Annotated in this window: 38 protein-coding genes, 1 tRNA gene and 3 pseudogenes; 17 read left to right on the forward strand and 25 right to left on the reverse strand. The window is 65.6% G+C overall.

The features are described from left to right. Nucleotides 1–408: 408 nt before the first annotated feature. Entirely contained in the window at nt 409–840 is a 432-nt protein-coding gene (locus tag ACLJQF_RS47170; RefSeq protein WP_410617090.1) for a histone-like nucleoid-structuring protein Lsr2, read from the reverse strand. 223 nt (nt 841–1,063) lie between these two features. Here ACLJQF_RS47170 and ACLJQF_RS47175 point away from each other — a divergent pair, with 223 nt between their 5' ends. Both ACLJQF_RS47175 and ACLJQF_RS47180 read left to right on the forward strand, forming a co-directional pair. Beyond that, the gene (locus tag ACLJQF_RS47175) at nt 1,064–1,396 is read left to right on the forward strand and encodes a helix-turn-helix domain-containing protein (protein WP_410617139.1); all 333 of its coding nucleotides are present in this window, start codon (nt 1,064–1,066) and stop codon (nt 1,394–1,396) included. A gap of 154 nt (nt 1,397–1,550) precedes the next feature. Then, nucleotides 1,551–2,762 (forward strand): tyrosine-type recombinase/integrase, encoded by a 1,212-nt coding sequence (locus ACLJQF_RS47180; RefSeq protein WP_410617140.1) that lies wholly within the window; start codon nt 1,551–1,553, stop codon nt 2,760–2,762. Between the two features lie 50 nt (nt 2,763–2,812). On the opposite strand, the gene ACLJQF_RS47185 is transcribed toward ACLJQF_RS47180, so the two are convergent. Then, a tRNA-OTHER gene (locus tag ACLJQF_RS47185) sits at nt 2,813–2,894 on the reverse strand. Nucleotides 2,895–3,903: 1,009 nt separating this feature from the next. Between ACLJQF_RS47185 and ACLJQF_RS47190 the strand changes: the two genes are divergently transcribed. From ACLJQF_RS47190 to ACLJQF_RS47200, 3 genes are read left to right on the forward strand one after another with little or no spacing between them, the layout of a single operon-like run. Beyond that, nucleotides 3,904–4,677: a hypothetical protein gene (locus ACLJQF_RS47190; RefSeq protein WP_410617092.1), complete on the forward strand. Its 774-nt coding sequence runs from the start codon at nt 3,904–3,906 to the stop codon at nt 4,675–4,677. Then, nucleotides 4,674–5,468, forward strand: a complete 795-nt coding sequence (locus ACLJQF_RS47195; protein WP_410617094.1) for an alpha/beta fold hydrolase — start codon at nt 4,674–4,676, stop codon at nt 5,466–5,468. Before ACLJQF_RS47190 ends, ACLJQF_RS47195 begins: the two co-directional genes overlap by 4 nt. A 2-nt stretch (nt 5,469–5,470) precedes the next feature. Then, nucleotides 5,471–5,881 (forward strand): hypothetical protein, encoded by a 411-nt coding sequence (locus ACLJQF_RS47200; RefSeq protein WP_410617095.1) that lies wholly within the window; start codon nt 5,471–5,473, stop codon nt 5,879–5,881. A 482-nt stretch (nt 5,882–6,363) separates the two neighbouring features. Here ACLJQF_RS47200 and ACLJQF_RS47205 read toward each other — a convergent pair whose 3' ends face one another. From ACLJQF_RS47205 to ACLJQF_RS47235, 7 genes are all read right to left on the reverse strand, one after another. After that, the gene (locus tag ACLJQF_RS47205) at nt 6,364–7,197 is read right to left on the reverse strand and encodes an ImmA/IrrE family metallo-endopeptidase (protein ID WP_410617096.1); all 834 of its coding nucleotides are present in this window, start codon (nt 7,195–7,197) and stop codon (nt 6,364–6,366) included. Between the two features lie 161 nt (nt 7,198–7,358). Then, nucleotides 7,359–8,009, reverse strand: coding sequence for a hypothetical protein (locus ACLJQF_RS47210; protein ID WP_410617097.1), 651 nt, complete (start codon nt 8,007–8,009; stop codon nt 7,359–7,361). Further along, nucleotides 7,993–8,583 carry a sigma-70 family RNA polymerase sigma factor gene (locus ACLJQF_RS47215; protein ID WP_410617099.1) on the reverse strand — a complete coding sequence of 197 codons (591 nt, stop codon included), beginning with the start codon at nt 8,581–8,583 and terminating at the stop codon, nt 7,993–7,995. The genes ACLJQF_RS47210 and ACLJQF_RS47215 overlap by 17 nt, the downstream gene beginning before the upstream one ends. A gap of 34 nt (nt 8,584–8,617) precedes the next feature. Next, nucleotides 8,618–10,174 carry a hypothetical protein gene (locus ACLJQF_RS47220; protein WP_410617101.1) on the reverse strand — a complete coding sequence of 519 codons (1,557 nt, stop codon included), beginning with the start codon at nt 10,172–10,174 and terminating at the stop codon, nt 8,618–8,620. After that, nucleotides 10,167–10,643, reverse strand: coding sequence for a hypothetical protein (locus tag ACLJQF_RS47225; RefSeq protein WP_410617103.1), 477 nt, complete (start codon nt 10,641–10,643; stop codon nt 10,167–10,169). The genes ACLJQF_RS47220 and ACLJQF_RS47225 overlap by 8 nt, the downstream gene beginning before the upstream one ends. Next, nucleotides 10,640–11,056 (reverse strand): hypothetical protein, encoded by a 417-nt coding sequence (locus ACLJQF_RS47230; protein ID WP_410617105.1) that lies wholly within the window; start codon nt 11,054–11,056, stop codon nt 10,640–10,642. The genes ACLJQF_RS47225 and ACLJQF_RS47230 overlap by 4 nt, the downstream gene beginning before the upstream one ends. Then, on the reverse strand, nt 11,056–11,382 hold the full coding sequence (locus tag ACLJQF_RS47235) for a hypothetical protein (protein ID WP_410617106.1): 327 nt from the start codon (nt 11,380–11,382) through the stop codon (nt 11,056–11,058). The genes ACLJQF_RS47230 and ACLJQF_RS47235 overlap by 1 nt, the downstream gene beginning before the upstream one ends. Nucleotides 11,383–11,595: 213 nt before the next feature. On the opposite strand from ACLJQF_RS47235, the gene ACLJQF_RS47240 reads away from it, so the two are divergent. Beyond that, on the forward strand, nt 11,596–11,943 hold the full coding sequence (locus ACLJQF_RS47240; protein ID WP_410617107.1) for an ArsR/SmtB family transcription factor: 348 nt from the start codon (nt 11,596–11,598) through the stop codon (nt 11,941–11,943). 146 nt (nt 11,944–12,089) lie between these two features. After that, nucleotides 12,090–12,302 (forward strand): methyltransferase domain-containing protein, encoded by a 213-nt coding sequence (locus ACLJQF_RS47245; RefSeq protein WP_410617108.1) that lies wholly within the window; start codon nt 12,090–12,092, stop codon nt 12,300–12,302. Nucleotides 12,303–12,402: 100 nt separating this feature from the next. Here ACLJQF_RS47245 and ACLJQF_RS47250 read toward each other — a convergent pair whose 3' ends face one another. Beyond that, nucleotides 12,403–13,695 carry a hypothetical protein gene (locus ACLJQF_RS47250; RefSeq protein WP_410617109.1) on the reverse strand — a complete coding sequence of 431 codons (1,293 nt, stop codon included), beginning with the start codon at nt 13,693–13,695 and terminating at the stop codon, nt 12,403–12,405. Between the two features lie 167 nt (nt 13,696–13,862). Next, a complete protein-coding gene (locus ACLJQF_RS47255) occupies nt 13,863–14,225 on the reverse strand; it encodes a hypothetical protein (RefSeq protein WP_410617110.1) in 363 nt (120 codons plus the stop codon). Between the two features lie 403 nt (nt 14,226–14,628). Here ACLJQF_RS47255 and ACLJQF_RS47260 point away from each other — a divergent pair, with 403 nt between their 5' ends. Beyond that, nucleotides 14,629–14,826, forward strand: coding sequence for a hypothetical protein (locus tag ACLJQF_RS47260; RefSeq protein ID WP_410617112.1), 198 nt, complete (start codon nt 14,629–14,631; stop codon nt 14,824–14,826). Nucleotides 14,827–14,898: 72 nt separating this feature from the next. Beyond that, nucleotides 14,899–15,426 (forward strand): integrase core domain-containing protein, encoded by a 528-nt coding sequence (locus tag ACLJQF_RS47265; RefSeq protein WP_410617114.1) that lies wholly within the window; start codon nt 14,899–14,901, stop codon nt 15,424–15,426. Nucleotides 15,427–15,468: 42 nt separating this feature from the next. Here ACLJQF_RS47265 and ACLJQF_RS47270 read toward each other — a convergent pair whose 3' ends face one another. From ACLJQF_RS47270 to ACLJQF_RS47285, 4 genes are read right to left on the reverse strand one after another with little or no spacing between them, the layout of a single operon-like run. After that, a complete protein-coding gene (locus tag ACLJQF_RS47270; protein ID WP_410617115.1) occupies nt 15,469–17,760 on the reverse strand; it encodes a sigma-70 family RNA polymerase sigma factor in 2,292 nt (763 codons plus the stop codon). Between the two features lie 4 nt (nt 17,761–17,764). Then, a complete protein-coding gene (locus ACLJQF_RS47275) occupies nt 17,765–18,808 on the reverse strand; it encodes an AAA family ATPase (protein WP_410617116.1) in 1,044 nt (347 codons plus the stop codon). Beyond that, nucleotides 18,739–20,727 (reverse strand): caspase family protein, encoded by a 1,989-nt coding sequence (locus ACLJQF_RS47280; RefSeq protein WP_410617118.1) that lies wholly within the window; start codon nt 20,725–20,727, stop codon nt 18,739–18,741. The genes ACLJQF_RS47275 and ACLJQF_RS47280 overlap by 70 nt, the downstream gene beginning before the upstream one ends. Further along, entirely contained in the window at nt 20,724–21,581 is an 858-nt protein-coding gene (locus tag ACLJQF_RS47285; protein WP_410617120.1) for a hypothetical protein, read from the reverse strand. The genes ACLJQF_RS47280 and ACLJQF_RS47285 overlap by 4 nt, the downstream gene beginning before the upstream one ends. Nucleotides 21,582–21,985: 404 nt before the next feature. Here ACLJQF_RS47285 and ACLJQF_RS47290 point away from each other — a divergent pair, with 404 nt between their 5' ends. From ACLJQF_RS47290 to ACLJQF_RS47300, 3 genes are all read left to right on the forward strand, one after another. Continuing rightward, nucleotides 21,986–22,378 carry an RIP homotypic interaction motif-containing protein gene (locus ACLJQF_RS47290; protein ID WP_410617121.1) on the forward strand — a complete coding sequence of 131 codons (393 nt, stop codon included), beginning with the start codon at nt 21,986–21,988 and terminating at the stop codon, nt 22,376–22,378. Next, nucleotides 22,375–23,289 carry a tetratricopeptide repeat protein gene (locus ACLJQF_RS47295; protein WP_410617122.1) on the forward strand — a complete coding sequence of 305 codons (915 nt, stop codon included), beginning with the start codon at nt 22,375–22,377 and terminating at the stop codon, nt 23,287–23,289. The genes ACLJQF_RS47290 and ACLJQF_RS47295 overlap by 4 nt, the downstream gene beginning before the upstream one ends. Before the next feature lie 62 nt (nt 23,290–23,351). Beyond that, nucleotides 23,352–23,813 (forward strand): TRADD-N-associated membrane domain-containing protein, encoded by a 462-nt coding sequence (locus ACLJQF_RS47300; RefSeq protein ID WP_410617124.1) that lies wholly within the window; start codon nt 23,352–23,354, stop codon nt 23,811–23,813. Between the two features lie 32 nt (nt 23,814–23,845). Here the strand turns inward: ACLJQF_RS47300 and ACLJQF_RS47305 are convergent, their stop codons facing one another. After that, nucleotides 23,846–24,001 (reverse strand): hypothetical protein, encoded by a 156-nt coding sequence (locus ACLJQF_RS47305; protein ID WP_410617125.1) that lies wholly within the window; start codon nt 23,999–24,001, stop codon nt 23,846–23,848. A gap of 615 nt (nt 24,002–24,616) precedes the next feature. On the opposite strand from ACLJQF_RS47305, the gene ACLJQF_RS47310 reads away from it, so the two are divergent. After that, on the forward strand, nt 24,617–26,146 hold the full coding sequence (locus ACLJQF_RS47310) for an FUSC family protein (RefSeq protein ID WP_410617126.1): 1,530 nt from the start codon (nt 24,617–24,619) through the stop codon (nt 26,144–26,146). A gap of 153 nt (nt 26,147–26,299) precedes the next feature. Here the strand turns inward: ACLJQF_RS47310 and ACLJQF_RS47315 are convergent, their stop codons facing one another. The 7 genes and pseudogenes from ACLJQF_RS47315 to ACLJQF_RS47345 all read right to left on the reverse strand — a co-directional run. Continuing rightward, nucleotides 26,300–27,169 (reverse strand): alpha/beta fold hydrolase, encoded by an 870-nt coding sequence (locus tag ACLJQF_RS47315; RefSeq protein ID WP_410617127.1) that lies wholly within the window; start codon nt 27,167–27,169, stop codon nt 26,300–26,302. Next, entirely contained in the window at nt 27,166–27,672 is a 507-nt protein-coding gene (locus tag ACLJQF_RS47320; protein WP_410617128.1) for a hypothetical protein, read from the reverse strand. Before ACLJQF_RS47320 ends, ACLJQF_RS47315 begins: the two co-directional genes overlap by 4 nt. 141 nt (nt 27,673–27,813) lie before the next feature. Beyond that, a complete protein-coding gene (locus tag ACLJQF_RS47325; RefSeq protein ID WP_410617129.1) occupies nt 27,814–32,184 on the reverse strand; it encodes an ATP-binding protein in 4,371 nt (1,456 codons plus the stop codon). Nucleotides 32,185–32,244: 60 nt separating this feature from the next. Next, nucleotides 32,245–33,123 carry an IS3 family transposase gene (locus tag ACLJQF_RS47330; protein WP_410617131.1) on the reverse strand — a complete coding sequence of 293 codons (879 nt, stop codon included), beginning with the start codon at nt 33,121–33,123 and terminating at the stop codon, nt 32,245–32,247. Then, nucleotides 33,120–33,443, reverse strand: a complete 324-nt coding sequence (locus tag ACLJQF_RS47335; protein WP_410617132.1) for a transposase — start codon at nt 33,441–33,443, stop codon at nt 33,120–33,122. The genes ACLJQF_RS47330 and ACLJQF_RS47335 overlap by 4 nt, the downstream gene beginning before the upstream one ends. Nucleotides 33,444–33,661: 218 nt before the next feature. Then, a complete protein-coding gene (locus ACLJQF_RS47340; protein ID WP_410617134.1) occupies nt 33,662–34,108 on the reverse strand; it encodes a CU044_2847 family protein in 447 nt (148 codons plus the stop codon). A 112-nt stretch (nt 34,109–34,220) separates the two neighbouring features. Beyond that, nucleotides 34,221–34,373, reverse strand: a pseudogene (locus ACLJQF_RS47345) (transposase); the annotation flags it as partial. A gap of 66 nt (nt 34,374–34,439) precedes the next feature. Between ACLJQF_RS47345 and ACLJQF_RS47350 the strand changes: the two are divergent. Next, nucleotides 34,440–35,546, forward strand: a complete 1,107-nt coding sequence (locus tag ACLJQF_RS47350) for an integrase core domain-containing protein (RefSeq protein ID WP_410617135.1) — start codon at nt 34,440–34,442, stop codon at nt 35,544–35,546. 405 nt (nt 35,547–35,951) lie between these two features. Then, on the forward strand, nt 35,952–36,563 hold the full coding sequence (locus ACLJQF_RS47355; RefSeq protein ID WP_410617136.1) for an Abi family protein: 612 nt from the start codon (nt 35,952–35,954) through the stop codon (nt 36,561–36,563). Between the two features lie 159 nt (nt 36,564–36,722). Here ACLJQF_RS47355 and ACLJQF_RS47360 read toward each other — a convergent pair whose 3' ends face one another. Both ACLJQF_RS47360 and ACLJQF_RS47365 read right to left on the reverse strand, forming a co-directional pair. Beyond that, nucleotides 36,723–37,727 carry an IS4 family transposase gene (locus ACLJQF_RS47360; RefSeq protein ID WP_410617137.1) on the reverse strand — a complete coding sequence of 335 codons (1,005 nt, stop codon included), beginning with the start codon at nt 37,725–37,727 and terminating at the stop codon, nt 36,723–36,725. 124 nt (nt 37,728–37,851) lie between these two features. Next, a pseudogene (locus tag ACLJQF_RS47365) lies at nt 37,852–38,031 on the reverse strand (transposase domain-containing protein); the annotation flags it as partial. Between the two features lie 353 nt (nt 38,032–38,384). Between ACLJQF_RS47365 and ACLJQF_RS47370 the strand changes: the two are divergent. Continuing rightward, nucleotides 38,385–38,921, forward strand: a pseudogene (locus tag ACLJQF_RS47370) (3-hydroxyacyl-CoA dehydrogenase family protein); the annotation flags it as partial. 180 nt (nt 38,922–39,101) lie between these two features. Continuing rightward, nucleotides 39,102–40,292, forward strand: coding sequence for an ATP-dependent nuclease (locus ACLJQF_RS47375; RefSeq protein WP_410617138.1), 1,191 nt, complete (start codon nt 39,102–39,104; stop codon nt 40,290–40,292). The last annotated feature ends 104 nt before the right edge of the window (nt 40,293–40,396 follow it).

A 40,396-nucleotide genomic window follows, 5' to 3' on the forward strand; every position in this document is an offset into this window, starting at 1 on the left:
GCCGCGGCGGGCCACGGCCACGACGTCGTCACGGAACTCTCGGGGGTAGGGCTTGGGCACGGTGACATCCTTCCAGGCGAGGCGGCAGCCTCACACGTGAGGTGTCAACCAGACCCTGGGCAGACCCCCAGCTGCCGGCGTGATTGGCCCGGCCGGCTGCTGTGAGCCGCTGGAGCTCGCCGGTGAGCGCTGGCTCCGGCAACCGCATCAGGGCTGCGGCGCAACGCGTCAACTGCCCGGTGCCTGTCTCCAAGCGCGGGAACAGCCGGAGTTAGAGGGTGTCGCCGGTGCCAGCTCGGGCGCCGGATCGCTTGAGATGGAGGCCGCCGATGATTCTTGTCTTTCGAAGGGTTCCCGGGGTGCGGTCTGACGGTGCGTCGGCCGGGGTGGTGTCCTCGTGCTGGCGAGTCATTTGCTTCGCGTCGACTTTGGTCGCGCTTTTGATTGTGCTCGGTTCTTTCGTGAGGGGCCGGAGTTTTCGGCCTTTCGCGATGCGTGGTAGGCGTCGACTATCGAGGCGGGGATTCGTCCTCGGTCTGCCACTTCGCGGCCGTTCTGCCGCGCCCAGGTTCGGATATCGTGTGTGGCCGTGTATTCGGTGGCTGCTTCGGTCTCGGTCGTGGTGTCACCGGTTGCTTGGCCGGCAGCAACCTTGATGCGGCGGCCGCCGGTGCGGCGCGCGGCCGACACGTACGGCGCCAGCGCTTCGCGTAGTTCGTTGGCGTTCGGCGTGGATAGGTCGATCTCGTAGGACACGCCGTCGAGTCCGAACGGGACGGTCTGCTCGGCCGGGCTGCCGTCCGTGTCGTCGAATATCTCGATGCTGACCATCTTGGCCATTTGTGTTTCCTTCCGTTCCGGTGCGGGTGCATGGTGGATTGGTCGAATAGTAGCGTCGTGGAATCGCGTGGTGTCGGCGGGTAGGTGTCTGGACGAGTCTCTTTGAGTTTATTTCGAGAAGCTGTTGACCGTCTGCGGTCTTGTAGGCATGGATGGGTGTGCGGTGTGGCGAACACTTCCCTGTTTTGAGTCGAGTTCTCCAGCAGAAACATTGGAGGTTGTGATGGAAACCGAACGTGACCAGGGGCAGGTCAACGCTGTTGCTGCTGCGATCCGGGAGCTCGCGGCGGCGGTCTGTGCGGCTGTGCCGGAGCCGCCGGTGGATCCGGACGCGTTGCTGACCGCGGAGCAGGTGGGGGAGCTGTTGCACCTGTCGTCGAGGACGTTGAAGGACCAGGCGGCCGCCGGGGTGTTACCGCATCACCGGTTCGGCAAGCACTACCGGTTCACCCGTGGCGATGTCGCCGAGATCGTGCGGCTCAGTGCCGCGCCGGTGAAGTCGCCGCGGCGCCGGGTGTCCGTTGAGGACCTTGCCGAGGATTTCCGTGCCGCGTGAGGCGGGCGGAATAACAGAGAAGAGGAGTTGAAGGATGGCCCACGGCCAGGAAGAGCCCGGCACGGGCGAGTGGCGTGCCCGGTACAAGCGCCCCGACGGAACGTGGGGGAGCAGGTCAGGGTTCCCCACCAAGAAAGCTGCCGAGGAATGGGGCCTGGAGCAGGAAGCCCTGATCCGACGGAACCTGTGGCTCGACCCGCGCGATGGCGAGACCCGGTTCGACGACTTCGCCGAGGAGTGGCTGGCGGCGGTGGCTCCGCGGCTGGAACTGAACACGGTCGCGAAATACCGGTCGTTCCTCGACACCCAGCTGTTGCCGCAGTGGAAGGCGTGGCCGCTGATCGCGATCTTCAACGGGTACGTCGAGATCGAGCGGTGGCTCTCGGAGCTGCACGAAGACTACGCCGAGTCGTCGGTGGCGTCGTACTTCGCGTTGTTCTCCACCATCCTCAACGCCGCCGTGCGCGCCAGGATGATCCCGGCCAACCCGTGCAGCGGGGTCCGAGTGTCCAGCGGAGAGTTCGACACCGAGAGGCTGGTGGCGACGCCGGCCCAGGCGTTGCGGGCGGCGATGCGGCTCTACGAGCTCGGGCTGGGGAAGTCGGGGTTTGTGTTGTGCTTGATGGATTTCTATACCGGCGCCCGATGGGGTGAACTTGTCGGGCAGCAGCGGCACGAGTACGACTCCGAGCGCCGCGGCATCGAGATCCGCACACCACTGAAGGAGGTAGCCGGGAAGGTCTACAAAGGAGGCCGCAAGAGTGATGATCATCACGCGGACGGTCGCCAGCGCCCGCCGACACGGCGCGGGAACTCACGGCCCAAGAAGGGCCGGACGAAAACTCCTGCGGGTATGAGGTTTGTGGCGTTGCCTCCGGGCATCGCGGTGCTCTACGAGGAGCTGATGGACAGCCATCGGGAGCCGTTCGTGCTGTGCACGCCGGAGGGGTATCCGTGGCGGCGGTCGAACTTCCGCATCCGCTTCTGGCGGCCGGCCTGGGACGGGGTCGAACTTGATGACCCTGGTGCGGGGGAGCGGCGCCCGCCGATCCTGCCGACGTTCACGTTCCACGAAGGCCGGCACACGCACAGCACGTGGCTGACCGAAGACGGGATCCCGGAAGTTGCCCGCAGGGCCCGGTTGGGGCAGAAGATGAAGGGCATCGCCCGCGTCTACGACCACGTGACCCCGGCGATGGTGAACCAGATCCTGGACGTCCTGGAGGAACGCTGGCTGCGGTCGCTGGCGTCGCTGTATCCGGGTGAACGGGCGAAGCTGGTGTCGTGGTTCCCGCACCTGCGGTCCCGGCGGGCGATCGGGCCGGGTCCGGGGGCCGTCGCCGGATCGTCGCCGACTGACAGCTGAAAGCCCCGCCCCTCCGGGGAGGGACAGGGCTTCTGACCTGCGAAAACATGTGGTGCGCGATACTGGGATTGAACCAGTGACCTCTTCCGTGTCAGGGAAGTGCGGCGGCTGGATCGACCAGGTGAACCGCGCTGTCGTGCAGGTCGAGCGCTCTGGTTCCTTCCCGAGGTGGCGGCTTCAGCACCGTTGGTTCAAGTCGCCGTCGCCGAAACATCGCCAGACAAGTTTGGCGCCGTCAGCGCAAACGCATGCCCGTAATCCGTCGATCGGTCTCGATTGGACTTCTAATGGACTTCTAAATCGGGAGATAAGCCTAGGTCGCGCGGCCTGGGTTTGTTGGTTCTGGGGCAGCGGGGAGCAGGCTGACTGATAACAGATCAGTAACGGTGTGTCGCCTCAGTGTACTGGTGCCCTGAGCTCGCTGGCGGCAATCACGCCAACCGGCGTGGCTGATGGACTGCTGCCGAGCCGATGTCCTGTAGGTGATGGAGCGTCGGCCGCGAGGGGGCGCGCGGTGAACGGGGTGGGCGGGCTCGCACTGTACCGGGAGCTCGGCCAGGTCCGGCTGCGAAGCGGTCTCGCGCAGGAGCTGGGTGATGCGTCGGCGGTATCGCCTGCATTGCGTTGCGATCCGCGGCCCGGAATGATCGACCGGCGACGATCTCTCGTCGCACGCTGCGCGACTGGAGCGGGTCGTGGCTATGTTGCACGACGCGGCGGAGTGCATCATACGGGAGCTCTTCGGCGGCGGGGTGCTGCGGGCGCGGGCGGCGTGACGCGGCGCGGAAGTAGTGCAAGTCCAGGGTGGACACCGGCTGATTCGACATTGTCCATCGGCGTGTGAGGTGGGCTGTGGATGTGTGCATCGCCTGCGAGCACCGGTCGGATGTAACGACCGTGAGAGGTGCGCATGCGGTGTGCCTGCGCAAGTAGATACGATACCTGGTTGATCACATTCCGATGACTGCCTCCTTGGTAACGTAACACGCAGAGTGGTCGAGGCGACCTCCGACTGTACTGAAGTCGTCGAGAAGCTGGCTATGACCCGCGCAGATGCCGTACCTGGAACGCTTGCGAAGTCGTCACTTCGCAAGCGGGGGCCCTTCCCCGCCGGTGGCCTGGGTGCCTTGAAGGGAGGAAGATGAATAGGTTGTTCGGCAGATTGCCTATCTTTCGTGGTGTAAGCCGGGCTGGTGTTGTTGCTCTGCTGGTATTGGGGATCTCTGTTGTCTCGGCGACGGTTCTTCTCTTGGTCGGCGGCGGGGGACGTTGGATCCCGCAGGTTGCGCCGAAGAACGTAAGGCCTGATTTTGGGCACCTCGTCGTCGTTGCGGCCGCTTCCGGGCTGATTTCCTGTGCTGTACTGGAGTTTGTTAAGAATCTTTCAGGATTATCGGCGAGATTTAATCGTTCTCGTTTGAATCTTTGGTTCAACCTGGAGTCTGGCGACCTTGGAGTCGATGTGCCGATGATCCTCTCGTACCAGGGCAGTATTCGGCAGGTTGCGTCTCAGGTATCCCAGTTGTTGCGCGAGCAGGTTCGGCTTCTTCTTCGGGAGTATTCGCCGCGCGAGGCCGTTGAGCGCCTGCGAGGAAACGGAGGACTGTTCTGGTATGTCATTCTCCGTGAGATCGAGCGTACTTCACAACGTGAAGAGGATCCTTCGGTTATCTTCGAACACATCGAGCGGCAGGTCGATGCGTTCCAGATCGAGGCTACCGTTCGGTGGTACACGCTCCTGCGCGCGATGTCGGCTGTGACGGCGGGTGTGCTATCGACGCTGGGCGCTTGGGCTACCAGTGCCTCGTTTGCGGGCATCGTGGTGGGGATGGTGCTGGGCCTGGTCGTTGGCGGCCCTGTTTCCTGGACGGTGCGGGACTTGGTCCGACTGGTGGAACGGGGGGCCCGTCATTGAGTGACTTTGTTCTTACGCTCCGCGGCGAGTCGCGTGGTGGTCTTCGGCGCAGTTTCGTCGTCGAAGAAGGTCGACCGCTAGGGGGGTATGTCTGGGTTATCTTCATCCACGGTTTCAACGTCGACCGGAAGCGGGGGTTCCTTCAAGCTAACACATTGTGGAGCAATCTGTTCAGGGGAGAACTGATGGGCCGGGTGCAAAAAGGTGTGTACCTGTGGCCGAGTGCTCGTTTTCCCTGGCGAAACCTCTCGAGGTTTGCTTATCCGGCAGTGGTGGGCCGGGCTGGCCGCGCCGGCCGACATCTCGGCGACTACCTGGCGAGTAGAAACAGCGGCGATGTTGTCCTAGTTGGTCATTCGCTGGGTTCGGTGGTGGCTCTTTCGGCTGCGGACCGCCTTCGCGGGTCCGGCATACTGCGCGGCTTAGTTCTGCTGGGAGCTGCAGTGGACGTCAACGAGATGATCGATGGCGGCCTTTTCAGCTTCATGCCACTTGCTCGCCGCGAAGCGGTCGAGTACAGCCCGGACGACAAAGTGCTTCGAAGCGTTTTCAAGATCGGTCAGAAGATTGCTGAACCTTTCTCCCCTCTGGCGGGAGCCGTCGGCTTGAGCGGTCAGCCCTGGTCTCGTGGGTGGCGGCACCGTGACTGCAAGTTCGACCACCACACTCATTGGGAGGTCCCCTCGACCGCTCAAGCTGTGGCGTGGACGATGGATCACTCCGTCGCTGGGCGGATTCCGCCGACGAACCGGGTGGCCGAGCGTACACCCTCTGTGCGAGACGTGGAGTGAGTATGACATTGAGTGCGGAATACGAAAAGCTCGAAGCCTCGATCAACAAGTCGATCTCCGAGCACAATCCCAGGTTGGATTCGTTCCTCTTCAACGGCGGAACACTTTTGGCTCTCGCCGTGACCATCGCCGCCACGGTGCCGTGGCCGGACAACGTTTCGTGGCTGCCTCGGGTCCTGGCCGGCCTGGGGGCCTTCCTGATCGGGGCTGAGCGTGCGCTGAACTTCGGCGAGCGCTGGCGGTATCACCGTCGGCTGCGTGACGCGTACCAATCCATCCTTGACCGCTTCACCCTCGCGGTCGAGGCCTCCGGTGTACAGCGGGACGAACTGCTCGCGAAGATCACCGCAGATCTCGATCAGATACGTCGGTCTCAGGGGGATATTCCGAATGGCACCCCGCTTCAAGGCTGAGCCCGCGACTACACACGACCCGGTTCGAGCGTCGGTTCAGTCCGCATCCGAAGGCCCGGCTGCCAGCGCTTGTACCGGTACTGGATCTCGGTCGGCTGCTGCGACGGCGACGCGGCAGAGGTTGGCCCGCGCCGGCCACACCAAGCTCGTCGAGCCTCTGCGCAGCAAGGCTTCCCGCGCCGCGTGGGCGTACCGCGGCACCGGCGTACCGGTTCGACGGCGTAGCCGACCTCTGCCGTGCCCGACGGGGTGGGGCGGCCTGCGGTAACCGGCACGGCCCACCGCCGGGTGTTGAAATGCCTCGTGAGCGTCGTCAGGGTCTGGTTCACGAACTTGCGTCGGCTCGGGAGTGCAGGTTGATGCCGTCGGCGGAGACGCTCCGACGCGAGCTTGGCATCGGAGCTGAGGCTTCGCGGAAGCTGTGCGCGACCGTGCGGTCGGAAATGCAGGGAGCCATGGCCACGGATTGACGATCATCCGTGCTATCGGCAGTTGCTGCAGACGTCGTTCTCAAGATCGTTCTTAGGGGACTGTGTGAAGCATTCCTGACAGGTTCCAGTCAATGACTGTCGTCGCTGGCAGTCGCATTGCCCGCATCTTGGGCAGAACGGCTTTCCGCAGTCGGGGCAGGGAAACCCTGTTGTGGCGCCGGCGTAGCCGCATTGGCAGGTAAAAGTGGTGCTCGGGCGGTCGGTTCGCTGGTGTTCCGGGCCGGTCAGGTGGAGCTTGTCGACGTTCCAGAGGTCGAGTTCGGCGAGAACAGCGTACGTGCGCTTCGGAGATGCTGCGGCGTTCAGGTAGAAGGTGTTACGAGTACCCCACGGGGTGGACCAGAACGACTTGCGGACCAGTTGCTGACCGGGTCGCAGACGGGCCAAAGGGTGGTCGCTGGGGATACCTTGGCCGGAAGTGGGGTAGACCGCCGGGCGGTCGACCAACCTGGCGTGAACGACCTTTTGGGTGGCGCGGTCAGTGATGACGACTGCGCCTGTGCAGGTGAGCCGGCGGGCCAAGGCGATGGCGCATACGATTTGGCTTGCCTCAGTCTTCTTGAACAGATCGAGTAGGTGCTGCCCGGTGATTGGCCCTTTGCCGACGATCGTGTTCAGGACTTCGTCTGGCACGAGGAGCATGGCGGCAATTTCGTCGCAGAGTTTCTCGACCTCGACGGCCGGTTCGTCCTGGTCGGCGACCCAGTTCAGAGCTTCCTCGTCCTGGAGCACCAGTATGTGCCCGTACTCGTGAAGGAGGGTGAAGTTCTCGCGACGTGAGTTTGTGGGCGAGTAGAGCACGGTGTTGTGCTCGGTGAACGACATTCCGTCGCACATCCCGTGCGCGCCACGGCGAGAAGTCAACTGCTCAACTGGGCGAACGGTAAGGCCGGTTCCGGTCATCGCTTCGAAAGGCGCTCGGCGAAGTGCTTCTCGAAGTGGTGGAGGGAGTGCCCGCACCAGCCTGGTGGCCTGGCTTCTCCTGGTCATGATCTGTCCAAAAATCCGGGGATCGACCGAAACTGCCGGAGGACGGCAAGCAGCGCTTCGACTGAGCCACCGGTGCGGTTCCTATGGGCGGCGCCGGCCAACGTGGACGTGGCGCGCTGGCGGAGCTCCGCAAGCTGGACGCCGGCCTCGGCAGCCCAGTCCGAGAGGAAAGCTTGGATTCGCTGGTCGTCGAAGAGGTCGTCGATGCCACCGGTCGGCTGTACCGCGGTGAGAAGTGCATCGTCTCCGACGGATAGCTCTTCGGCGATCGCGGTGATGAGCGCGGGGGCCAGAGCGGGACTGCCGATCTCCCACTTGAACGCTTCCGCCATGGTCACGTCCCACCCGCGAGCGTTGATGCGGGCGACGAGTTGACGGAGGTCCAGCTGCGACCGTTTGCGTGCGGCCGCGAGTTTGCGGCCGTCGACGAGTACGCCCGGATCGGGCACGAGGCCGAGCATCAGGGCGACGGGGTCGTCGTGCCTGACGGGTTCGCGAGTCGGAGGGCCGGTTCGGTCTTTCTCTTCCGCGGCGAGTTCGGCGGCGACGTTCACGGCGTCGAGCCAGGGATCAATCTCGTCGTGCATGTCCGGAGCTTGGCCGTCGTCGGTGCGTTGCCTGGAACCGTCATCAGGGTTGCCGGTCACGCGGACGATTCACCTCCTCCTTGAGCCGCTTCAGTGCTTCCTTGTGCAGCTGGCTCACTCGTTGGCCGGTCATGTGCAGCTCTTCGCCGATGTCTTTGTTGGTCCGGCGGTGGGCCTGCTTGGCGATGACGATCGCACGGGACCGCTCGTCGAGTGCGTCCAGTGCAGCCTTGGCGCGGTCTGCGCGCTCCGCCTGTTCGAGGTCCTCATCTCGCTCGAGGACAGCGTCGCCAGTCGGGTCGTGCGGTGCGTCGCGGTGAATTCGCGGATCACCGTCGTCGACCTCCTCGTGCTGCCGCGCCATCGCCAGGGTCTTGCAGGCGTTGCCGACCGCGACGTGCAAGTAGGCCTCCCAATTGGACGGCCGGGGCATCCGGCCCTCCTTGCGGTAGTTCACCAGTCGCTCGAAGACGATGCTGAGGGCCGTGCCGGCTTCACTCCGCAGCCTGGGGGGAAGCTTTCCCTCTGCGTACCTTTTCAGGGTCCCGTGGTAGCGCGCGTAGAGCGCGCCGGGGTCGGCCGCCGGGCCGTCGGTCGACCCCGGCGCCTCACCCGCTTCCTGACCGGCGCTCACAGCAGCAGTATGCGCCGAACGGCGGTAAGGGGGGTCATGACGCACCGTGCGTGACCTCGACCGGTACCTGAACGCCGTACAACTGCTGGTACCACCGGCGCCGTGTTCCCGAGCGGCACAAGCACCGGCCCGTGCGGTCGGCCGGCACTCGGCGGACCAGCCCGGGCGGCAGTCCACTGAGGTCGACGTCTACCCGGCCCGCCAGCACCGCTAGACCGTGAATCTGTTTCACGATCTCCGCCGCCGCCAGCACGCCGGCGAACCAGGACACCTGCGGCGCGGCCACGGCGACCACCTCCTCACCCCCGGCAGCGGCGCCCATGCGGACCTCGGCTTCGGCATACGCCTGACGGACCAAGTCGTTGATCGACCGGCCGACGAGCGCGCCGCGCCGATGCACGGGCAGCTTGCCCGCCGCGATCGCCTGGTCGATGTCCGCGGCGGTCAGCTGAGCCCCGTCCTGGAGCAGCGCGAGCACCCGCTGGACGGACAACCCTGTGGTCTCGGCGTAGACACCTGCTTGTGTGGCCGGAGGTTGGGCGCTGACGAAGTCGCAGAACGGACACGCGAACCCGTCGCCGAACCCTTCCCTCTGGGCGTGCAAGGAAAGGCCGGACACACCGAGGGACAACGCCGACCGGGCCAGCACATCGGTTACCTCCAATCGACCCGTGAGGGTGTCGACTGACGACAACACCAGCCCGTCGAAGCCCGGATTCTCCCGGCTGACGACCCAGTCGGCGACGCTAGTGGAGACCGGACGCGTCCCCAGGCCGAGCTTCGTGAGCTTCGAGGCCATGTAGTCGGCCTTCGGCCCGGTCTCGGTCCCAAGGAGCGCCGGATAGCGGAAAGGGTTTCGCGTCGGGTCGAAGATGTCGGAGTCGATGACCGTGATGTCCTCGAGCGCATCCGCGCTCAGCATCCCGGTGAGCTGTGGCGCGAACGCCGTCGCGAGCAGGGCGAGGCTGCTCGTGCCCACCGAGCCGACTCCCGCGACGGCCAGCTTCAGGCGATCGCGAACCGGCGGAAGCACGGGTATCTCCGGCGCCGCGGTCAACCCGTAGTCGATCAAGTTCGTCACGTACGGCGCGTCCACCGCAACGCCCGAGAAGCCGAGGGGTCCGAGCACGCGGATCAGGAGCTGGCTCACCGCCAGGCACGCCGCCGCGTGCACGCCGAGCGCGTGGGTCGTGACGGCCGCCACGGGCTGCGGGGTCAGGCCGAGACGGACCGTGTAGTCGTCGCCGCCCACGCCGAGGTCGCCGGCCTCCACCTGGATACCGAAGGTGACCACGAGGTTCCGCTGCGGTGCGTGCGCGGGATGAGGGCTTACGTAGTCCAGCGCGGCCAGCAGGGCGGCGCTGTCTCTGGTGCCCCACCAGTTGGGTGGCAAGGCGACCGGGTGCGCGAAGGCGATGTCACCGAACAGGCGTGCCGCCATGCCGGTGAACGCCGCCAGCGCGGTGGCCGTCCCGCCGATCACGTCCGTCCCGGCGCGGATCTCCACCCGCACATCGTCCAGGGCACCCAGGAGTTCTCCCGCGGCCGATTCGTCGGCGGTGCCGAGAAGCCTCAGGCGCGGATCAGTCATCAGACTTCACCTCCGGGGCCACGCGGAGGTGAAGGTCCCGTTCGCTGCCCGGGGGCAGGGACCGCCACTGATCGCCTTCGCGGCGCAGGACTGCACACGCGTCGAGGCCGAGGCGCAACCCGAGCCCGAAGAACGGAGCGACGATGGAAAGCGCGCCTTCATGGGTCAAGACGGGGTTCGCGTCGTCTGCAGGCGAGTGGAATGCCTCTGCCGGGTGGGAGTGGATCCGGGCGACGTAGAGCTCTCCGGGTTCGAGGGCCAAGGCCAGCTCGATCTGCCCGGCCCGGGTGACCTCCACGGAGACGCCGCCGCCGGCGCCCCGCCACGGCCGCTGCTGCGGAATGACGAGCGCCGCGCCGTTCGGGCCGCTTTTGATCATCGCGGTGCCCTCGTGACCGCGGGCTCCGCGATCTTCGAAGAACATCCGCGCGTCGGCCAGCAGTTGCGCCGGCAGCACCAGGGGGCTCATAGCCCCACCTTGGTCAGGAGGCGGTCCAGGAGGCTGTCCGCTCGGAGCGCGTATCGCACCGCGTCCCACCTTTCTCCGTAGTGGCTCTCGTGGGCGTAGTAAGCCCGGGTGCCGCTGACGCAGACCCAGGGCACGCCGAGGCTGCTGTGGATGCCGTGGGCGAAGCCGGGGATCCACTGGTCGAGCGGAAGCACGTCGCCCGCGTCGTCGACGAGGGCGACGTCGAACGGCTTCGCGTCGTACCGGGAGCCGTCCAGCCGCAACGTCCACGTGCCGCCGGCGGGCGGCCGCAGCGTCATCAGCAGGCTGGAACCCTCGCGGCGGAGGTCTCCGGCGCGAGGGCCCAGCCGTGCCCGCGCCTGCTCGACCTCGATGTCGAGCAGGTCGGCCAGCACCCGGGGGTGCAGGGCCATCAGCCGTCGACCTGCGGCTTGCGGTTGATCAGCACGAGCACGTCGTCCTCGCGCACGCCCGCGTGCTGGAGGGTCGACGTGGGGTCGAGCTCGCCTTCGCCGCCGCGGGGCAGGGTCAGGGCGTACTCGCCGTCGACGAGCTCGCCCTTGTTGACGAAGTACTTCACTGCCTTGCGGGTGAGGTCGGCGACCTTGTCGTCCGGCTTGACCGTCTCTCGCACCTGGTGGCCCGCCAGCGTCCGGACGATCACGTGGAACGGGTGGTTGCCGCCGCCGTGGCCGGTCTGCTCCTCGTTCTGTCCCTGCGGGACATTGGTGTTCGGCATCGTTCTCCTCCTCGGTTTCGGTGCCGTGTACCGAGTAGACGATCGACCTCGCCAGAATGAAAATGCCCAGCTCAGGGATGCTTTCAGTCGCAGCTGGAATGTGCCCTGCTGGCAGGACTCGCCCGCGCCACTGCTGGTCGACAACCGGGATCGTTCAGCCCCGATAGGTTCCGCTCCTCAGCTTCATCGTCTATCGTTTATCGTCGATTGGCGATGGAAGAGGTGCTTGTGCTGGACCGCAACACTGCCAAGACTTACGCCGAGTGGTTCCGCACTCTCGCGGACCCAACGCGTGTGCAGATCCTTAACCTGCTCGCCGAGACCGGCAGCCCGATGACGGTGGGGGAGATCGTCGAGAAGGTCAGCGTGGGCCAGTCCACCGTCTCTGCGCACCTCAAGGTCCTTGCCGACACCGGGTTCGTGCTGGTGGAGCCGCGGGGGACTGCTCGGCTCTATCGCGTGAACGAAGAGTGCGTGTCCTGCTTCCCGAGTGCTGCGGACGTCGTCATGGGGCGCGGGGTCCGGTCGTTCGCCGAGACCGTCGACGAGGAGGCCCGATGAACCCCGATCGGGATGCCGTCTAGGACCGCTATGCCACCGCCGCCCGGCGGGCTCTGGTCGGTGAGGGGACTGGCCTGCTGGCCGGCGAAGGGGTTGCCGAGCGGCTCGGCGCCGTGCATTACGCCGGCGCGGAGCTTCCGGTCGAGATGACCGCCACCAGCCTCGGCTGCGGGAACCCGCTCGTCGTCGCCGAGCTCAAGCCTGGCGAGACCGTCCTCGACCTCGGCTCCGGCGGTGGGCTGGACGTCCTGCTCTCCGCCCGTCGCGTCGGGCCAGGTGGGCGGGCCATCGGCCTGGACATGATTGACGACATGCTCACCCTCGCCCGCCGGCGCGCCGAGCAGGTCCCCGGGTCCTGAATCTGATAACTGACGTTAGCTCGCCGCAGCGGCGGGACATCCGGCGCTCAGCGGGCGACCGGTGGCCCGCCGCTTGCGTTGGTCGGTTTGCATCGGATGCTCAACCTCCGACCAACTTTCTCAGCAGTTCAAGTAGCTCGGACTGTCTACCGACTAGCAGTAGCGTTGTAATAACGGTAGCCAGCAAGATGAGCTTGAATATTGGACCTGTTGTTTTTATGGCTTCATTAAATGCGCTAATCGAGTTCCAAAAATTCCGCGCTCCGAGCTGGCCTGTGGAGTCAGCTTCACCGAAACGTCGAACGATCTCCCTCCCGATGAAGACTGGATCCTCGTGGAAAGCAAGTGCGGTCGCGTAGGCCATGCACAACTCAAGCGTATCGTCGCGGTTTTCGCCGCGTAGGTAATCTGATGTCAGCATTGAACTCAAAGTTGCGGCTGCGCGTTCAATCTCTGCCAATTGAATTTCTGTGAACCGATATCTGAATCGGGCAGGAAGGCGAACAAGGGCTCTTGCCACGGAAAACATCATGCTGTGTTCCGTGCTCCGCCATTCTCGTGGCGAGAACAAACGATAACCAAGGTCGCGTGAACCATGTTGACCTCGATCCTTGAATATTCTACCACTAAATCTCCGTGAACTCAGTCCGGTTTTGTGAAAACCGCGCTCAGAGGTAAATTCGATCGCCTGGCTTGCAATAAGGTATTCGGGCCTTCGCAAGGAGTATGTTCTTACAAGTAGGCGGCTAATGAGGAAGAGCAGGGCAAAAGTGACACCCATCGAAAGAATTCCTAACAAGTCTCGATAGGTTTTCGGATTTGCCGTGGAGCCATAGCTGACGAATGCGCCGAATATCACGATTACGGCCTGTACTGCACTCAGTAAGGTTACTCCCAGATGCATTTCGCGAAATGATGCTTTCATGTAGACGAACAAGAACGCTGGCACTGGTGGGGCCATGAATGCGTCCTCCCAATTGCTCGAATTCATTCCGATTAATGCAAGTTTTAGCCGGAGGTACACGAACCAGGGCAGTAAGGCATAGGGTAATGCGAACAGTGCTACTCCGCCGGCCAGGTAGATTCGATGTAGCTCGTCGCTGCTGTCGACTACTGGTCGAATGACTTGGATTATAGGTATGACGATACTGGCGAGAAATCCCATGATGCCTACGGCAAAGTTCCTAAATCGGCCATCATAAACGCGCTTGAAGGTTGCGCGGGGGAGCATCTTGCTATATTTGCGAGCCGCGGCGAATGCGATAACCCTGAAGGTTGTCCGCATCCAAAGAATATTGAATACCAAGAAGTAGCCCGTCGCTGCGAGATATATTGCCGCCGAGCCTAGGATAGGGCGCACTGGTCTGCCCTTGCTGTTGACGATTCGTTCCACTTGTGGACACGCTCACGCTCATCTATTGCAAAGGACTTGCTGTCCGGCAATGAAGCGTTCGGGGTTGATTTCCGGTCTCTGTCGAGTCTGGTCACGTCGGAACCCGTCGTTCGCGGAGCCGCCCGCGTTACGACCGACGTAGCTTCAGCGCCGAGCGGTCGGAATGGTCAGTTCGAAGGACAAGCTTGGTAGCCGACGATCAGGTGCCCTTGTCCCTGTCCCCGTGGCTGCGCGAGCGTTAACCGCCCGATCTGTGGCCCGGGGTTCGCATGCGGTGTGTCGTCGGTCAGTGCCCTGAAATCCAGATGGCACGCGTCCACCGACATCGTGCCGTCTGGGTTGGACTGGGACGCCTGCTCGGAGAGGTACAGATTGTTCACGTAGTCGCCCGCCGCAGTGACCTCTGCGGCCATCGATCGGATCGCGGCCCGGCAGTCCGGCACGTACCGGGCGTCTGCGAGTTGCCGCGCAGCGGCGGGCGCGAAGATGAAACACGCATCGGCGACCGCGTCCGGCGTCGGGCGATCCATTCAGCAAGAAAGTTGACCATACTGGCCGAGGTCCGGGGCAAGATCCAGGCCACGGCCTGTGGATGCCGGAAACGCTGTCACGGGTGCTGACCAGCTGGTTCGTGGAGTGTGGGCGGGTGGTTTATGGAGTGACGGTGCCGTGGGTCATGATCATATGCTGTGATCATGAGATTGCTGTATCTGCTGGTGGCGCGAGTATTCGGGTGGCTGGTGCTGTGTTCGCGATCTAATGGCGCCAAAGAGGTGGAGATCCTGGTGCTGCGTCATCAGCTGCCGTGCTTCGGCGCCAGGTGGCGCGGCCGCATTTGTCTTGGGCTGATCGCGCGGTCTTGGCAGCGTTGGTGCGGTTGGTGCCGAACTGGCGTCGGTTGCGGTTGATCGTGTCGCCACGCACGATCCTGCGGTGGCACGCGGCACTGGTGCGACGCCGGTGGACCTACCGGCGCGGCCACGCGCTGACCTGGCGATCCGCAGGTTGGTGGTGGAAATGGCCAGGGACAACCCGTGGTGGGGTTATCGGCGAATCCACGGCGAACTTGTCGCGCTGGGCCACGTGATCGCGGCGTCGACGGTGTGGAAGATTCTCAAGGACGCCGGATAGGACCCGGCGCCGCGCCGGTCGGGGCCGACGTGGAAGCAGTTCCTCACGACCCAGGCCAAGGGGATCTTGGCGGTGGACTTCTTCCGCGTGGACACGGTGTTGCTGCGCCGGCTGTACGTGTTGTTTGTCGTCGAGCACGACCGTCGCCGGGTGCGCATCGTTGGGGTGACCGCTCGTCCGACTGCGGAGTGGGTGGTGCAGCGGGCCTGGAGCTTGCTGGTGGGGCTTGGTGATCGAGTGGACGGCGTGCGGTTTCTGATCCGTGACCGCGACGCGAAGCTCACTGCCGCGTTCGATGCGGTGTTCGAGTCGGTCGGCATCGACATCCTACGTGGCCCTGTTCGAGCACCGCGCGCGAATGCGATCGCTGAGCGCTGGGTGGGCAGTGTGCGTTTGGATCGGATGCTCGTCGTCAACCGGTGTCATCTGGAGCAGGTGCTGGCGGAGTACTTCGATCACTTCAATCAGCATCGCCCCCATCGCTCTTTGGGCCAACGACCGCCCGATCAGGTGGTTCCCGTCCGAATGGCTGGCGTCTGGCGGGTTCGGCAGCGTGATCGGCTGGGTGGACTGATCCACGAATATCAGCAGGTCGCTTGATGTGACACAGTTTTCGGCACCCACAGCGCTCTGCCGCCGCCGCTACCAGGAGGCGTAGTCGCGGGCCTCGCGGGCGACCGGCTCACATGTGGGGCAAGTGCGGGCATGGCTGTTGATCTTGCCGCTGGTGACCGGGTCGAGGACGAGGTCGCGTTCTGCTCTGCTCTGCGACCGGGGCACGTGGGTCAGCTCTCGGGCAGTCGGACAGGTGCTGGTGCGAGCCACCACCAACGCCTCGATCGCATTCAGCGCCATCACACGGCCGCGGCGCAGCTGCTTGCTGACCACGGAAACGGGTGCGTCCAGCTCGCTGGCGAGCTCTGCTCCGGTGACCGGTCGTTGCCGCTCCAGGGTGAGGCGTTGGTGGGCGGACATTATGCGCCGGTAGGCGGGCGGGATTCCTTCGAGGGCGGCCGTCAAGGTGGCCCACAGCGGTTGTTTGCTCTCCAGTAGTAGGTAATCGCTGGAGGGAACCGGAGGAAGGTGTTCCCAAGGGCCCGCTTCGTGGTCGTCGTCGACTTCCATCAAATCGCCGAGAGGAACGTCACGAGAACGGCGCCGGTAGAGATCTTTCAAGACATTCTGTGCCACGCCGATCAGCCAGGCCGTCGACGGCAGCTCGCCATCCGGCCTGCGGTCCCGCATCGTCATCGCGCGGACGAAAACTTCCTGAAACGCATCTTCGGCCTCATCGGCAGAGGAAAGCCTGCGTGAAAGGAACTGGTACAGGCTGTCGGCATTGGCGCGGACGAAAGCCTCGAACCCGGAATCATGAACCCTTCGTGACGGTTCCCGAGCCCGGACGCCTCCCGGCTCGAGCACCCCCATCCGCTTCAGGATGTCGTTCGCGATCACCGCGAACGAATCGATGGACACCGCGGTCGCCCGAGCGCGGCCTTCCCCGGCGAGGGCGTAAGCTGTGAATTCGGGTCCCGAGCCGACTCTTGGTGGGATCGCCCGGGACACCGTGTCCAGTACCCGCAGGGCTTCCGACCGGCGAAGGGTTCCGGTCAGCACGTTGCGGACGCCTGGTGCGAACTCGAAAGCGACCGCGTCGGGGTTCTGCGCGCCCGTGCGTTCCAGCAGCCCGCTGAGGTACACCTCGGCCAGGTGGGACGGGTCTGGCTCGGCGGAGGTGGCCCGTTGGACCAGGCGCATCACTGGCAAGCTGAGTGGTGCGGCGGCCAGGTGACGCAGGAGCCGGAATGCCTGCGGAGACGCTGTAGCGCGGAACCGGGCCAGGAGTTCCCGCGGATCGACGGTCCCTTCGGGGCTGCGCACCGGCTCCGCACCGATTCCGAGGACTGTCGCGTCGACTCCGTCGCTGTTGCCCGCTACGACGAGGCGCGCCCACGCCCCCAACGACGCGGCCGTCATTTCCAGCACTGGAACGGGGATCGTTCCTTTCGGAAGTTCGTCTTCGAGGGTCCGTGGCACGAATTTGAACTGTTTGTTGGAGCTTCCCGGCTGCAGGGAGTGGATCCGTCCGTGTCGCGGATTCAGCGCTGTTCGTGGCCACAACCGTTCCGGCAGAGGCTGCAGCAAAGCGGTCGGGCCGTGCTGGGCGCACTGTTCGACCACGGCGATAATGTCGCCGGTTTCCCAGACTCGTGCGACCATGTCGCTGATGAAGAGGGTCAGCCGGTGCCCGGTCGGGTCGATGAGTTCAGCCGGGGCACGCAGTCCGCGGGAGGCGGTCGGTACCGGGCTGAGCCCGACCCCGCCGGGTCGATGGTGCAGGTACCAGATCCGCACGTCCTCGAAGGCACCTTGTTGCTTCAGCAATGTGCAGAGTTCCTCGACCTGTGCCTTCCAAAGGATCATCGACGGGTGCACGTCCACGATCACCATCAAGTCCAGCCAGCGGTCCTGGACCGGCCGGCGGACCAGCTGCCACCGGCGGGCTTCTGGCTGACGGCTCCGGAACTCCGCAGAGCGCTCGGCGGTGGCCTGTTCGTCCAGTTCGATATCCCGGCGTGACGGGGACCGGCGGTTCAACGGCCGAAGTTCCCGCGAGATCCGGCCGGTGTCGGGCAGCGCTTTGACCGCCGGGACCCGGGCCGGGAGGGCGTTGACCGTTCGGGAGCGCGTGCTCTGTTCGCCCGTCGCGTGCAGCGAAGAGCTGGGCGGCTGCCTCGGTGCTTCCTCGCGGCCGGCGCGTTCGGGCGGGGCGTGCTGTGGTCCTTTACGCATGCGAGGGGCGTGGTGCGTCTCGGTGCCTGCGGCCGGCGCGGGCTCGATGTGCTGAGCCAGCCACAATGTTTCGGCCACTTCGAGGGCTATCGGTTCGAGGCCGATGGCTCTGAGGGTCACGAGCAGCCGGTCGAGCGTCATGGCCTCAGCCTGCCGACAGGTGCTGCAGGATCAGGTCGGTCAGCTCGCTGCGACCGACGTCGTTGCCCTGGGCGGCATAGAGGTTGACGTAGATCGCGTTCAGCAGCTGATCGGTGGCCAAGTCGCCGTGCTGGGCGCGGCTGAGGAATCGTTCGACGATGTCGGCGCTGGTCGCCGCGGTGTCGGAACCGAGATGGGCCTCCACGATCCGAGCCAGCCGGTCCGCGCCCGGCGGGGCGAGGGCAAGCCTGACACAGCGGCGCAGAAAGGCCGGCGGGAACTCGCGCTCACCGTTGCTGGTGATCACGATGACGGGGAAAGCGCGGCACCGGACCAGGCCGTCGTGCACGTCCACCCAATCTCGTTCGATGGTCTGCACACGAGCCGTGCGAGCGGCCAGCCTGGACAGTTCAGGAATCTCGAACTCGCCCTCCTCGAGAAGGATGAGCAGGTCGTTCGGGAGGTCGATGTCTCCCTTGTCGAGCTCGTCGATCAACAACACCCGGGGCTTCTCGTACGGCAGCACAGCCGTTCCGAGGGGGCCTAGCCGCAGGTAGTTCCCGATGTCGGCGGGCTCAGTCCTGGACAGAGAGGCGTCCTCGACCCGTCGGATGGCGTCGTACTGGTACAGGCCGTGCAGTAGCGTGCTCCGGCTCGTGATCGACCAGCGCAGAACCGGCCCGAGCCCGAGTTCGTGTGCTATCGCGTAGGCCAGCGTGGACTTTCCGGTACCTGGTTTGCCGGTCACCAGCAGTGGCCGCCGCAGCAGGAGCGCCGAGTTGATCAACTGGACCTCCTCCGGATCACCGCGGTAGGTGGTCGCCCTGGTGACACCCAGCCGGCGGTGCTCCTCGTCGTCGGCGATCTCGGGCGGCCGCAGGGCTGGGCCGCCGGCAAAGGCTCGCCAAGGCGGCGGTGGAGGCAACCGCGTGATCCCGTCGTGGGGTTCACCGGTACCCCGGTAGATCGGCCAACTTGTCACCGCGTGCTCCTTGCCGGGTCGGCGAATCGGATTGGTGGCTCTGGCCAGCGCGCCGGGTCGTCCCACAGCAGCACCACGCCGTCCGCTTCGGCGCCGCCGGTCAGTCGCAGGGTGTGCACCGCGACGGGCAGGTCGGCGATCGGCACAGAACCGATCCGGTCCACGACGGTCTGCTGAAACTTGGGGCAGTCGCAACTCTGTGCGCCGGATCGGCATCCGGTGCGGCGCCAGATCATCACTCCGACGCCCGCGCGGAGGCCGATGCCCAGGACATCCCGGCCGGGCGCGGCGGTCGGCGGCTGAGTGAACGCCACGGCGGCACTTTGGGACCCACCGAAGAACCGGGCCCCGAACTCGTCGAGGTCGGGTCGTTGATGGCCGTCGACCCAGGTGATGGGCAGCGAGCCGTGCTGGTCCGAGTGCGCACTGAGCTGCTGCCAGCCGGAACGCCACCGGTGGTGCAGCCGCGGATGCCGCAGCCTGTGCAGATCTCGCAACACCACCGGGTGCAGCCAACCGAGCCGGTCGGCCCAATGCGCCTCCTCGCCAACCGGCCAGTCTTCGACGGCTTCGCCGTACAACTCGGTGGGCAGAATGAACTCCACCAGGATCTCGTCCACGGCGCCGCCGTACTGGTGCGAGGCGAGTTCGTCCAGCGCGCCGGCCAGCACCGTGCGCAGTTCATCGCGGGCCCGCCCGGTGGAGACCGCCTCCGCGCTCTGGTGCAGGACGTCCACCTGGTCCGGCCCGTAGTAGCACCAGACCGTCAGCAGATAGTGCTCAGCCTGCCGGGCAGGCAGCAAGCGGACGATCACGGACAACGGTCCCTTCGCGGTCGCGTCGTGCGAGGTCATTCTGGGGACACCCATGCGTGCCGAGAGTCGCTCGGTGAGGTCCGCGAGCCCGGCGGTATCGGTGAACCTGGCCAAACGGCCGAGCAGGAGCTCACAACAGACGAGCACCGGGTGCTGGGTGCCCGGCGCGCCCAGCAGGAACTCCTCGAGCTGGTCGAACAGGTCGAGGTAGTCGCCGAACCGCGCAGGCTCAGGCTCCGGGCGGGTTCCGGTTGCCAGCTCCACGGCTTCGCAGTAGAGGCTGTTCAGCGTTGCGGTGTCCGGTGCAGGAAGTGCTGTGAGTAGCTGGTGGAGCCTCTTTCGCTCGTCCTTGCGCAGGATCCGGTCGCGCTCGCCGATGAACGGGTCCTTGAAGAGTGCGACCACTTCCTGCCGGACGAGTCGGCGCAAGACGTCACCGGACTGAGCGGGCAGGAACGGTCCGGGCTGTTCGCCGCCGATGACGTGGAACCCCGCGTGTTGCCACTGCGGGGTCAGCCTGGTGCCGGTGATCTTGCCGACGATGTCGGCGATATCCAGGAACTCGCGGCCGTAGCCGGGCCGGTCCACGTCGTCCACGGCGCGTTCAAAGGCCTGGGTGAAAGCGCAGGATTTCGCCCGTTCTTTCGGTCTGGTGGCGGTGACCAGGCATACGCCGCTCGGTGGGGAGCTCCACGGGCGCGATCCGAGCGTCCGCATCGCGTCCACCGCCATCTGCTCCGCGCCGTGGCCGGCGTGGCAGGTGTCGAGGATGACCAGAAGGTTCCCGGTCTTGGTTCCAGCGAGCAGCCATCTCGCTAGCTCGTGGGCTGGAATCCCACGCTCGTGCGCGTCTGCAGGGTTCGCGTCGTGGGGCAACAGCAGGAAGTCCTGTCCGTCGACCTCGCCGTGCCCGGTGTAGTAGAAGACGACGATGTCCTGTTCAGTGCACTGGGCGAAGAAGCGGCGGATGGCGAGTTTCAGCTGCTCGCCGGTCATGTTCGGCCGGAACCCTTCGGCAATGGTGTAGCCAAAACGTGCGAAGAGGCGAGTGACCCGGTCCACTTCGGCGTCGAGTTCCAGCCGGTTCTCCTCCGGCATGAGCACGTGCTGCGATGTGCCGGTGGCGATCAGAAACCGCCTCCCGCCTTCGTCGACGGCGCCGGAGCTCATCCAGGCGCCACCGTCTCGCCGAGGCCGTCGGCGATGGCCCGGCCCACAGCAGCGGAGGTGAGGTAACGCGTCATGTCGTGTGCCCTGGCACCGTTGTGCACCAGCACGTTGCTAACCGCGGGTCCAAACAACGGACGCAGGTCCTTGACCAGCGCCACGACGTCGCCGGCATCCACAATGTTCACCCACGAACGAACCGGTCCCGGCCACAGGCCGGGAGTCGGCAAGAGCTTGTCGTAGATCAGGTTCCGGATGCCCAGCGGCGAGCCCAACGTAACGAAAGCCTGCAGGGGCCAGCCGGGGTTCGCGCACAACGCCTCGTAGGCAACAACCGACCCCATCGAGTGTCCGACGAGTACACGAGTGTTTTCGTCGATCTCACGGTGCACCCGCGCCACAGCGGCTTGCCGGAGCGCTGGTTCGCGAAAGTACCGGTTCATCTGCTTTAAGTCACCGATCAGAGCCCGGTCTGTCAATCCTCGGAAGAAGGCCGAGCCACTCAAAGCGTTGAGCGCTGCTTGCACGGTCTTCGGAGTTCTCGCCAGCGTCCTTTCATCGGGCGGCGGCACCTCGGGATCGGTCCGGGCAGCCTCGTGCCACCATCGAACCAGAATGTCGGTCTCGAAACCCTCGTCGAGATCGCCCTCGTCAAAAGCCGGAGAGTAGTCACCGAGCATCCGCTCGACCGGACGAAACAGATCGCCGTAGAAGGCACAGGCGACATCCCTGGCCGCAATGTCCGAGTACCCGGCTCGTGCCATGCCGTCCAAGAGCGCGGGAACATCGACCGAGGCAAGCATCGACTCGCCGACGTACTGTTGACCGACTCCGTGCACCAGGACTACCCGGGTCACCACATCACCGCCTCATCACACCGACACACTGATATCGACGGACCGCGACCGAACATAACGCGCAGCGGCCGGAATCAAGCCCGGCTCGGCTCGTCGTGCCCCGTTCGGGCTAGTGGACTGTCGGGTACCGATCTGAGCGGATGCTCAGTTCACCCGCCTGAACCGCCGATGGCTGCGGCCGTCCTCGCCGAAGCACAGCCGTGCCCGACGCCGCCCCGCCATCGTCGATCGCGCGCGGGCCTGGTGCTTTGGAAGCCGGAAATGCTCCTCGAACGAGCTGGGTGTTCGACCTCCTGGTCAACATTCCGGAACTCGTTCGACGACTGCGATGATCTTGTAACGCATGCGTTTCGCTGCGCGACTAATCGGCGGCCGAGGCTGGCGCTGGAAAGACGAGGTTGACGATGGATCCGTCCGCGATCATCGCTGCGGCCCTGGCCGGCGGCGCCGCCGCCGAAGCGGCGGACACCGCAACAGCTGCGGTCGTGGATGCCTACCGCAGCCTTCGCTCGGCACTGCAGAAACGCCTGCCGAACGAGTATCGGCAGCTCTTCGACGAGATCGAGGCTGATCCCGACAAAGCAGACATCCTGATTCATCAGGTGCTTCGCGCCGAACGCGTCCAGGTCGACGATGAGCTGTACCGGCGAGCAAGAGATCTCCTCGGCAACCTTTCCGACTCAGACGCTGGCCCGGGCAAGTACAACGTCGTTGTCCACGATTCGAAAGGTGTCCAGATCGGCGACCACAACATGCAAATGAACACCTTCTCCATCGGCGAGGACTGGCACCGATGACGAGGGCCCTGGGCTGGCCGGATCCGCTTCGCCAGCCTGTCCAGTTGGAGGATTCGATGTTGCAGTCAGCCGAGAAGGCCGGCGCGGATCACCCGGACACCCTGAAGCTGCGGGCGCAGTCAGCGTTCTCCCGTGCACAGCGTGGCGCGGCACACGACGCGGTAGAGACCCTGGAGGCGGTCGTCGACCGGCAGGTCAACCGGCTCGGTCCGGAGGACAAGGACGCGCTGGCCACGATGAACCTGCTGGCTCACTGCCGAGGCCAAGCCGGAGATCTGTCCGGAGCCGTAGTGGACTTCGACAACTTGGCTCTCGAGTGCGCCCGGATCTTCGGGCCGGACCATCCCGACACCTTCTTCGTCAGGCATAATCTCGCCGTGTGGCGTGGCTTGGCCGGTAATCCGCGCGGGGCTGTCCTGGACCTGACAGAACTCTCGCGGGACCAGAAGCGGGTGCTCGGCGAAAACCACCCTGACACACTCGGAACGCGGGCGGCGCTGGCACACTGGGTGGGCGAAACCGGCGATCGGCGACGCGCGATCACCGCCTACGAGGAAGTCCTCTCGGCTTACGCTCGCACGTTCGGCATCCGCCATCCAGTTGCCATGACGGTGCGCAACAATCTGGCGAACTTGCTGGGCCAGAACGGCGGCGTGGCCGATGCCGTCGCGACCCTGCGAGCCGTGCTCCGGGACCGGCGGCAGGTGCTCGGCGCCGATCACCCCGACACCCTGGCGACGCGCAACAACCTGGCGCACTGCGCCGGCCTCGCCGGCCACGTGAGCCAAGCGGTCCGCGAACTGGAGCAGCTCGTCATCGACTACACGAGAGTGCTTGGCGAAGCCCATCCCGACACCCGGGGCGCCGTTGCCAACCTCAAATACTGGCGATTGCGCGAGAACGGCAAGTGATGACGGAGCCGAGTGCGCTTCCTGACGGATTGACTGGCACGCCCACCATTCGCAATGTGTTCATGAGCGGAGCGATCGAGAACGTCGCGAAAGCCGACCCTGGCAACATCCAGGAAGTCGCTGCGTCGCAGCTGGCGCTGAGCAACAGCTACTACCAAAGCGTGCTCAGCCAAGCGCGGTCGAGCTTCCTGGCCGCCATCACGTCCGCGGCAGCCGGCCTAATGTTCTTCATAGCATCCCTCGTTTTTGCAATGATCAACCGCAGCTCGGACGCTGCCTATCTCAGCGCACTAGCCGGCGGGATCGTCGAGGTGATTTCGGGCTTGAACTTCTGGTTGTTCGGCCGGACCTCCGCCCAGCTCGACGCTTTCCATGTGCGCCTGGAGAAAACCCAGCGCTATCTGCTTGCCAACAGCGTGAGCACCAGCCTTCCTGAGGAGGCCAGGACCGAGGTGGTGGCCAGCCTGGTGCAATCGATGGTCCAGCAGGCCGCCACGCAGACGCCGTCGCCGTCCGAGCGGTGATGCTCGCCGGCCGGGCGCACGAGGCCCTGCCGCTAGCCGACCGGCTCCCGGAGCTCGGCCGCCGCGCTGGTGGGTCGCCGGGCGACCTGCTCATGCTGCGGAGCCAGCGCGCCCAGGCTCTCGTCAACGCCGGTCGCTTCGAGGAAGCGGAACGGCTGCTTCGCCGGGTCGGCAAGGACCGCGCGCACTGGCACATCTGCGAGGTGCTGCACAACATCGCCTTCCTGGCGGAGCTGAAACTCGAAAGGTTCGCGGACGCGCTCCGGCACTCCGAGGCCATCATTACGAGCATGGCCGAACGGGGCGCATCCGAGGTGGAGCTCGCGCGGGAGCTGCTGAATTCCGCGGTCGCCCGCCGTGACGCCGGCAACCTCGCCCTAAGCAGGGTGGTGATCCACCGCGCAGCAGATGTTCGAGGCCGCCGAGGACGTGGAGGGGCTGGTCGCGGTCCGGGTCCTGGTGCGACCGGCTCGCCGGGACCGAGCACTTCGCCTTCACCGACTACGGCGCCCACTACCTCGCCGCACCGGCCGAGTTGCTGATCGCGCGGGGTCGCGGGTCCGAACGCGGCGACCGGCGCTCCCGCTGCGCTGCTCGCCTACGTCCTCCCGGCGGCCTCGCCCGGCACGATGGGCATGGTGCCCGACCGCCTCGCCGGCTGGTGGCTGGCGTCGGTCGTGGGCACCGCGGCCGTCCTGCTGCTGTCGCCCTGATCTCCCGCCACCGCCCTGCGGGACACAGCGTCCCGGTCGGCCGGCACCCTCGCCGGCTACCTGGACGCGGCCTTGCACGGGGACCCGGACGTGCAGGCGGCCAAAGAGGCGGCCGTCGAGGCCAAGCACCGACTGATCGACGAGTTCACCGCGACGCCGTACCGCCCCACCGGGCTGGCCGCCGAAGACCAGGTCCTCGACAGCCTGGTGGGACTGCTCGAATGGTGCTGTTCGGTCATCGCCGACACCCTCGGCGAATACCCGGACCTGAGCCGGGCACCCGAGGTCGAACGGGAACTCCTCGCCGAGACCATCGCGTGCCTGCGAGCGATCGCCGGTCTGCCGGTCGACCGGGCCGGCGCTTCGACACCGACGAGCTGGACCGCAAGATCCAGGCGAGCGTGGCGTGGCTGCGCGGCATGGGCTCCGGCGATCCCGGATACGTCGACGCCGTGCACCTGTCCTTCCACGCCCGGACCGCCGCTTTCGCCGCCCACGCAGCGGCGGTCGAAGCCCGCGCCGCGACGCCCGGAAGCCGGCAAAACGCTTTCCCGGCAGCCTCTCCCTGACGTCGCTCACCCGGGTCGCGTCACCCCAGACGAGCCTGCGGTCGGTGTGGTTCGTCAACAGCCTTCGCGGCGCGGTGGCCCTGAGCGCCGCGGTCGTGGTCGCCGCGCGAGCGGCGTCGAGCACGGCTTTTGGGTGGTACTGGGGACGTTGTCCGTGTTGCGCGGCAACGCGGCGGCGACCGGGTCGACCGCGTTGCGCGCGCTGGCCGGCACCGTGCTGGGCGTCGTCGTCGGCGCGTTGCTGCTGCTGGTCATCGGCACCAGCACGCCGGCGCTGTGGATCGCCCTCCCGCTCGCAGTGCTGGTCGCCTCCTACGCGCCGGGCGCCCTGCCGTTCACGGTCGGCCAGGCCGCCTTCACCGTGACGGTGGTCGTGCTGTTAAACCTGCTCGCCCCGGCCGGGTGGCGGATCGGGGTCGTGCGGATCGAAGACGTCGCGATCGGCTGCGCGGTGTGCCTGGCGGGCGCGCTGTTCTGGCCCCGCGGCGCCCGGGCCGTCGTCGCCGACGACCTCGCCGACGCGTTCCGCACCGGCGGCGCGTATCTCGCGACGGCGGCGCACTGGGCGCTCGGCCTCCGCCACGACCCGCCAGCCCCGGCCGCGGCAACCGCCGCCGGGGCCCGGCTCGACGACGCGCTGCGCGGGTTCCTCGGCGAGCAGGGCGCCAAGCACGTCCCCAAGCCTCTCCTGTGGCGGCTGGTCACCGGCACCGTCCGCGCCCGGCTTACCGCGCACTCGCTGGCCGGGCTCCCGAACCCCCACGTCGAACCCGACCCGTTCCGCCGGCTCCTCGGCGAGCAGGCGGGCCAGCTCGCCGCCTGGTACGACCACCTGGCGTCCCGCCTCGACCGCACCGACCACGGCGACGTGCCGATGCTGGCCCCGCCCGCGTTTCCGGAGCTCCTCGAGCAGCCGGGCGCCTCGGTGCGCGACCTCGCCTGCGCGTTGTGGGTCCACGAGCACATCAAGCACATCGCCGCCCGCCTCGCCGAACTCGTCGAGCCCGCCGGCGTGGTGGCGGCCCAGCGCCACCGTCCGTGGTGGCGGTAAGGACGTAGAGGTTCTCCTCTCCGAGCCGGTGCACGACGTCGTACTCCGGTTCGTGCCGTCGGCAGCCGTGACTTGCCGAGCGGTCCGGGCGGCCCAGAAGGAGGTGGACACCGTCGCATGGCTGTTCATGCCGTCCGGAACAGGGCGGAGGAGTTACCAGGCCTCGGCCAGTTCGGTCAGCATCATGTCGAGAGCGCCGATGGCGAGAGACAGGTGGCCTTCGCCGTCGAGAAGGTGGGCTGTGGCACCCGGGATGTGACGGGCCAGCCATTCGCCGTGTCGGAAGGGAACGAATAGGTCTTCGGTGCCGTGCCAGATGAAGGTGGGGACGGCTATGTCGGTCACGGAAAATCCCCACGAGCTTACGAAGGCCAGGTCGTCGTCCACCCAGCCATCGACGCCTGGGTGCAGACCTTCGGCGTAGTTAGCGGCCAGGTCCGCGGCGTACTCGCCGGTTAGGACTGCGCGGTCAACGTCCGGGAGCAGAGTGCGCCATTCCTGCATGATCGCCGCACTGTCGTTAGCGCCAAGGCCGCGGGCTTGGGATTCCAGTGCCGGGCGAAGTTCGGGCTCACCGCATAAGGCTCGGCCGAACAGCTCAATGTTCAGTTCACCCATTCCGTCGAGAAAGTCCAGACCGGCCACGCCACACGGGGCGAGCCCGGCAATCACGAGTGCGCCAGCCACTCGCTCGGGCAACAGTGCGGCGGTGGCCAGGCAATGTGGGCCACCTCCGGATCGGCCAGCGACGAGGCAACGTGGTGCGCCGAGGTGATCGAGGATTGCGGAGATATCCGACGCGACATCGGCGATCGTGCGGTCGGGCAATCTACTGGACTGACCGTAACCGGCGCGCGAATACCGCACCAAGCGGAGGCCATGCTCGTGCACCGTGTGCTGGAAACCGGTGAACCGGCGTACGGATCCGGGTGTGCCGTGGTGGAAGATCACGGGTAGCCCCGAAGGCGGCCCGGTGATCTCGATGTGCAACGTCCGGCCGTCCGGCAGTGCAATGTAGGTCATGCCTGCATTGTCAGTGCCGCCGTGTCGCGGAGCAACGCATCGATCCGGTCCAGTTCGCAGCACGGACGGCCGCGGACCTGCAGTCCGTTACGCACTGAGAGACTACGTACGAGCGAGGACGAGATGTTCGTGCGCGCCGACATCGCGGGAGTTCCCGATTCGGCAATGACGAACATGCATAGCGACCCGTGATGCACTTCGATCCGGTGGTCCAACTTAAAGAGTGCGACGCACCGATCGAGCGGCGGCTCGAACCAGGTGCCGCATGGTTCAATCGTGCAGTGGCGTCGACCGAAATCCTGTCGTACACCTCGGTAAGTGCGACCTTGCGTCCTCCGCGAGTCGTTATCGTCGTTGACGGCGGCCAGCATTGGAGCTACTGGGTGCGTCGTGCTCTGTATCGCGCGGACCGGGCCTGGGGTGGTGCTGGCTTCGCAGTCGTACCGCACCGTGGTGGTCAGGGCCGCCTGGCTGGCCTCGATCGCCCTGTCGAGATCTGCCACACTCCCGACGGCCGGGCCTCCTGCCAGGCACCGACTCACGCACCGCAAGCCAGCGTTCAAGATGGTCCGGTGCGGAAGGCACCGCCAGGAGGCCGTCAGAGTCGGTGATCCCCTCATGGCTGGTGTCCATTCACCGGGTAGTCATCGGCGCCCTGGGCTTTCGCGTTCCTTGATGAGCGTCAGCAACCGAAGACATTCGTCCGTGCTGGTGAGCCGCTCAATGATGTGTCGGTAGAACAGTGAGTCGGCTAAGACGCCGACGCGGCCGATCGTGCGGTGCTCATGGAGCCAGTGGTCGAGGACGGCCCAGGCCTGCTCCTCGGACAAGCGGCTCAGGTGTGGCACTGCGTACTTCCAAAGGCGTGCGCGCTCGTAAGTCTGGCCGAACAGCCGGTGGACCTCGGCAATCCACTCCGGGAGAAGTTCCGTGGGAAGTATCGAGAGAATCTCGATTAGGGCGTCGTTGCGAAGGGCGGCAGGATCCGTCCCATCGATTCTCCGCAAGGTACTCCAGCACTGGCTGAACTCGCCGCATGCGGCCCAGCCCACGGCGATTCCGGTGACTACCCATGCTCGCAGCGTGCCGCTATTGACTCTGGGTCCGTCCTGCGGGCTCCGCTTCTGCATGGTGTCGAAGGCTGCGAGCTGCTTAGGGTCTAGGAAGGGTGTGAGAGCGAGCATCTGGCGCGCCCAGTCGTCGAGGTCGCCGGGCATCGTGCTGCCGGATTCTCGCGAGGGGATCCCGTCGACATATCCCCCCTCGAAGAGCTGCCCTGCCACGCGCGGGCGTGCCCAGGGGGCGACTAATCGGGCGACGATGGGGGTCCACGGACTGAACCCGCGGACCAGCCAGGGACTGTCATTCGGGGCCCAGCATGGCGCGCGGGTCGTCCGGGTTTGGGCTCGCACCGCGTCGATTGCGGAAGAAATCTCGGCTATCACAATTTCACGGCTATCGCCCGCAGACAGGTGGGTGCCCGCGCAGAGCAGGATGAGAGCCTCCCACGGATCGGTCCGTGACCTGGCGGACGCCACTAGGGGACCGACATGGTTGCCGGTGATCGACGCTGCAATAGTGACAACCGCGTCGGCCAGGTCATTGCCGTTGAGATCTGTTGTAGCCGCGAGACACGCCGTCACTTCGTCCTTGTCGAGGACTGCGGTCCAGATCGGCAGCCGCGTCGCTCCGCCATCTGGGTAGTTCGCCAAGTAGGTATCCCTCCACCAGGCCGGGATAGCCAGCTCCTTGCCGGCATCTTCGTTGCTGGGCTGGGGTAGGTGCTCCCGCAGTTGCGCAAGGCCGTATTCAGTCACCGCGTCCGCCGGGTCCGAGTAGACGTGGTTGAGAATTTCGGCGGCCTCGCGCCGGCCAAAGGATGCTCGTCGTGCGATGAGGGACCTTCGATACCACTCGTTCGAGGTCCCCTGCCGGAGCGCGGCTTCGGTCTGCTGCTGGGAAAGGTAGGGAACCAGCTGGCGGCCGAGCCAGGCGGGATTCTCCGCCTGTTGCACGAGCTCGAACAATCGATCGCCCTCACCAGCCGCCACTACGGCCGGGACGACTGGGAGCACGAGGTTGAAATCTCTTACGAGGCTGTCCATGTCGTTGCTTGGTGCGCCGAAGAACTGTTCGGCGGTGGATCGGCGTAGCTCGCCGTCAAGGAGCGGTAGCAGCTGACCGAGAGCACAGATCCGCTTGGCACCAGTCATCCGGTTGCGGACTGCGTCGAGAGCGGAGGGCGCCGTCTGTGGGGTCACTGCAGCCAACAGCCCGTCGAAGTTGACGCCAGGGGCGACGCCCAAGCCGTCGCCGTAATGCAGCGCGGACAGGAGGATCGATGCGCACAGCTCCTCGTTGAGCCAGGGCGCCACCGCGACGAACGGTCGCTCGGCGAGGAGAGGACGGTCGTCCGCGTGGTGGCACGAGTAGAACGGGGCGTCGGTACTACTTGCTCCGAGCACGCCAAGCAGGATTCCAAGAGGGTCGTGATCGTCCTTAAGACCAGTCCTTGTATAGGAGCTGGACGTGGGCCGTGTGGGCAGCGTCGGCGCCGCCGCCTCGGCGATCGGCCAGAGGCGTTCCGCCGTCTCGAGGGAGACCGCGCGTGTCAGCTTGGCGACTGCATAGCAGCACGTCATACCCGAGCGTTTGAGCTCGGCGAAGGCGGTGCCGAGGGCTGCTCCGGCGCGGTCGTCGGGCAGCTGCGGTATGAGTTCGGCCAACACCCATACTGCTACGAACCCCCGGTATTTCTCGGTGTGGGGGAGTTTGGTGGCGGCGTTGACGGCTTCGACAACGTACCCGAGATCGAGGAGGTGATTTGCCCACGCCGCGACGACGATCGCCTTCTCCTCTGGGTAGATCGTCTCGACTGCCGCGTCGACGAGTGGTTCTAGAAGTGGCAGATCCGTGGCCGGGACTCTGGGTGTGAGCGCTGCGACGCCGTACGCCCGGGTCGAAGACTTGTCATCGGTGTGCTTCGCGGCGTAGTGGAGTGCGCGAGTCGGCTTCCATAGTCCGTAGCGGACGAACTCGGCGGCAAGCTCACAGCTCATCAGGTTGTTCAACGATCGCTCCTCGGCGGCACGCTCCGCAGCGCAAATGACCCGCTCCGGGACGTACCGTGGGGGGTCGCCACGGTTGCGCCGCCGTTCGTCGGCGCGGCGCGCCTGGGCTGCGATTAAGTCGACGTCACGGCGAAACCCTTCGAGGTCAACGGATATCGTGCTTTGGACCCGCCGCCAGTACTGCGCCGCAACGTCGAGTGCGGCCGAGTGTGGCTCGTCGGTGGCCGCGAGATGCTCGGCAAGGTGGCGGAGCATGTAGCCCGGAACGGCAGCCGGATTGAGCGTATCTGCTCGCAGGCTGGCCAGGACTTCGACGCACCAGTCGACGAAGACTTGCCGGTATTCGTCGATGGCGCCGGTGCGCGATAGGCGGCCACGCAGCATCTCGGTGATCGCTGGATGGGCGATGATGATCGTGTCGCCGGCAGTACTAGGCAGGACGAAACGGCGAATGGCCTCGATTGCCTTGTCCAGTCGGACCCCGTCGAAACGTTCATGAACGCGGCCGGTGAGCAGGCGCAGTTCCGACCGTGACAAAGGCCCTTCCGCACAGACCAGGAGCCGTAGGACGCGCTCCGCGTCGTCAGCACGGCCGGTGGCCTCCCACAGGCGGATTTGCCCGGACCACCACTGGTCGAAATACCCGTCGAGGCCCGGTGGGGATGTGTGGAGTGTCGCCGCCCAGTCCTCGAGCCTTTGATCGGGCTGTTCCTGCAGATCCTGAAGGTGCAGGCTGACGGTCACGGGATCACCAGCGGTGAGGGTCCATAGCTGGTCGGCGGCGGACAACAGTATGTCCGCTGGCTCGCTGGGACGGATCTGTGTGATCAGATCTGCCATCGTCGAGGACGTAAGCCGTGTCAGGCTGGTGACGGCGTCTTCGCTGAGGCCTAGCTGTGTGGCCCAATCGGCGCCTGTCGGCAGGTCGTGGGTAAAGCGTGCCGAGAGCACGATGCGGACGCCCCGACCTGGGTTGGTTGGGAGGAACCGGGGCCGGGGCGTCCACCCGCCAGCTTCGTCGAGGGCGTCGAGTACGACGACAACCGTGCGCCCAGGCGGCGCTGATCGTTCAAGTAGCGCCCGGGCGCTCTGGCGGGCGTCGGTCGTGGAGGCCATGCTGTCGGTGACCTCGCCGTAGACTTGAGCGAGTCGGTGATTGAGCGCTAACAGCACGTTGCGCTCGTCGGTTAGTTCGAAGCGGATGCTGACGGGCACGAAGACGATGTTGGTGGCGCGGCGCCTCACGATGCTCAGCATCCATCGAGTGAGGACGGTACTTTTGCCGATGCCCGCCGGGCCGGAGATTAGGAGATAGGGCGAGCCGTCGGGGTCTTCGAGCCAGCGGGTGAGTCGGTCGAGTTCCGCGGACCGCCCGCCGAACGGCAGCTCGCCTCCGGGCCCGTGCAACTGCACTTCGAGAAAGTCCTTGATCGTACGATGAGATGGAGCTGTGAGGTCGCCTGCCAGGTCGGCCTCTGGTTGTGACGGCCGAAGGTGTTGCCATCGTGCGGTGATGTCGGAGGCACGAGTGGCGTAGACGACGCCGCCGACTGCCCGCTCCGTATCGTCGTCCTCTTGTATCCATCGGAGGACCCCGACGACGACGGGGCCAGCGGGCGTACGGACGAGGACGGGCGATCCGCTGAACCCTCGCGGGCGTAGTCCTGCGGCGACCTGCTTCGACTCCAGCCGGAGGACGCTGGCTTCGTGCCCGATGCTGGCCGAAGCCTGATCCACTCGTCCGATGAGTGTCTGGGGGGCGACCATCGATGGATTGTCGAATGGCCAGCCGATCACCTCGACCGCGACGCCGCGGCCAGCGTCCACGTTGCGCCCGAGAACGAGTGGTGGCAGGTTCGGCGGAAGCGGGGCGTGATCCAGGATGCCTAGCAGCGCGAGGTCGACGTCTTCGGCCGGCTGGAGCAGCTTCGCTCGAACCGACACTCCAGGAGCGAACCGAACCTTGGGGTTGACCCGTTTTGACGGACAGGGCCGTTGAGGTGGTCAGGCTACCCGGTGGGTGGCTTCGTAGGTGTTGGGGCTGAGGTAGCCGAGGCTCGAGTGCAGCCGGCGGGTGTTGTACCAACCTTCGATGTAGCCGAAGATCGCCTTGCGCGCGGCAACCCGGGTCGGCCAACCGCGCCTGTCGATCAGTTCCGCTTTGATGGTAGCGAAAAACGATTCGGCGACGGCATTATCCCAGCACTGTCCTTTACGTCCCACCGACAAACGCACGCTGAGGTTGTCGGCGAGAGCACCAAATTGGGCAGACGTATATTGGCAGCCACGATCGGAGTGGAAGATCACCCCGGGATCCGGTCGGCGCTGGACGACGGCGTTGTTCAGCGCCTCAGCGATGAGGTCGGTACGCAGGTGATCGGCGGTGGCCCAGCCGACGACGCGGCGGGAGCCGAGGTCGATCACGGTGGCCAGGTACAGCCAGCCCTCCCAGGTGTGGATGTAGGTGATGTCGCCGCACCAGCGGGTGTTGATATCGGTTGTGCTGCAGGAGAAATCCCGCTTGATCAGGTCCGCTGGAGTACTCGCAGCGGGATCGGGGACGGTGGTGGTGCGCCACCGCTTCGGGGCCCGTCCGGCGCGGCCGGCGGCGCGCAGGAGCCGGGCGACACGCTTGCGGGAATGCCGGTGTCCGCGGTGGCGCAGTGCGGCGTGCAGCCGAGGGGTTCCGTAGGTGCCGTTCGATTCGTCGTGGATCGCGACGATCTCCTCGGTCAGTTCCGCGTCCTGCCTTGCTCGGGCAGACGGTTCGGCGGTGCGGTGGGCGTAGTAGGCGGCTCGGGAGACCTTTAACAGGGTGCACGCACGCTTGACGTTGCCGCCCTCGGCAGCGTTCTCCGCCTCGATGAACGGGTACACGTTCACCGGATCTCCTTCGCGAAGAAAGCTGTCGCTCGTTTGAGGATCTCCACGTCCTCGGACAAGCGGCGGTTCTCCCGCCGCAACCGGGCCAGCTCGTCCCGTTCGTCGCTGGTCAGACCGTCGGTTCGGGTTCCCGCGTCCAGTTCGGCCTGGGTGACCCACTGTCGGACGGCGGTCTCGGTCAGGTCGAAGTCCTTCGCGATCTGCCCTACCGAGCGGTCGCCGCGCTGGCACAGCTCGACGATCTCAGCTTTGAACTCCCGCGTGAACGAACGTCGAGGTCGAGGCTTCTTCTTGCCCATGGTGTCCATGATGAGGGACATCCTTCCGGAGGCTCACGCCCCCTGATCTCAGATGTCCGTCAAAACGGGTCACGCCCACCTGGATCGCGCCGGCGGAGGCGTGTGGGGGGTCGTCCAGATCGTTAACACAGTGCCAGCAGGTCAGCATGAGATCCGGACTTACCGCGAATGCCGTGCCTCGTCGACTGCCGTCGACTAGGACCTGGCCGATCGCGCCCAACGTCATGCTCGAAGCTGCATCATCCATCGGGTTGCCGCTCGGTCCAGGTGACCGCGACCTTGAACGCTGCTGCCGTCTTTCCCTGGCAGACGACAACACCCGTCTGCGCCTCCAGGCTTAGGCCGAATTCCACAACGACCTGCGACATGCGCCACCGGTCTGTGCGCTCTTCGGCCAGCTTGCTCTCGAGTGAAGCGCGTAGTCTGGTCGCGACGGCCGCGATTGACGTCCCCAGTTCGTCGACCCGAGCAGTGAAACGCTCGACAACATCCCGGGCCCCAATGTCCCCCAAGCGGGATGGATCGGGTCGCACCTCGATACGGACGAATTCCAACGCCCCGGGGTTGTCCGAGATGATCGACTCGTCGGACCTCCTGCGTGGGGTTGATGTCTCGTCCGTCTGCAGGTCGTCCGAGTCGTGAGACGCACGTGCCAGGGTTGCGCGGTAGTTCTCCGGATCGGACATGTCGACCACAGGAACCCCCTCGTTCTCTCTGGTTCGACTAAAGAAGTCGTCACGATCTTCGCAAGTGTTACTAGATCGGACACAGCCCTAACCGCTGCGATCAGGCTAAGGGTCAGTTCAGAATGAGTTTGCGGAGGCAGATCAGGGAGAAGGCCAGGCTGAGGATGGCTTGGTGGACGTCGGCTCGTCGTTCGGTGCGGATGCGCAAGCGGCGGAAGTTCTTGAGCCAGGCGAAGGTGCGTTCCACCGGCCAGCGGACGTTGCCCTGTGGGGTTCCAGAAGTCGGTTCGCGGATCTGACCTGCGGTGGTGGGCGCGTTCAAGGGCAGAGCATGATCGCCAGCCATGGCGCTGCGTTGCTCTGCCTGATCTTCCTCCGGCTGGTGAGCCTGCTGGTGTTGCTTGGGCGCTCGTCGGCGTCGGAGGACGTCGAGCTGCTCGTGTTACGCCACGAGGTGGCCGTGCTGCGCCGAGGCAACCCGAAACCTCGCCCGAACTGGGCTGACCGGGCTGTTCTCGCCGCGCTGGTTCGGCTGCTGCCCACCGGGCTGCGGGCACACCGGCTGGTCACCCCGGGCACGATCCTGCGCTGGCACCGGCGCCTGGTCGCCGGGAAGTGGACCCACCCATACCGAGCCGGCCGTCCGCCCGTCGACGAGGCGCTCACCGGGTTGATCGAACGGATGGCCAGGGAGAATCACCACTGGGGGTGCAAGAGGATTCAGGGTGAGCTGGTCAAGCTTGGTCACCGGGTCGGTTCCTCGACGATCCGGCGGATCCTGAAGCGTGCGCGGATACCACCCGCGCCGGACCGGCAGAACGGCACGACCTGGCGGCAGTTCTTGCGCACGCAGGCGGCGACGGTGCTGGCGTGCGACTTCTTCCACGTTGACTGCGCGTTCACCCTGAAGCGGATCTACGTGTTCTTCGTGCTGGAGGTCGGCAGCCGCTACGTCCACATCCTGGGCACGACCACGAATCCGGACGGCGGGTGGACTACGCAGCAGATCCGCAACCTGGTGATGGATCTCGGCGGTCGAGTCGGCGAGTTCAGGTTTCTTGTCCGCGATCGGGCTGGTCAGTTCGCGGCCTCGTTCGACACTGTCCTGGCCGACGTCGGCGTCGAGACGGTAAAGATCCCTCCGCGCTGCCCGCGGGCGAACTGCTACGCCGAGCGGTTCGTGCTCACAGTCAGGACCGAGCTCACCGATCGCATGTTGATCGTGAGCGAGCGGCATCTGCGCGCCGCGCTCGCCGAGTACCTCCGGCACTACAACGGTCGACGGCCGCACCGGTCCCGCGAGCTTCGCCCACCCCGGCCCGACCTATCCCGTGGCGAACCTCGGCTCTCAGCAGATCAAGCGACAGCGACTCCTCGGAGGCCTGATCAGCGAGTACGAACGGGCCGCGTAAAGCTACTGGTCAGGGCCGGTGACTGACTTTTGGAACCCACAGGGTAACAGCGGCGGGCCCGGCCCACCGGGTCCAGCCTGTCGCCTGGTACTCAGATTGGTTCCGGTCACGTAGTTACCGACCATAAGCCGTAGCAACAGGCGATCGTCACGCGACTTTCAACTCATGACAGACCTTGTCTTGGCCATGGTGGGGCTCCGGGATGCCGCCCCAGCCCGCGAGCCACGTTCAGCTTGCTCGCGAGCAAAGAAAAGCGCCGCCCGATGGACGGCGCCTTCCCGAAGGACACGATTACATAACTACGTCGGTGTGGCCTGTCCCGAGCGGGACTACCAGGGACCGTCTCGCAGTCTTCAGCGAGGAGTGTACCCGAGACGATGATGGCAAATCAACCGGGCGGCTCCGTCCTGGCCATACTCGGCAGCCCGCGGATGGCGGTCTACCTCGCGGCCTGCCGGTATGATCCCGACGCCGCTCTCGACCTGTACGCCTGGAACTCGCTGGCCAGTGCCAGCTTCTGGGAAACTATGAGTCACCTTGAGGTCGCGTTGCGTAACACTATGGCGACGCGACTCGAACACGAGCACCAGCGAAAGAAGCGCACCGGCTCCTGGCTCGATGATCATCACTACATCTTGGACCGGCAGGCGCGTGAAGACATCAAGAAAGCACGCCGACGCGTGGAGAACAAACACAAGACGCCTAGTGATGGACAGACCATCACCGAGCTGTCATTCGGCTTCTGGCGGTTCCTGCTCGCCAACCAGTACCAGACGTCGCTGTGGCCGAGCCTTGCCCGCGGGTTCCCGTATGCCCCGGATAAGCGGCTTTCGACCGTCGCGGGGCCGGTCTCGCGTCTTCACGACTTCCGTAACCGGATCGCACACCATGAGCCGATCTGGAACAAGGAGTTGCGCGACCGCATGCACGACGCCTACCAGCTGCTGACCTATATCGACCCCGACCTCCACTCGTGGGTAACCAAACGTTGCCGCATCCCTCCGGTCCTTCAGACTTGCCCTATTGTCAGGCCTTACCCCTGAGTCGTCCCCCAGTCAGGTGCAAGAGGGGTGCTCAATAGCGCAAGATCCAATCGCCTCTCTGTGCTGATCACGGTGGGTTACTCAGAGGGGCGCCACGACGCTTGACCGAAGGGGCAAGCTACCCGCCCCTCCAGCGGAACTAGGCCCAAAGCCGTTCAGTTAGGCCGGTGGTTGGGTTGTCAAGGTTGCTTGTATTTCGATGGTGATCGTGGCGGGGTGGCTGGGGCCGCGGTGGCGGTTTTTGGCGCTGCTGGTGACGTATTTGGAGATTGCGCGTTTGACGACTCGCGGGTTGGTCCGTACTCGTCGGGCGGGCAGCAGCTGGTCCAGGATGTGATGGCCGATGGTCCCGACCAGGTCGATCACGGTGTCGGCGATGACGCCTGCGGCGGCGATGAGCTGGTCGCGGGCGGCGTGGCGGGCGACGGTGAAGCTGCCGCGGTCGGGATCGATATCGGCGTGGTTGAGGGTGGTGTCGCTGATCGCGATCCGCAGCGCCTGATACGTGATCAGGAGGGCGTAGATCTCCTGCGTGACCCCGGCCGGGGTGCGTGAGCGCAGGACCCGCCCGCCCATGCTGGTGGCTTTGAGCTCGGCGAACGCGGTCTCGATCTCCCATCGTTGGTGGTAGAGCTCGACGATCTCGACCGCAGGCACGGCCGCGTCGAGCACGGTGGTGACCAGCCGGTAGGTCTCGGTCCGGGCGCTGACGCTGGTGGTGATGGTGACCTGGGCGGTGATCACCCGGACCTCGACCCGGCCGATGCGGGAGACGAACGACCCGTCGGGCAGGGCCCGGCAGACCGGGAGCCGGCGGTGGTTCTTGACCCGCACGAGCAGGTCGGCGCCGGTCGCGGTCAGTGCGGTGATCCAGGCTGCGGCGGCGAAGTTCCGGTCGGCCAGCACGATGATCCCGGTCCGGGTGGAGCGCAGCAGCTGGTGGGCGTAACCGATCTCGCCGGTGCGGTCGGTGCCGAACACCGCGTCGATGATCGTGCGGGTGCCGCAGGCGATGAGCGCCAGGACCCGGACCATCGGATACCCGGTGCCGCCGTTGCCGCTGCCGCTGCCGCCTTTGCTGAACCGGGTGAGGTTTGCCGGGGTGTCCGGGCAGCACAGGATGGTGCCGTCGACCGCGGTGACCAGCCTGCCCCGCCAGAACACCCCCGGGGCGGCCTGCGCGGGCGGTGCCGACCTGCACGCAGCCGGTCTCTGCGCCGCGCAGCAGGTCGAACAACGCCCGCAGCGGCCCCGGACCCACCCGGACCCGCGCGGCGGCCAACGCGCTCGGGCTCGGTGTGGCCACGGTGAGTTTGTCCAGGCCTGCGCACAGCCGTGTCCAGACTTGTGACAGGCCGACCTCGGTGAACAACCCGGCTGCGAGCAGGAGATACACCACGACTCGCGAGGGCAGTATTCGTAGTCGTTGCTGCATCCCGCGAGTCTCGGCCAGTGCGGCGTCGACCATTTCGAAGGGCACGATCTGGGTCAGCTCGCCGAGATGGCCGGGGGCGAAGCACCCGCCTGCGACAGTGACGACACGGGTGATGACAGAATTCGTGGTCAGCGGAGCTCCTGGTGAAGAGGCTGTCTTGGAGGACGACCTCTCCTACCGGAGCTCCGCGCCTATTTCCGGCACCAACACGCCGACAACATCCTTGACCAGCAAACCAACCCGCTAACTGAACGGCTTTGGAACTAGGCCCGTATGCCGATACCAGCGCTTGTTGCCGCACGCCGGCGAGCTGGACGGCTCTTGCCGTCACGTCGGGTGACGCTGCTTGCTTGGCGGCGGTGAGTGATCGGTTGGGCAGGTGAACAGTTCTCGCACGGTCTTTCGCAGTGATCGGCGACCATGGGGTGCTGGCCAGTTACACGAGTCGCTGTCGGTCGCCGAGCTGGGCGCGCTTTGCGGTTGCTCGGCCGGTTCCTCGGTATGCACTTCTTCAACCCCGTGCCGGCTTCGAAGCTGGTCGAGGTGATGTACGCCGCGAGATCGCCGAAGAGGTGATGGGCCGCGTCCGGGACCTCAGCAAGGCCGAGTCGCCGTCCGCGACTTGCCGGGCTTCGCTGCCGGCCGCCTCGGCATCCTGCTGGGGGGTGGAGGCGATCCGGATGCTGGAAGAGGGAGTCGCCGGCGCGGAGGCGATCGACAATGCGATCGAGCTGGGTTACCGGCACTCGGTGGGTCTGTTGCGCTCCACCGACCTCGTCGGCTTGGACGTGTGGCTGGTCTTCGCCGAGTACCTGCACCACACGCTCGGGAAGCGGTTCGCGTTGCTGCAGCTGCTGCGCAGCAAGGTGGCCGCGGGCGAGCTGGGTCGCAAGACCGGCCGCGGCTTCTACGCCTGGGAGTAGACCGGCTGCCATGTGGCCGGGCCGGGTGAGGGCAAACTGGCCCCTCTCGTCGGCCGGGACGCCGTTTGCGGGTGTGAGGCAGCGACGAAATGGCTTAGCGATTACGGCGCGAACGGCGTAGCCTGTGTACCGCTGGTCGGGGCAGCCCTCCTTAGAAGCCGTTGCAGAAAGAGAACGTCGATGCGTCTGCTGTCCGCCCACATTACAAAATTCAAGAGCGTCACCGATTCGGGTGAATTCACCCTGAACGGTGATGTCACCGCCCTCGTTGGGAAGAACGAGTCCGGCAAGACCGCCGTGCTCGAGGCGTTGTACCGCGTGGACCCGCTCTCCAGCGGGCACCCGACCAACTTCAACGAACTGCGGGACTACCCGCGTCGTTACCGTTCCCGGGACAAGGCCGCGATCACCTCGGCGAAGCCGGTGACCGTGACCTTCCAACTCGAGCAGGCGGACATCGATGCGGTTACCCAGGACTTTGGTGCCGACGCGCTTCGCGCCGACGTTGTCACCGTCGGCCGCAAGTACGACGCCAAGTGGTTCTACTGGGAATCGGCCATCTCGAACCCGCTTGGCGCCGCGCGCCACCTGGTCACCAAGGCGGGCCTTGACGTCAGCCGTTACGCCGACGCCACGACCGTCGAGCAATTGATCGCGGCACTTCGCGCGGACAGCGAAGCGGAAGCTGCTGTCCAACTAGCCAATGACCTTGCCGAGCGCGACCTCGGGGCTGACATCCGAAAGGTTCTGCGGTCCAGAATTCCCGACTTCCAGTACTTCGACGAGTACAGCGTGCTGCCGGGGGAGGTGTCAATTACTCGGCTGCAGACCATCGACGAGGCAGAGTTGGGACCGCAGGAGCGCACGGCGCTGTCCCTGCTGAAGCTGGCCGGCGTCGAGTCTGCGGAGTTCACCGCGGACTCCTACGAGAGCCGCAAGGCCGCGCTGGAGGCGGCGGCCAACGAGCTCACCGACCAGCTCTTCGACTACTGGACCCAAAACCCGAGCCTCTCGGTCGAGCTCGACATCGAGTTCCGGTCCAAGCCCAACCCGCAGAACCCGTCGGTTCCGCTTCCCGATCCGTGGCTGCACATCCGCATCAAGAACGCGAAGCACCGCGTGACCTTGGGGATGGAGGGCCGGTCGAAAGGCTTCATCTGGTTCTTCTCGTTCCTCGCGGCCTTCTCCGAGTACACCAGCGGCACCGGCCGACGGCGGATCATCCTGCTCGACGAGCCAGGGCTGAACCTGCACGCCAAGGCTCAGGCCGACCTGCTGCGCTACATCGAGGAACGGCTCGCGCCACACCACCAGGTCGTGTACAGCACGCACTCCCTGTTCATGATCCGGGTCTGCCCAGAGTTTGGTTGACACCGGAGCTGACTGTTTTCAGGCCGCAGCTGCGGTCGTGTAGATGGTCTCAAACTCGACCGGGGTGAGCTTGCCCAGGGTGCGTTGGCGGCGTTTGCGGTGGT

The organism is Amycolatopsis sp. lyj-109, assembly GCF_046548995.1.
In the GTDB taxonomy this organism is placed as follows: Bacteria; Actinomycetota; Actinomycetes; order Mycobacteriales; family Pseudonocardiaceae; genus Amycolatopsis.

Excerpts from the sequence above, each read along its gene's own strand:
- ACLJQF_RS47270 (WP_410617115.1), bottom strand. The coding sequence starts at position 17,760 with ATGACGCTCGACCGGCTGCTCGTGACCCTCAGAGCCATCGGCCTCGAA.
- ACLJQF_RS47335 (WP_410617132.1), bottom strand. The coding sequence starts at position 33,443 with ATGTCCCTCATCATGGACACCATGGGCAAGAAGAAGCCTCGACCTCGA.
- ACLJQF_RS47245 (WP_410617108.1), top strand. The coding sequence starts at position 12,090 with ATGACCGCCACCAGCCTCGGCTGCGGGAACCCGCTCGTCGTCGCCGAG.
- ACLJQF_RS47240 (WP_410617107.1), top strand. The coding sequence starts at position 11,596 with ATGGAAGAGGTGCTTGTGCTGGACCGCAACACTGCCAAGACTTACGCC.
- ACLJQF_RS47205 (WP_410617096.1), bottom strand. The coding sequence starts at position 7,197 with ATGTCGTTCACCGAGCACAACACCGTGCTCTACTCGCCCACAAACTCA.
- ACLJQF_RS47255 (WP_410617110.1), bottom strand. The coding sequence starts at position 14,225 with ATGGATCGCCCGACGCCGGACGCGGTCGCCGATGCGTGTTTCATCTTC.
- ACLJQF_RS47295 (WP_410617122.1), top strand. The coding sequence starts at position 22,375 with ATGACGAGGGCCCTGGGCTGGCCGGATCCGCTTCGCCAGCCTGTCCAG.
- ACLJQF_RS47230 (WP_410617105.1), bottom strand. The coding sequence starts at position 11,056 with ATGGCCCTGCACCCCCGGGTGCTGGCCGACCTGCTCGACATCGAGGTC.
- ACLJQF_RS47175 (WP_410617139.1), top strand. The coding sequence starts at position 1,064 with ATGGAAACCGAACGTGACCAGGGGCAGGTCAACGCTGTTGCTGCTGCG.
- ACLJQF_RS47340 (WP_410617134.1), bottom strand. The coding sequence starts at position 34,108 with ATGTCCGATCCGGAGAACTACCGCGCAACCCTGGCACGTGCGTCTCAC.
- ACLJQF_RS47355 (WP_410617136.1), top strand. The coding sequence starts at position 35,952 with ATGGCGGTCTACCTCGCGGCCTGCCGGTATGATCCCGACGCCGCTCTC.
- ACLJQF_RS47220 (WP_410617101.1), bottom strand. The coding sequence starts at position 10,174 with ATGACTGATCCGCGCCTGAGGCTTCTCGGCACCGCCGACGAATCGGCC.
- ACLJQF_RS47375 (WP_410617138.1), top strand. The coding sequence starts at position 39,102 with ATGCGTCTGCTGTCCGCCCACATTACAAAATTCAAGAGCGTCACCGAT.
- ACLJQF_RS47235 (WP_410617106.1), bottom strand. The coding sequence starts at position 11,382 with ATGCCGAACACCAATGTCCCGCAGGGACAGAACGAGGAGCAGACCGGC.
- ACLJQF_RS47280 (WP_410617118.1), bottom strand. The coding sequence starts at position 20,727 with ATGAGCTCCGGCGCCGTCGACGAAGGCGGGAGGCGGTTTCTGATCGCC.
- ACLJQF_RS47300 (WP_410617124.1), top strand. The coding sequence starts at position 23,352 with ATGAGCGGAGCGATCGAGAACGTCGCGAAAGCCGACCCTGGCAACATC.
- ACLJQF_RS47190 (WP_410617092.1), top strand. The coding sequence starts at position 3,904 with ATGAATAGGTTGTTCGGCAGATTGCCTATCTTTCGTGGTGTAAGCCGG.
- ACLJQF_RS47170 (WP_410617090.1), bottom strand. The coding sequence starts at position 840 with ATGGCCAAGATGGTCAGCATCGAGATATTCGACGACACGGACGGCAGC.
- ACLJQF_RS47200 (WP_410617095.1), top strand. The coding sequence starts at position 5,471 with ATGACATTGAGTGCGGAATACGAAAAGCTCGAAGCCTCGATCAACAAG.
- ACLJQF_RS47315 (WP_410617127.1), bottom strand. The coding sequence starts at position 27,169 with ATGACCTACATTGCACTGCCGGACGGCCGGACGTTGCACATCGAGATC.
- ACLJQF_RS47225 (WP_410617103.1), bottom strand. The coding sequence starts at position 10,643 with ATGAGCCCCCTGGTGCTGCCGGCGCAACTGCTGGCCGACGCGCGGATG.
- ACLJQF_RS47350 (WP_410617135.1), top strand. The coding sequence starts at position 34,440 with ATGATCGCCAGCCATGGCGCTGCGTTGCTCTGCCTGATCTTCCTCCGG.
- ACLJQF_RS47290 (WP_410617121.1), top strand. The coding sequence starts at position 21,986 with ATGGATCCGTCCGCGATCATCGCTGCGGCCCTGGCCGGCGGCGCCGCC.